This window comes from Anaerotruncus sp. G3(2012) (genome assembly GCF_000403395.2).
Classification (GTDB): domain Bacteria; phylum Bacillota; class Clostridia; order Oscillospirales; family Ruminococcaceae; genus Anaerotruncus.
In genome coordinates, this window is record NZ_KE159668.1 from 193,468 (window position 1) to 246,004 (window position 52,537).

A 52,537-nucleotide genomic window follows, 5' to 3' on the forward strand; every position below is an offset into this window, starting at 1 on the left:
ACAGTCACCTATACGGCAGTCCCACCGCCCGAGCCGCAGACCTACAACCTGACGGTCAACTATCGTTACGAAAACGGCTCACAGGCCGCACAATCGGTCACGCGCTCGCTCACAGCCGGAAGCAGCTACGAGATCACTTCCCCGACTATCAAAGGCTATACAGCCGATAGAACGATTGTATCCGGTATCATGCCTGAAAGGGATTTAACGGTTCATGTCCTTTACCGCAAAGATTCTTCCGGTTCTTCGAGTTCTTCCGGCAAGTTTCCGGATGTCGCTGCGGGCGTAGAATGGAAGGACCCTCTTACATGGTTTGATATTGCGGAGGGGGTAGAATGGAAAGACCCTCTTACATGGTTTGATATTGCGGACGGTGTGGAATGGAAAGACCCGCTTACATGGTTCGATATTGCGGAAGGTGTGGAGTGGATAGACCCGTTCAATTATGATTGGGGGTGATGCGCTATTTACGAAGAATTTGTAGTCATTTCCATGGACGCACTCAATGAAATGGCTCTCACAGTCCGGGCGAATGTTGGTTCCATTTTTAATATTTGCATCTATGCATTCATGGTTATTTCGGCGGTATACGTGGCCTTAGAGATCATTCACCAATTTGGCAAATAGGAGGGGTAGCAGGTGAAAAAGGCGGCTATTTTTATAACGATGCTTACCTGTTTTTTGTTTTGCGCAGTCCCCTGTTTTGCAGAAATTGACATCCCCTGGCCTCCGCCAACTTATGATATGCCGCGCACAGTCTTTACAACAGATATGCTGGAAGCATTGCCCAAAAGTTTAGAGCTGACATTCGGAGCCATTTCGAATACTGGATTGCGGATTTTTGGTGTCTTGACTTCTGTCTCCCTGATTTCAGGGATTTTTATTCGGCTTTTCCTGGATAAGCTGAACCTTTATAATGGCGTCTGGAAACGCGAGTTTCAGCGTCGTATAAAGGCCGAAGATCGAAAACGGCATCTTGACAGCATTGTTGATGATAAAGTCGCGGACATGGAAATTAACATGCTTGCCAAAGCGCGTTTCCGGCTTCGGAATCCTCTGGCCGATCTGAACGAAAAAATTTATCAGCGCGAACTGTCTTTTCAAGCGGAACAGGCAATCCGGGAACGGCATCCCGAGCGGGCTTTGGAAGAATCTATCCATCGCAGGGAAATATCTGCAACTGCTGGCATTGAGTTTGCACGCCGCAACCGAGAACTTGCAACCGAAAGCAGGATTGTCAATCGGGAAACTGGATTTGATGCGGAACAGGAGCTTCGGGAGCGACATCCCGGACGAGATTTGCAGGAATCTGTCCGCCGTCGCGAACTGTCTTATCAGACCGAACAAGAAATGCGCGAACGGCATCCAGAACGCGCCTTGGAAGAATCTGTCCGTCGCCGCGAACTGTCCTATCAGACCGAACAAGAAATGCGCGAACGGCATCCGGAACGAGCTTTGGAAGAATCTGTCCGTCGCCGCGAACTGTCTTATCAGACCGAACAGGAGATGCGCGAACGGCATCCGGAACGAGCTTTGGAAGAATCCTTGTATCGCAAGGAAGTATCTGCTACTGCTGGAATTGAGTTTACGCGCCGCAACGAGGACCTTGCAGCTGAAAGCAAGGTTGCAAATCGTGAATCCAGTTACGAAGCCGAGGAACGATTCCGGGCACGTTATCCGCTGGCCGTTAGAGCACGTAAATTGGACGATCGGCATGTTACGGACGATGTCGATGAAATGTATAGGACTATGTACCCAGAACGGTATCATGAGCGGCGGGCCATTTATGATGAGCTTGCCCGCGAATACGAAGAGCGTAGCGGCAGGAGATCACGCCGCCGAAGGAGGTAACGAAAATGCCCAAAAGGATATTTGTTATTTTGCTTGCTGTTCTGGTTCTGGCCTTCGCATCCGTCCCGACTTTTGCCGCTGACGGTTCTGGTCGGGGTGTTCTTTCATGGTTTTCGGATGTTGGTGGCTTCATTCGGGACATATTCGTCCCGGATGGCAACTACTTTAACAATCAGCTCTCCCGGCTAAACAGGCATATCAACAGCAGGTTTGCGGGATTGGGCGAGTTGTACCAGATGATAGACAGCTTTTTCAAAACATTAAGCAATCCCCCTCCTGTTTCCCTTAGCCTTACCATCCCCAACAACTTTCTGTTCTCCGGTTATCGCGGTACAAGGGTAGCATTTATGGCCCCTGCGCAGCCTTACCTAAAGCTGATTCGGGATGTTCTGACTGCTGCCGTTTGCCTGTTGACTGCGATCGTCTGCTATCATAAGCTGCGCACTTTTTTTACTGAGGAGGGATAGCATGATCGTTGAGTTTTTCTGCAACCTCTTTTTTTCGATGGCTCATTTTTTAATCAATCTGCTTCCAAAATTCCCATCCTTTAGCGGCCTGAACGTTTCCATGTCTCCGCTCTTCTATGTTGTCCGGCTGCTGAATATGTTTGTGTCCTTCCCAGTGGTCAGTAAGTGTTTGTTGATCGTCCTTGTGGTTTATAATCTCAAATTTATATGGTCAATCTTTATGTGGCTATTACGTAAAATTCCGGGGGTGTCATAATGATAGATTTTGGTGCCATTTTCGGCAAGATGTTTGCTCCAATCGGTGCATTCTTTGGGCTGCTGTTCAAGTGTGTTTTCGGCGGCGCCCTGCTCCTGATCTTCGGCGCGTTGGTCTATTTCTTTGTCCGGTACAAATTCAATCCCTTAAAGCTCGTGCCGGATGATCTGCGACAGCCGTACATACACAACAAGTGGCTTGATCTGTTCCGCTGGCTGCTGGTGGATTTTCTCGAACGTGATCTGCACCGGGGGGAATTTAACGAGTATGGTTTTACTTTTTACGTTGGCCGGCAGGGCGCGGGAAAAACAATCTCAATGGTGCGGTATCTCGAACTTATGAAAGAACGATACCCGAAGTGCATTATTGTGACCAACTTTGCGTATTACCGGTCGGATCACATCATGACCGACTGGCGGGACATGCTGACGCTCCGCAACGGCACAGACGGCATTATCTTTGCGATTGATGAAATTCACTCCGAGTATTCCGCCAAAAGCTGGAACGACGTTCCGGAATCGCTCTTATCCGAGGTATCCCAGCAACGCAAACAGCGGGTAAAGATCGTGGCAACCGCCCAGTTTTTCACACGTGTTGCCAAGCCGCTCCGGGAACAGGCCGCAACGGTGGTCAGCTGCTCGACGTGGGCAGGCCGTTTGACCAAAAATCGGGAGTATGACGCGCTTCAATATGCAACGGTAATTGAAAATCCGGCTGTCTTAAAGAAAAAGGTGAAACCCCTGCGCAAGTCCAGCTTTGTTCAGTCTGATGGCCTGCGCGCATGTTACGATACATTCGAGAAGATTGAACGCATGGCAAAAATCCCATTCTCCCCGCGTAAAGATCGCGGAGAGTAAACAGAAGCCGCCCGATCGGGCGGCTTCCTTCGCTATTTGAGCCATTCGGCAACTCTGCGCGGTTCGCTGTCATAAAGCTGCACCCAGTATTCAGGCATCTTATCCCAAAGCTGGTGGCGCACGTCAAATTCTGCGGTAACCTCGGATTCTACGACCGAGCAGTTAATTCCGTTGATCTCTTTAAATCGGATGCGCTTTTCAATGCGCTGGAGCTTTTGGGTAGTGTAATTGTACCGGTAATCCCTTTGATCTGTTGGGTAGATTTTACTATAAACAGGCTGCTCCATCTTTTTTCCCTCCCTTCACTTCTTGGTTGTCAGAGCTAATGTGTTTTGGGCTTTACGTTGGACTTGGGTATATGCTGTTGAGTTATCCAGCCTATTGTATCCATTTTCGTAGTGCCAGCGGATCGCTGTTGCAATCTCTTTTATAGTCATATGTTCATCGAATCCTCCGCAGTAGTAGCCATTTATCATGATGGCCATCGGATCCTCTTCCAGTATTGCTTGGGCCAACTTTAGATCTTCCAGCTCCAATGTTTCGGTTTCCGGGTTTAGCCATAGCCCCTGAGCATTCCAATTCCTACCAGATTTCCAGACGATCACCCATGAAATCCCTTCGCGAATCTCACTTGCCCAATCTTTTGAAATCGCTTTGATTGAATGATCTGTTCGGAAGGTAAGCGCCCTGAATGACTCCTTTGTAAATTCTGTCATGGCGTTTCCTTTCTCCCCGTATACCCGATAGGACAGGTGATTGACAAATTTTGTGTGATATGTTATCTTAATAGAGGATAAAGAAACCGCCTTTTTGCTAAAGGTTATCGACTAGGCTTTATCCGCCTATCCGCAGATACCATATGCCACTATGGTATTTGCAGAAGTAGCGGTTGCCGGGATGCGTTACAACGAAATGTAACAGATCGCGAAGCCGTTTACTTTGCATATTCTCACCGCCTTTCTTTTTGGAGGGCGGTTTCTTTATCTGTCTCTATTATACTATATTGAGCGCCTTATATCAATTCGCATATTGCATAAATATAGAGCGCTTTATATGTAGGTTTTTTGCATTGCGTTTTTTGTCGATTCTGTGTTATAATTGCTGTGAAAGGCGGTGATCGCTTATGCCAGCGTCGGAAGCGCAAAAGCGTGCTACAGCAAAATATATCAAAGAAAATTTGCAGGAAATTCGTTTTCGAGTAAAATTCGAGCAGGCTGACCAGATTAAAAAACGCGCTCAAGAGAAGGGTCTCAGTGTACGTGCCTATCTGTTAGACTTAATTCAGCAGGACATGCAGGATGGCAAATAGGTTTCCCGCTAGGTTACCGGCATGGCTGGGAGTGCCCCGCTTTGCGGGGGGTGTGGGGGCTTGCCCCCTCCTTGCTTGCAAGGAGGGCATAGGCGCAGCGGACAGTCAATAGACCGTAGGTTACAAATGGTTACAAATCGGCCTTTACGGTGGATTGTGGTATACTCTGCGAGTGATTTGTAACTGTTTGTAACCTGCGAAAGCTATTTACTTTCCGTGGAGCCTATGGCACAAAAGCTGACCGGCATCTCCGGGTGCAATCTAAGGACGGTATTGTAAAACACGTATGGCGAACAGCGAAGGGTGAACGACAGTGGGGACAAAGGGGAAATTCCGGCATCTGGTCTATACGGATAGAATCAAAATCGAAGCATATCGGAAAGCTGGGAAATCTCCTGCCTATATCGCAAAGGAAATCGGCTGCTCACTCAGTACGATCTACCGGGAATTGAAGCGGGGACACTATGAGCGCATGGAAACCGATTGGAGGATGGTAGGGGCCTACAGTGCGGACATTGCGCAAAAGGATTATGATTATAAGGCTACGTCAAAGGGTGCACAGCTAAAGATCGGGAACGATCACGACTTTGCGGCCTACGTTGAATGCGGAATAGCGGAGAAGCACTATTCCCCTGCAGCAGTATTGGGAGAAATCCGGACAAAGGGACTGCACTTCCGGACATCTATTTGTACCAGAACGCTTTACAATTACATAGACAAGCAGGTATTTTTGCGGATCACTAACCGGCATCTGCTACGCAAAGGACAACGGAAGCAGCCTTACAAGAGAGTACATGCGGTGAGAACAAAAAAGCCCCTATGCACAAGCATAGAGGATAGACCGGAAGCTGCTCATTCTAGACAGGAGATCGGCCATTGGGAGATGGATACGGTTGTGGGAAAGTCAAAAGGCGCTGGGCAGGCACTGCTTGTCTTAACCGAACGATTGACCCGGCAGGAGATGATTTTAAAGCTGAAACGCAAGACCAGTGCGGAAGTGGTGGCCGCTCTTAATAGGCTGGAGCGCAGATACGGCAAACGCTTTCCGGCTCTCTTTAAGTCAATCACAGTGGACAATGGTTCTGAATTCATGGATACTGCTGGGATGGAAAAGTCTGTGAGGACAAAGAATCCGCGCACAAAGGTCTATTACTGCCATCCTTATTCAAGCTGGGAGCGCGGCTCCAACGAGAACGCAAACGCAATCATCCGGAGATTTATTCCCAAGGGTACGCCGATTGAAAACTACAGCGCAAAGGAGGTGCAGCAGATCGAGGATTGGATAAACAACTATCCCAGAAAGATTCTGGGGTTCCGGTGCTCCAATGATCTTTTCATGGAGTACCTGCAAAATTTATGACAGTTTGAGGTGTGCTATATGACAGATTTGCCAACCATAAACCCAGATGTCCTTGACGATATGTTAAAGGAAATCCTTCTACCTAATTTTTTAAAGATTATCCTTCCCACTGTAGTTTTAATTTTAATTTTTGGAATCGTCCGAATTGTCTTTCGTTGTCTGTTGCGTGATTCTAGGAGATTGGCTATACTTGTCGATGGTTTGTTGTGCCTTTTGTTCCTTGCAACGTTCGCTTTTGTTGGGGTACCTCTCACCACGTACATGATACAGCACACATCTGTTCCGGACAAGGAATATAATCTAGGTGTTAATGCGGACGGAACACCCATGGATTTAGATGGCTCCGTCGAGTGGTTTGATGTTGCGGAGGGTGTGGAATGGAAAGACCCTCTTGAAACAATTGATCCAGAGGATTTGATAACCTATGTAGAGATTCCTGATCGCACAGTATCAAGCAGCGAGAATTCTTCTGGAGAATAAAAAAAGAAAGCGTAGAGAGCTGAAACTCTCTGCGCTTTTTACAATGGCCATTGCTTCCGCTTTGTCTAATTTCCACAAAGTTTAACATTTTCATAACTTTTTTTGCAATTTCACTTGCAATTCACGTAAAAAAGCAGGAAAAAGGCCTGTCAGGCGGTTGGGTCTAAAAAATGGGCATGACGCGGGAAACGCCATGCCCATTTTTTTAGGAGGAAAGCATTGAAAAAACCAGAATGATGCTTTTGTTTTCTCACATTGCAGCGTCGGCAGGCATACATTGTATGCCTGCCGACGTTATCGTGATGACTGACAGGCCAGCAGGTGAGGGGGGCGCGTCAGTCTTTGGAGGAGGCTTCGATCAGGGCGCGCAGATGCCGGAGTCCCCGTTCGGCGGCGGTGTAACCATCCGGAACCGGGAAACACTCGATCGTCAGGCTGCGCTGGTACCCAATCTCCGAGAGTGCGGACAGGATAGGTCGGAAATCAATCAGGCCCCAGCCGGGATAATAGCGGGTATTGTCTGCCACATGCACATGTCCAAGCTTTTTCCCGCAGTGGAGGATGGGTGTGCGCCAGTCACGCTCTTCCAGATTCATATGGAAGGTGTCCAGATGCACCAGAACCCGGTCGCTTCCGACCCGGTCGATCAGGCCGAGCACGTCGTCTGCGGTCTTGAGGTAGTTGGTCTCAAACCGGTCGATCGCTTCGATGACCAGCTCCCCGTCCACCTTTTCCGCATAATCGGCAAGCTCCCGCATCGAATCAACCATCCAGGCGTCCACCTGTTCAAACGTTTGGGAACTGCCGATCCGGCCGCGCATCGATCCAATGATGACCGGGCAGCCGAGCAGTGCGCCCAGATCAAGCTGCCCTTTCAGGCGCTGGATCGCCGCTTCGCGGATCGAAGGGTCAGAGCTGGTGATGCTCAGCCCTTCCATTCCATAAGCCATGCCGGTGCCGATCGACGAGATCCGGATCGGTTTTTTTACACAGTAATCCTTCATGCGCGGACCGTCCACCTGTTCGGGGGTGCGGATATGCAGTTCGATGCTGTCGAACCCTTTTTTGCAGAGCCAGTCGATCGACTGGTAAAAATCTGAGGTGACAATCGGGAAAGGGGAACCGGCGGGCGCCCCCATCGCCACTGTCGCCCCGATCAGAAAGGGAGAACTGTTCATCTTCAACGCCTCCCGTGGTTACACCAGAACTTCCAGCACTTCGCCCGCCGGATATTTATGTACATCCACGTCATTTGCGGAGGTGTTCTCGGCAAAGCTGCAGATGATCCTGGAATCCCCGCCGACCGGCATCGGGGTCCAGTGCCAGACGCCGGTATCCACGACAACCCCCTGCCGGGTGTTGATGAGGAACGCCTCGGCTTCGTTGATATCCGGTTCCTCCTGCGGGTCAAGACCCTTGTTCTTGGAAAAGACAATAATAATGGGATTGGTGAGCGGGACCATCAGCTCCTGTGTGTGGTAATGACGCTCCATGTTGACCGTCCGGTAGGGACGCTGATAGAGGGTGGATACCCCGATCTGGAAGATGCCGGAATCGCACTGATAGGTGCAGAGCTTGGGGAAAAAGTCAAACCGGTCGGAGCTGCGCAGCTCGTAGTTCTCGGGCTTTTCAGGCAGGTCGATCACCGTACCATAGGGCGCAAAGGCTTCCTGGGTGAGTGGCTGTACCGGGATCTGACGGATTGACATAGAAAAAACCTCCTTTTTGAAATCCAAAAATTGATTAAAAATTGATCGAAAGAATCTCTACTTTTAACATAGATGATAACAATTAGGGGAGATTAAGTCAAGCGTTTTTTGAAAAAAATCGGATTTATAGTCGAAAATACAAAAATATTTTGTATAAACAGTACAAAAAAGAGACGAGGTAGAAAAAATAAAGCGATTTTTGTCTATCTTAACGATTGAAATGGTTTTGATAATAATATATCATAAAAAGCATCAAGTGTTATCAAACGTGCAAATATGAAGAAAGTCGAGGTGTGAACTGTGGAAGCACTACGTCCGGCGGACAGGATGAACTATAGAGAGGTTCTACAGGAGCTTGAGGGGGTTATGCAGAACGCCCGGCAGTATATGATGCCAAAATGCCGCGCCTGCCGCATCTGCAACAGCCAGAACTGTAAGATGATCCCGACCGAACGCTCCGGATCGGCAATCCGGAACTATGACAAATTACAGCAGATCCGTCTGGTGTATGACACGATCTATGAGGGCGGGGATGGCAGCGAGATCGACAGCTCGGTCGAACTGTTTGGGCACCGGTTTCGTGCGCCAATTATGTCGGGGGCGTATGGGCATGTCTCCAGCTTCAATCCCTCCACCCACTTTTCAGGGGATTACGACTTCACCAAAGCGTTGCTTGATGGGGTGATGGCGGCCGGCTGCTTCGGCTGGACCCCTGATACGATGGGTGAGGGTGCCTACACCGAACCGCTGCGCTGCCTGCGGGAGCATGGCGGAGTGGGCATCCCGGCGATCAAATCCTGGTCGCCCGAGATCATCCGGGAAAAAATCCGGATGGCAGAGGATGCAGGGGTCATGGCGATCGGGCATGATATCGACTGCGTGGGGCTGGCCTACCTTTCGGTCAACGGCAAGGGAAAAACCTATCCCAAGTCCGCACAGCAGCTTCGGGAGATTTTTTCGATCACCAAAAAACCGTTCATCCTCAAAGGGATCATGAGTGCGCGGGGTGCGCTCAAAGCGGTCGAGGCGGGTGCCACAGGCATCGTTATTTCCAATCACGCGGGAAACACGATGGACCAGTCGCTTTCGACGATCGAGGTGCTCGAGGAAATACGGAATGCGGTCGGGGACAAGCTGCTCCTGATTATTGACGGCGGTTTCCGACATGGCGAGGATGTCTTTAAGGCGCTTGCGCTGGGCGCGGATGCGGTGCTGATCGGGCGTCCGTATATCGTGGTTGCCGAGGGCGGCGAGGCGCGCGGCGTTGAACTATATACCCAGAAGCTGGTCTGGGAACTCCAAAACGCGATGCGTATGACCGGCTGCCGTACCTTGAAAGACATCACCCGCGATAAGGTTGTAGTGACCAAAGAGTTTTAAAAACTGCCTGTAGGGATTTGCAGCGATTTTGAATCAGAAAGGATACAAGTCAGGACAGAAAGGGAGGTTCGGCATGGGAGAAATTTTGAAGATTGGGATGGAACATAAAAAGTTCGCATTCGATCGGGAAGCAAAACCGGTTGCGACGATCCGTTCAGGGGACCGTGTCGTGTTCGAAACCGAGGACGCGAATTGCAGCCTGATTACCAAGGAGACAGACCTTTGGGCAGAGTTTCCGAAACTCTACGCCAAGGGGGGCGGCTGCAACCCGGTGACCGGGCCGGTTTATGTCGAGGGGGCCCATCCGGGGGACTGCCTCTCGGTAAAAATCCTGCGGGTGGTGCCGGGGTTCATCCGGAACGGTGGCTATACCTCGATCTATTCCGGGCTGGGCATGTTGCAGGACTGCAAAGGATCGCTCCAGCAGCCGCTGGAACCGCGTACCAAAATCTGCCCGATTGAAGGGGACGAAATCCACTTCAAACTGCACAATTCGGATGATTACCTGAAACTTCCGGTGCGGGCATTTGTGGGGACGATCGGCGTAGCGCCCAAGGAGGACCGCCGTTCCTCGTTCTATCAGGGGCAGGACTGGTGCGGCAATGTCGACATCTGTGACATCCGTGTGGGCACGACGGTGGTGCTGCCGGTCCATGTGGAGGGTGCGCTCTTCTCGATCGGTGACATCCATGCCCTTCAGGGGGATGGCGAGATCACCGGGTGTGCGCTCGAGTGCCAGGGGGTCGTGGAAGTACAGATCGACGTGGTTTCCGCTGAAGAGGTGCACTATTGCGACTGGCCGCAGGCCAACACTGACGAGTGGATCGGTGCAATCGCCTGTCTGGGCTACCGCAACCTGAGCGAAGCGGTCCGGACCGGTTATACCGAGCTGATCCGCCGGATGGAAAAGGAGTACGGCATGGATCAGCTGGACAGCTACCAGCTCCTCAACCTGATGGGCGAAGTGCAGGTGGGCAACGGTTCGAGCTGCCTGTGCAAGATCAGCCGGAAGGTGCTCGAGCGGCATCGCAAATGACAGGGATCAAGCAACTTGGAATGGAGGGGAAACGGTGAGCCAAATTGTAAAATTGGGGATGGAGCACAGGAAATTCGCGTTTGACAAGGATCTCCCGCCTGCTGCCACCATCCGTTCGGGGGATACGGTGATCCTGGAGACCGAGGACGCAAATTGCAGCCTCATCACCAGGGAGACCGATCTGTGGCCCGAATTCAAGAAAATCTACGAAACCGCAGGCGGCTGCAACCCGGTGACCGGACCGATCTATGTGGAAGGGGCGAAAGAGGGGGACAACCTCGCGGTCGAGATCAAGCGGGTGGTGCCCGGATTTGCCCGGGGCGGCGGCTATACCTCGATCCAGAGCGGCGTGGGCTCGCTTGAGGACATCAACGGCACGATCCAGAAGCCGCTGGGCGCGAAAACCCGCATCCTCAAGATCGAAAACGATGAGATTATCTATAAGCTGGACAACAACGAGGAGTATATCAAAATCCCGGTAGCGCCGTTCGTCGGCACCATCGGGGTGGCCCCCAAATACGACCGGCGCGCCTCGTTCTATAAGGGCCGCGAGTGGTGCGGCAACGTCGACTGCCCGGATGTCAAGGTTGGTTCGACCGTCCTGCTGCCGGTGCATGTCGAAGGTGCGCTCCTCTCGATGGGGGATGTACACGGCGTACAGGGCGATGGTGAGATCACCGGATGTGCGCTCGAGTGCCAGGGGATCATTGAAGCAACCGTCCGGCTGATCCCCAAGGAGCAGTCTACCTATCTGACCTGGCCGCAGGTGGACAGCGATGAGTGGATCGGGGTGATCTCGATCGCCAACCGCGGGCGCCTGACCAATGCGATGGCCAATGGCTATGTCGAGCTTGCCAAACGGATGGAACTGGAATACGGCATCCCGCTCTGCGACGGCTATATGATCCTGAATCTGGCGGGAAAGATGCGGGTCGGCAACGGGGGAAGCTGTGTCTGCCGGATCGACCGCAAGCTGCTGGAAAAATACCGTCTGAAATGAGCCGGTGGAGAAAGGGAGTGTGTCAGATTTGAGCAAAACAGTGAGGCTCGGTATCGAGCAGAGACAATTTTCCTATGAGAAAAAGACACCGCCGGCAGTAACCATACAGTCGGGCGACACCGTGATCTTTGAGACCGAGGATGCAAACTGCGGCCTGATCCGCAAGGAGACCGACCTCTGGCCGGAATTTGAGAAGATTTACGAAGCGGCGGGCGGCTGCAACCCGGTGACCGGCCCGGTCTATGTGGAAGGGGCGAAGGAAGGGGACTGCCTCGCGGTGGAAATCCTTGAAGTCACCCCGGGCCTGGCCTTCCAGGGCGGCTATACCTCGATCCAGAGCGGCGTAGGGGTGCTGGAGGACATACTCGGCACCTTCCAGGAGCCGCTTGAAGCCAAAACCCGCATCTGCCCGTTCAAGGACGGGAAGATTACCATGAAGCTCGAGGAGCCGGGCGCACATCTGGAAATCCCGATGTCCCCGTTTGTCGGTTCGATCGGGGTGGCTCCCAAATATGACCGGCGGGCTTCGTTCTATCAGGGGTCGGAATGGTGCGGCAATATCGACCTGCCGGAGGTCCGCCCGGGTGCTACGGTGGTACTCCCGGTCAATGTCGAAGGCGGGCTGCTCTCGGTCGGCGATGTGCACGCCTGCCAGGGCGACGGCGAAATCACCGGATGCGCGCTCGAGTGCCAGGGGACCGTCAAGGTCCGGGTGACCCTGCTCTCTCGGGAGGAGGCGCATTATGTCGGGTGCCCGCAGGTCAACACCGACGAATGGATCGGCTCGATCGGCCTGCCCAACTGCTCCGACCTGACTGCGGCCATGAAGATCGGCTATACCGATCTGGTGCGCCGGATGGAACGGGAGTTCGGGATCGCCCAGTGTGATGGATACATGCTGCTGAACCTCGCGGGTGAGGTGCGCGTGGGCAACGAGATGAGCTGCCTGTGCAGGATCAACCGGCGTTTTCTGAAAAAGTATATCGATCAGGCTTGACCTGACAACGAAAGGAGAGACACCACCATGAGCGTTCTGAATATACAGGCGCAGCCTCTGACAAGGGAAGCGTTCGCCCCCTACGGGACCGCAATCTGCATCCCGACCGACGGCACCCCCGACCGTCCAACCGACCGGTTCAATTTCTGGCCGAAGCTGAGTCTCTATCAGTGCGATTCGGGTATCTTCCAGATCGGGGTTTCGACCTTTTTCAAGCGCCCGTTCCGGACGGTCAACATGGAGCGGCATTTCAAGACCGAGGAGTTTATGACCCCGCTGACCGGCCCGATCGTGATTGTCTTCTGCCCGAACAAACAGGTGGACGGCAAGAACCAGCCCGACTACCAGAAGGCGGAGGCGTTCCTGATTACCGAAAAGCAGGCGGTGGTCGTCGGCAAGGAGGTCTGGCACTGGACCCCCATGCCGCTCGAGAATGAAACCTCGATCATCTGCAGCTTTGCGGAGGATACCCAGAAATACGATCTGGACGTACAGTCCCTGCCCTCCGGGGAGGTTGTACAGGTTGTCCTGTGAAAGAGGGTTGGACAATGGCGAATATGGATTATCTGGTAATTGAGGACATCCATAAGAGTTTCTACGGGGTGGAAGTCCTGAAGGGGGTCAGCTTCTCGGCGGCGTCCGGGGAGGTACACGGGCTGCTCGGCGGCAACGGCGCGGGAAAGTCCACCCTGATGAATGTGCTCGGCGGACTTTATACCAAGGATTCCGGACGCATCTGCATCAACGGGCAGGAGGTCCAGATTCACGACACCAAGGCGGCGGAGCGCGCGGGAATCGCGTTCATCCATCAGGAGCTGAAGCTGTTTGACCTGCGCAGCGTGGCGGAGAATATCATGATCTCCAACCTGCCGGTCAAAGGGCCCTTCCGCCTGATAGACGATAAAAAGAAAAACGAGATGGCGAAAAAGTATCTCGACGAGGTGGGGCTGAATGTCGAGCCGACCACCCGCCTCGGGGAACTGAGCATCGCGGAACAGCAGCAGGTCGAGATTGCCAAGGCGCTCTCGCTCGACGCGAAAATCCTGATCTTCGACGAGCCGACCTCCTCGCTGACCAACCGCGAAACCCGCATCCTGTTCGAGATCATCCGCAAGCTCAAGGCGGGCGGGGCGTGCATCATCTATATCTCGCACAAATCGGACGAGATTTTTGAAATCTGCGACAAGGTGACTGTCCTGCGAAACGGCGAGAACGTCGGCACGCTGGACACCAAGGCCGCGACCAACGACGAGCTGGTCAGCCTGATTATCGGGCGAAAGCTGGAACAGTATTTCCCCCAGCTCCCGCCCGCACCAGGGGAGGACGCCCCGAAGGTGCTTGAGGTGAAAGACCTTGTCAACCGCAAGCTGGCGGGGGTCTCGTTCAGCCTGCGCAAGGGGGAAATCCTCGGCCTGTTCGGGCTGGTGGGCGCGGGGCGCTCGGAAACCGCGCGGGCGATCTTCGGGCTGGACTACCTCGCCTCGGGGGAAATCTATATTGAGGGGAACAAGGTCAAACTGGGTTCCCCGCACCGGGCGATGAAAAACGGGATCAGCTTTCTGACCGAAAACCGCCGGGAAGAGGGGCTTGTGCTCAAAATGGACATCCGGCGCAACCTGACCTTCCCGATCCTCGACCGGATCAGCGTGCCGGGAGCGGGCTATGTCCGCCGCAAAAAGGAGATGGGGCTGGTCAAGGATGCGTTCAGCCGGTTCCTCATCAAGGCGACCGGTCCGGAACAGCGGTCGGGCACCCTCTCGGGCGGCAACCAGCAGAAGGTGGTCCTGTCCAAGTGGTTCATGACCGAATCCAAGGTGCTGATTCTGGATGAGCCGACCCGCGGCGTGGATGTCGGCGCCAAGGCGGAGATCTACGAGCTGATTACCGAGATGGTAAGCAAGGGGCTTTCGGTCATCATGATCTCCTGCGAAGAGTCCGAGATGCTCGGCATGTGCCACCGCATCCTGGTCATGCGGGACGGCGAAATCATCGGCGAGTTTAACCGCGAGGACGCCACACAGGAAAAACTCGTCGGACTATGTATGGGAGGGAAAACGGTATGAGCGGAATCAATCGGGTGAAAAGCCTTGTGTTCAAAAATGCGACCCCGATCCTGATCGCGCTGTTGGCAGTGTTTGTGCTGATTAAGATGCCGGTGTTCTTCACCATCTCCAACCTGATGTCGCTCGGCTCGCAGGCTGCGATCTGGGGGTTGGCCGCAATCGGCATGACCATGCTGATCCTCACCGGCGTGACCGACGTTTCGGTCGGTGCGCAGATCTATCTCGGCGGCGTTCTGGTGGTGCGTGTCTACCAGGCGACCGAAAGCATGCTGCTGGGGCTGCTCTGCTCGATGATCGTCTGTATGCTGGTCAGCGCGTTCAACGGCTATGCGATTGTCAAGCTCGGGCTGCCCTCGATGATTACCACCCTCGCGATGCAGCAGGTCTGCAACGGGCTGGCGTCGATCATCATTGGGCGGGACTCGGTGATCAAGATGCCGGACGCCTTTTCCAAGCTCGGGCAGAGCCGGCTGTTCAATATCCCGATCAGCGTGCTCATCTTCCTGCTGCTCTTCCTGATCAGCGTGGTGGTCATGAACCACACCCGGTTCGGCCGATATGTTTATGCAATCGGCAACAACTCAGATGCGATCGCCGCTTCGGGCGTCAACGTCTTCCGCATCCGGGAGATCACCTTCCTGGTGACCGGCGCGCTCTGCGGGCTGGCGGGGACGATCAACGTTTCGCGGATCGGCGGCGCACAGTTCGGGATGGGCGCACAGATGGAGTTTTCCTGTATGGCGGCGGTGGTTGTCGGCGGCACCAGTATGCTGGGCGGCAGCGGCAACATCATCGGCACTCTGCTCGGGGTGTTCGTCATCGCCTCGATGGATCAGCTCCTGCGGATGTTCAACGTCTCGATCTATCTTTACAATGTGTTCTGGGGTGGAGTCGTGCTCTTCACCGTCAGCATGGATCTGCTGAAAAAATATCAGGAAAAGCGGGAACGGGAGATGCGCCTCGCAACGGACAGGAATTCCTGAACCGAAAAATAAAAATGGAGGGACAATTATGAAACGGAATCTGCTGAAAATGGGAGCGCTCGCGCTCGCAGCCACATTCTTGCTCACAGCCTGCTCCGGAAGTTCCGGCAGCAGCGCCCCCGCACCACAGGGCGGCGGCTCCGGCGCAGCGGCCGGGGCGGTCAAAAACCCCAATATCGACGACGGCAAAAATATCGTCGGCATCTGCTGGTCGAGCCTTGCGGCGGAGGCAACCCAGGTGCTGGTCCAGAACTATCAGGACCACTACAAGGAGTACGGGATTGACGAGCTGATCCTGCTCCAGGCGGAGGGCAACCTGGAACGCCAGATCGACCAGCTTCAGGACCTCGCCAACCAGAACTGCGACCTGATTATCTGCAACTCGGTTGACCCGGACGGAATCGCGCCGGTGGTTGAGAACATCATGGCGCAGGGCATCCCGGTAATCGCGGTTGACCGCCGGATCAGCGCGGACATCTACTTCACCCTGGAAACCGACAACGTCTGCTGCGGACGCGACGTCGCGCGTTCGATCGCGATGATGACCATGACCGATGCAGACGGCAACCCCGCAGCAGAGGGATCGGTGGAAGTGCTCAAATGCGTCGGCAACATGACCTCTTCCGCAGTCCGTGACCGTATGTCCGGCCTCAACGATGAGCTGGCCTACTGGCCGCACCTCAAGGTTGTCGGCGAGCCGAGCGTAGAATCCAACATCGAGAAGGTTTACAACGCGGTGCTGGACGGCTTCAAAACCAACCCGAACATCAAAGCCATCTTCGTCGTGGGTGACAACCAGGTTGCACCGGTCGTCTCCGCGCTCAAGGAACTGAACATGCTCTTCCCGCCCGAGGATCCGCGCCATGTCATCATCGCGTCGGTTGACGGTATCTCGAGTGTTGTCAAGGGCATCCAGGCAGGCGAAAACGATATCGTTGCAAACCAGCGTTTCGACCTCTTTGCAAGCGACGTGCTCAAGGTCTGCCAGGACTACTTCAACGGTGACACTTCGGTAGCGGGCCAGAACAACAAGCTCCCGACCATGATCGTCACCCGTCACAATGTGGACTATCTCCAGAAGGAGAATCTGCTGTGGGCGCTTCCTCCCGCATAATTGAGCGGCAGAGTGTCCAGTCCCCTGACCGGGGCCGGCGGCGCTATCCGCCGCCGGCTCCCGGAATGGGTGAATCTTGCTGTGCAGACAGCACGAAGGAGGTTTCGGCATGGAAAGAACTACCGCCCAGCCGGCCCGGCGGCTTCCGTTTTCCCGTGATTGGCTGACACCACAGAAACTGATGCTTAACTGCGGCCTGTATCTCGCGATTATCGCGATCTTCGCAACCTTTGCGATCATCAATCCGGATTTTCTCACTGCCCGCAATATGGTCAACGTGTTTGAACAGTCAGCCTATTATCTGGTCTGTGCGGTGGGGATCACGTTTGTGCTTGTCAGCGGCAACAACGATATGTCAGTCGGCTCCCAGATTGCCTTTTCCAGTGTGGTTGCGACCCTGTACCTCTCATCGACCGGGAATATCCCCATGTCGATGCTGATGATGCTGGCGTTTGCCCTGCTGATCGGATTTTTTAACGGCCTGTTTGTCGTTATTATCGGCCTGCCCCCGTTTATCGGGACGATCGCGACCGGCTATGTGGTGCGCGGTATCGTCGCCTACTATACCAAACAGGAGACCCAGTATGGGTTACCCCGCGTCTACACCCAGTTCGCATGGACCAAGACGTTCGGCATCTCCAATCTGACCTGGATTGCGCTGCTGATCATGCTGTTCGGGCTTTATGTGCTGCATTGCACCTCGTTCGGGCGCAAGGTCTACGCCTGCGGCGGAAATCCCGTTGCGGCGCAGGTTATGGGGATCAACGTAAAGCGGGTCAAGATCGCCTGTTATATGATTTCGGCCGTTTCGGCGGCGGTAGCGGCCATGATGCTGATGTCGCGGATGGGTGCGGCCCGCTCGGGCACTGCCGATCTGCTGCATACCGAATGCGTTGCGGCTGCGGTCATCGGCGGGACCAGCCTGAAAGGCGGACAGGGAAGTGTCATCGGTACCTTTGTAGGTGTTTTTCTGGTCGCAATGATCCGCAACGGGCTAAACAGCGAGGGGATCAACTCGTTCTGGCAGCTCGTGTTTACCGGAGGGATCACCCTGTTTGCCGCGGTGCTGGATAGCTATAAATCGCGCGCAAACGCCTGACCCGAAAAGAAGGCTCCAAAAAGGGGACCCGGACGGAATCCGCTGGGCCCCCTTTTTCTGTAGGGATATTTTGCAGGGCGATGAAGGCTCCGCCACCACGCCCCGCTGTTTTTGACCGCCGCACTGCGAGCGTTTCAGAGCGCAGCTGCCAAAGCGGCTCTTAGGCCGGGCAAAAATGGACGAGATTTTAGCGCCGCGCTCCGGCCTGAGATTCGGCGTTTCGCACCGGTCGGGCCATGCATGACGTTCCAGCAGCAGTTTTTCGGGTAATTTGCCGCCTAAGAACGGCAAAAGGGTGCTTTTTGCAAGTGAAAAAGCACCCTCGAAAAGGTAGGACAGTTTAAAAAAGGTTATGCAGCAGGCGGCAGGCTTCCGGGAGGTCGGAAACGGGGTTCCGGGCATACGCCTCGATGCTGACCCGCCCCTGGTATCCAGCGGAAAAGAGCGGTTCGAGGGCATCCCGGCAAGCAGATAGATCGTCCTGCAATGGATAGGTGCGCTCAGGATATGCCGCGTAATGGATATGCCGGAGCTTCTGGCCGCGGCAGAGCTGCATGAGCGAATCAGGGCTGTCCTGCTGTTTCCAGAAATGGTAGAAATCAACGATCACACCGACATTCCCACACCCGCAGGCATCCGCTGCGCGCTGCGCATCCGAGAGGGTGGAAACAAAGCTGTGTTCCTCGTCGTTGATCGGCTCGATCGCCAGCGAGACCCCGCGTTCCGCTGCCTGCGTCCCGAACCGGTGAAGGAACTCCAGATACTGCGGGAAGCCGTCCCGCTCCCAGTCGAAGCCCTCCGGAACGGTGGCGCGGTTCGGCCCACTCATCGTGATGAGGCTGGTCCCCATCTGTTCGGCTGCCGAGAGGGAGCGGTGGATATAGTCTTCCAGACGCACAGGATCAGCGTGCGGCCCGATCAACGCCATTCCTTTGGGGATCGCGTTGTTAAACACCTCGGCAGGCAAGCGGGCTTCATCGAGCAGTTTGCGGTAGGCGGCGGTTTCCCTGGCGTCCAGCAGGAGCAGCCGCGCAAGCGATACCTCCGCATAATCGTAGCCTGACTGCCCGGCCAGCGGGACAGCTCTGCGGGCAAGCGGGTCATCCGGGGTGGCGAGCAGCAGCAGACAGCAGCCAGTTTTCATAAAGAACGACCTCCTTCGTTGGATTAAAAAAGAATAGAAATACAGAACCCGTATTCACAACCATTCGACACCGCCTGAGCGGGTCTTTGGCTGGCCTGCCGCGTTGAAAAATCTTGCAATACACAAAGTATTGTCTGCGTTTTTTCGCCTTGCAGGGCAGCAAAATCCCTCGCCCATCCGGCATCATCTGATTATGAATACAGGTTCACAGTTTCCGGATGATCGGGCGACAGCACCGAAAATAGAACCCGGCTCCACAGCTCGGCTGTGGATGTCAAAACCTGTGGTTTTGACAAGATGGTTGAAAAGCATACAAAAAAGGCGAATTTGGGCGGAAAAGCGGTTCTAATAACTTGCAATAATGTTACCATTTTGATATAATTGTGATAGGATTTGGGAAATTCGGGAAGAAAAAACTGCTGAATATGCGCCAAAGGGGAAAGAACCATGAAGACTACAATCAAAACCATCGCGCAGAAGTGCAATGTTTCTCCTGTAACGGTTTCGCGTGTGATAGCGAACAATCCGAGCGTGAACGAAAAGACCCGCCAGTTTATCCTCGACACAATGAAAGAGCTGGATTACCGTCCACAAAAGGTCGAGGCACTCACCGAGCGGCAGCGCGCCCGGATGATCGTTATGGTGATGGAGGACATCACCCGCAACGCCAACGCGATCGTACGGGCAGCGGCAAACTATCTGCGGGAGAATGGCTATCTCTCAATCTTTTGTGAAACAGGCGCAAAGGCCGCCTATTTTGATGAATACCTCACTGCACTGATCGAGCGGGGGGTGGTGGACGGCTGCATCGTCATCACCAGCCTTGCCGCCCGCACCGAGCTGGCGCGGATCGCCGAGAAGCACCGGCAGCTCCCGCTGGTGGCGGTGCACTGGTGCGAAGCATGGTCGAAAGTAGATTCGGTCATTCTGGACAGCTACCACGGCTCGATCTGCGGCGTTAATTTTCTGGCCGATATGGGGCACAGGTACATCGCGCTGGTCAACGCGCCTCCGGAGGCGTCAGGCTCCTATGAGGAGCGGATGGGCTATCTGGATACAATGCACAGGCGTGGGCTGCCCGCCGATGAAAAGTATATCCTTTCCGGGAATCTGGAGAAGTCGGGAGGCGTGCAGGCGGCGCGGAAACTGCTCTCCGAGATGCCGGAAGTAACCGCCGTTCTTTCCTCCAACTACGCGATGGCGCGCGGCATTGTGGATGAACTGGCCGCTGCGGGCAAACGGGTGCCCGAGGATATCAGTGTGGTACCGTTTGGAATCTTCCAGTCGGGGGAGGATCAGCGGGACTTCACCGCGGTAGGGGCAAGCTATGTGGACGCCGGAATCATCGCTGCCAGGATCGTGCTGGAGCGGATTCAGGAGATCAAAGAGCATCAGATTCAGTTCAATACGGTAAAAAAGGTGGTGCTGGAACCGGAGGTATTCCTCGGCACTTCGGCGCAGCCTCCCGCAAAAGCGTATGTCCCCCAGCTGGAAAGGAAGCGCTGACCGCTTTTTAGGCGGTCAGCCTTTTTGTGCTTATTCCGGGAAATCGAACTGGATTTCCAGCCCGGCGGGCTGCTCCAGTGTTTTGACCACCGACCAGATGTCCTCCTTGCCGCACTGTTTCATGCTCTCGCGGAAGTTGGACGAGATACCCTCGAGGGCGGGCAGGGAAAGCCCGAATGCGGACGCGGATGCACAGGCGATCTGCATGTCTTTATCGAGGATCGAGAGCGGGTTCCCGGTGCCGGTAAACACCCTGCCGGCGACGTGCTTGGCGGTGGCCCGGAAGATGCCGTTGGAAGCGCTGGTCCCGTCGAGCACCTCAAAAACAGTGCGGGGGTCCAGGCCGGATGCGGTCCCGAGCGCCAGCAGCTCACAGGTTCCCTCGAACATCAGGCTGAAAAACGCCTGCATACAGGTTTTGGCTTTCTGCCCCATGCCGGGCTTGTCCCCGACGCGTATGACTGTCGAGCCGAGCTGGTTGAGCAGCTCCTGATTTTTGGAGAACGCTTCCGGGGATGCGCCGACCATCAGGTAGAGTTCACCCGAAGCGCTGGTTGCAGCGGTACCGCGCACCGGGCAGTCGACCAGATGCAGGCCCAACGGTTCCAGCCCTTTCTCCGCTTCCTCACAGGCCGCGTATCCAACCGATGCGGTAACCAGCACACTGCCCCCTTTGGGAAGCACGTTTGCAGCCCCGTCCTGCCCGAACAGGACGTCCTGCACCTGCTCGCCGTTGAAAACCATCAGAATCAGAGCCGATGCGCCGTCCGCAGCCTGTGCGGGGGAGGGGGCTGCCGTTCCGCCCTTCTGCTCCAGCAGCTGCATCCGTTCGGGCAGCAGGTCAAAGCCCTGCACCACATAGCCGCGCTTGAGCAGATTTTCCGCAATACCCATGCCCATCGTTCCCAGTCCGATGATCCCAATTTTTGTTTTCATTGAAATTCCCCTTTTCTTATCAGTTGTTTGGTGATTTGGCCGCACATTTTCCGCCTTTTTAAGACTAAATGATTTGAAATGGAATGTCAATATAAAGATATAAATTTATCATTAAATATTCATAGAAATTAGCAGGATATATAAGCCATCCCTTTTTCTCACGGTTGCTTATCTGGAAAAACCACCAATTAGGACCGCTTTTTCTTGACAGGAACAGAGAAAAACAAAAAAATCGATCGTTCCGGATTGCAATTTTGATCGCAAAATGTTATCTTATAAATAGCAAAAAATTATCATTAAATTGCAGAAAAAGAATCAGGAAGGGCAAAAGGAGGTTTCATGATGATGCTGGGAGAAAAAGCATTTGCGTCGATCGAGGAGCTGTCGGGCCAGCTCTGCGCGATGAGCAGGAAAATCTGGGAGAATCCGGAGGGACCCTATCAGGAAAAAATTGCAAGCGACACCTGCGCCGCATTTTTGGAGGCGGAGGGGTTTCAGGTCGAGCGGGGATGCTTCGGCCTGCCGACCGCGCTGCGTGCGCAGTGGGGTTCCGGACATCCGGTGATCGGCTTCCTCGGGGAATATGACGCGCTGCCCGGACAGAGCCAGAAGGACGTTCCATATCAGGAGCCGGAGGTCCCGGGCGCTTACGGGCATGGCTGCGGACATAACCTGCTCGCAGTAGGCATGGCAGGCAGTGCTGCGGCGATCAAGCGGGAGATGGAGGAGCAGAAACTCTCAGGCACCCTGGTCTTTTACGGATGCCCAGCCGAAGAGGTTTTGACCGGCAAGGGGTTTATGGCGCGGGCAGGCGCATTCCGGGAGCTGGACTGCGCGCTCGCATGGCATCCCGGACGGTATACCCGCGCATCCTACAGCGTTTGCACCGGGGTGAACTCGGTGAAATACCATTTCACCGGCAAGACCGCACACGCCGCCTGTGATCCGGAGAAGGGGCGCAGCGCGCTCGACGCGGTGGAGCTGATGAATGTGGGGATCAACTATCTGCGGGAGCATGTCCCGATGGATGTGAGGATGCATTATGTGGTTACCGATGGCGGAAGTGCGCCGAATATCGTTCCGGATCATGCAACCGTCTGGTACTATGACCGCGCCCTGACCCGTGAGACGATGAAGATGGTCGAAGAGCGGATGCTCAAGGTGGCGCAGGGGGCCGCATGGATGACCGAAACCGAACTGACGGTAGAACGGCTGGGCGGCTGCTATCCGACCCTTCCCAACCACCAGCTTGCCGATCTGATCGACGAATGTATGCGTGCGATCCCGCAGGAGCCGTGGACCGAAGAGGAGATCGCATACGCCCGCAAAATCAATGAGACGGTGCCCGACCTCTGGAAAGAGAGCGTACGGTTCTCCGGCGCAAAGGACCCGGACACCCAGCTTCATTCGGGGGTTATGACGATCGACGAGGCCGACGATTACGGTTCCACCGATGTCGGGGATGTGGGCCATATCGTACCGACCACCTTCTATAAAACCGCCTGCTACAGCATCGGCGCGCCGGGGCACAGCTGGTTGGTAGCGGCCTGCCTGGGGCGCTCGATCGGCCAGAAAGGGATGCTCTACGGCTCCAAGGTGACCGCGCTCGCAGGTTTGCGGCTGCTCACCGAGCCTGAGCGGGTGCTCAAGGCACAGGATGAGTTCAGGGAGAGTATGCAGGGCCGGACCTACGAATGTATGATGCCGGATGACCTGCCCGCACCGGTCTGAGCGGGATTGACGCCCCAAAGAAGAAAACAGATTCCAGGGCTGGCTTGGAAACGGGGAAAAGGACAGATGTTTCGCGGGGAACAAGCGGCGGAAACAGGAACCCACCGCACATTCCGCACAACAGACACCGCCTCCTGTAAAACAGACGTCCATTCCGATGGTTCAGCCAGCCTTTGGCCCAAAGGGAGGAAATAGAATGCGCCATGCAGCGGATCAACGGGATCAGGAGCTGGAATCGCTCTGCCGCACGATGCGGGTCGAGCTGATTGAACTGCTCCACAGGATCCAGACCGGGCACCCGGGGGGAAGCCTCTCCTGCTGTGAAATCCTGGCAACCCTCTATTTTGAATGTATGAACATCCGTCCGGAGCAGCCGGACTGGAACGCCCGGGACCGGTTTGTGCTCTCCAAAGGGCACGCCGCCCCCATGCTCTATCTCACGCTTGCCCACCGGGGATTTTTCCCGGTGGAATGGCTCCCCACCCTGCGCCAGTACGGCAGCCGGCTCCAGGGACACCCCTGCGCCCACAAAACACCGGGGATCGACTGTTCGACCGGCCCGCTCGGGCTGGGGCTTTCGGCAGCGCTCGGCATGGCGCTTGCCGCCCGGCTGGACGGCCAGGACTACACCACCTGGGTGCTGTTGGGAGATGGGGAAATTCAGGAAGGAGGGGTCTGGGAGGCCGCGATGTCGGCTAACAAGTTCCGCCCGGGCCGGTTGGTTGCAATCCTCGACCATAACGGGGTGCAGCTCGACGGGACCAATAATGAGGTTATGCCGATGGACCGGATTGCCGACCGCTGGCAGGCGTTCGGCTGGGAAGTGTTCCCCTGTGACGGGCACAGCATCCCTGCCCTGCGGGAGGCCCTGAACCGGGCGAAGGCGTCCGATGCGCCGGCGCTTGTGATCGCGGAAACGGTGAAGGGCAAAGGGGTCTCGTTCATGGAAGGCCAGAGCGCGTGGCATGGAAAGCCGGTCAGCCGGGAGGACTGCCTCTGCGCATTGAAGGAACTGGGGGTGGATCGCAATGCCGGATAAGGTTTCGATTCGGGATGTTTATGGGGCAGCGCTCAAAAAACTGGGGCAGCAGGAGGAACGGGTCGTTGTGCTCGAGGCTGATGTGGGCGGCTCGACCAAAAGTGCGGTCTTTGGGAAGGCGTTCCCCGACCGGTATTTCAACGTCGGGATTGCCGAACTCAATATGGCAGCGATGGCGGCGGGCTTCGCTTACGCTGGGAAGATCCCGTTCGTCAACACATTTTCGGTCTTTCTCACCACCCGCGCTTCCGATCCGATCAGCAGCATGATCGCCTATGACCATCTGAATGTCAAGCTCTGCGGAGCCTACAGCGGACTTTCGGATGCTTACGATGGCGCAAGCCATCACGGCATTTTTGACATGGCGTTCGTCCGCTCGCTGCCGGGGATGACGATCCTTTCGGTCTGCGACCCTGTGGAGACCGAAAAAGCGGTATTCGCTGCCGCGGAGATCGAAGGCCCCGTATATCTGCGCCTCTCCCGCGCCGAAGCGCCGGTGCTCTATCCGGAGGACATGGTATTTACGCCCGGCAAGGGAATCCTGCTGCGGGAAGGCGCGGACGTCTCGCTCCTGGCAACCGGGCTGATGGTACACCACGCACTCGAAGCCGCCGGCCTGCTTGAGGCGGAGGGGATTTCTGCGCGGGTGGTCGATCTGCATACGGTCCAGCCGGTCGACCGGGAACTGGTTCTCGAATCTGCGGAAAAGACCGGATGCATCGTCACCGCGGAGGAACACAGCATCCGGGGCGGGCTTGGGAGCGCGGTCGCAGAGGTGCTCGCGCAGGGGCGCCCCACCATACAGGAATTCGTGGGCCTTGACAGCTATACCGAGAGCGGCGCGTATGGGGCGCTGCTGACCGCCTATCATCTGGATGCGCAGGCGATCGCCGAAAAAGCGCGGCTTGCATTACAGCGTAAAAAGGCATAATCAGCTTTAGGAAAGGGGAAACCGATATGAACGAATCCATCCACCGTTATTTTCAGATTGGAACCATCCAATGGATGAGCCATCCGCGGAAGGAGCTGCTCACCTCGATCCGGGAGATCGCCTGTGACGATTTCTTTGACGCGATCGAGATCGGGAAATTTCCGGACGAGCAGACCCGGGAACAGGCGGTTAAGCTGCTGTCCCAGAGCCATCTGACCGTCTGCTACGGCGCGCAGCCCCGGCTGCTCGGGCCGAAGCTCAACCCGAATGACCTCGACGAGGAGGGACGCAAAAAGGCCGAAGCCACCCTTCTGGAAGCGGTTGACGAGGCAGAGAGCGTCGGCGCGCGGGGGATCGCTTTCCTGGCGGGCAAATGGTCGGCGGAGACCAGACAGGAGGCGTTTGCGCAGCTCCTGAAAACCACCCGCGCGGTTTGCGATTATGCGGCGGGCAAAGGGATGATGGTCGAGCTGGAGGTATTCGACTACGATATGGATAAGGCGGCGCTGATCGGCCCCGCTCCCTATGCGGCGCAGTTTGCAGCCGAGATGCGGACAACCCACAGCAATTTTGGACTGCTGGTCGATCTTTCCCACTTCCCTACCACCTACGAGACCAGCAGGTTTGTCATCCGGACGCTGCGTCCGTATATCACCCATTTCCATATTGGCAATGCTGTGGTACAATCGGGTTGTGAGGCGTACGGCGACCAGCACCCCCGTTTCGGATTCCCCAACAGCGCGAACGATACCCCCCAGCTTCTGGACTTTTTCCGGGTGCTCAAAGAGGAAGGGTTCTTCTGCGCGGAACAGCCGTACGTGCTTTCGCTGGAGGTCAAGCCCTGGGGCGATGAGGACGAGGACATCATCCTCGCGAATACCAAACGGGTGATCCGCCGCGCCTGGGCGATGCTGTAAAAGACAGGAGGAATTTGCTTGAAAATTGTGATTCTGGACGGATACACGGAAAATCCCGGCGATCTGAGCTGGTCGGGGCTGGAAGCACTGGGCGAGCTGACCGTCTACGACCGGACCCCGCCTGAGCAGGTCGCTGACCGGATCGGAGATGCGGAGATCGTGATTCTCAACAAGACGCCGCTGCCCCGCGAAATGCTCGACCGCTGCCCGAATGTCCGGTACATCGGGGTGCTTGCCACCGGCTACAATATCGTCGATGTGCAGGCGGCGAAAGAGCGGGGGATTCCGGTCTGCAACATCCCCACCTATGGCACCGATGCGGTCGGGCAGTTTGCGATTGCGATGCTGCTCGAGATCTGCCATCATGTGGCGCACCACGATGCGGCCGTACATGAAGGGCGCTGGGAGTCCTGCCCCGACTGGTGCTTCTGGGATTATCCGCTGATCGAGCTGGCCGGCAAGACGATGGGGATTATCGGGTTTGGCCGGATCGGCCGCACCACCGGCCGGATTGCGCGCGCACTCGGGATGCAGGTGGTCGCCTGCGACAGCATCGAGACCGATGAAGGCCGGGAGATTGGGCGGTATCTGCCGTTGGAGGAGCTGTTCGCCTGCTCGGATGTGATCGCCCTGCACTGCCCTCTTTTCCCTGAAACCCAGGGGATCATCAACCGGGGCACCATCGCCAAAATGAAGGACGGGGTGATCCTGCTCAACAACAGCCGCGGCCCGCTCATCGTCGAGCAGGATCTCGCGGATGCCCTCAACAGCGGCAAGGTTTATGCAGCCGGTCTGGATGTGGTCTCGACCGAGCCGATCCGGGGAGACAACCCCCTGCTCAAGGCGAAAAACTGCCTGATTACGCCGCATATCAGCTGGGCGCCCAAAGAGAGCCGCCAGAGGTTGATGGGGATTGCGGTTGAAAGCCTGCGCGCGTTCCTGGATGGAAACCCGATCAATGTGGTGAATCCGTAAAATAGAGGCTCCCTGTTACAGAAAACAGCAGCCGGACAAAAGTCCGGCTGCTGTTGGCATTGGGCGCCTCTTTTGCAGAGGGCGGGCCCCGCAAACAATGGATGCAGGATTGCTGCGGTGCTGCACTTTGCCAAAAGGGAGCACAAATGATATTTTGCAGATGGCAGGGGCAGTTGTGTGGGACAGGCTGTCCCCTTTTGGCAGTTTGAATGGTTATTCTATGTGTTAATATGTTATAAATTCCAGTATGATAACATGGAGGAGGTCCTGTTAATGAAATCTCTCTGGTGCGCAGCCCTGGCAGTGGCGGTTGCCCTAGGCGGCTGCGGCATAGCAGAGCCGGGAACCGATGACCTGATCCTGAAAGATCCCGAGATCCCGTCTGTCAGTTCTGCGCGGCATACCAGTCAACCGGAATCATCGGTATCAAGCGGGGCGCCAGATACACAAGAAAAACCATTTCCCGTTCTGCCGGAAGAATACGGCCTGCTCTGTGAAGCCGCCGGTCTGATGGGTGATCCGGAGGCATCCGTTCAGACCTGGCCGGTCGGGTTGGATGCAGTCAGAGGAATGCGGGTCCCGGACAGCTGGGAGCTGCGGCGTTCGATTGCCGCACTGCTGGCGGACGCGGATTTGGAAAAGCTGGACAGCGTCCCGGAGATGGCTGCGTCTGAAAGCGACCCAATCAGCATACAGATTGATCTGGAAGATCAATGGGCCTCGATTGCTGTCTCTCTGCTGTCGGAAAGCGACGCAGCCAATCCGGGCGGCGCATATCTGGAGGTGAGCGGTTCACAGACGGTATCCGCTGCGGATGGGGCATCCAGCCGGACAGACGATGCTGCTTTCCCGGATGTCGAAGCTTATGCCGGCAATCGGGTGCTCTATGAGCAGTTTGCCGCGCTGATCGAGCAGCATACCGAAGAGGTACATGCTGATTTTGGAGGGAAAGCTACCATCCTGCGTCCGGCTCCCGGTGCCTCTGAAACAGCGGCGATTGAAAATGCGATGGTACAGATAGGGGATATCCTGCTGTTGGGTTGGCGCGGCATTGGGCAAGCAGATCGTTACTGGATGCTTGAGGCACACAATACCGACACCGGCGGGATGCTCTATCAAATTCCACTTGGCGAAAGGCTGCTGACACGGATTTCCCCGTCCAACGCGTTTGAGCAGTTCGACTACTGCCTTTTTTTCCAGGATGGGGTGCTCTATAAGAACAGTCAGAACCCATCGGAGGAACTGGCCTATGATCTGCCTGCTGTGGTATCAGTTGCGGCTCAGGGGGATGGGCGGCAGGACGGCGGAATGTTCGACCTCTCCGGGGACAGGCTGGTCTGGGAGGCGGACGATGGGGTCTGGATTGCAAACCAGGACGGCAGCGATGCGCGGCTTCTTTATGCCAACTCTGCCATTCCGCAGACGCTTGCACCCGGAAAAGCCCTTCAGGTGGTCGAACCGCGCCTGCTCTGCGAGGGGGGCAGGGTGGTAATGACCATTTATGACAGCCAGGAGGCGGCTGACGGGATGGAAAATATCGGATTTGTAGTCTGTGACGCTGACGCCGGTTCGGGCAGGGAACCGCAGGTTGTCCCGTTCCAGGCGTACAGCCAGCCGCAAGGCCCAATCAAAGACCGGTACATGGTGCTGCGTAATCAGGAGGACACCTGCATCGTCGATGCGCAGGAGAGGACCTCGGAACTGCGGCGTCTTCCGTTTAATCCGGTGGCAGACTGCCAAAGCTACGATTTTGAAACGCTGATCTGCTTCGAGCAGCAGAGCGGCGACCGGTTTGCTGTTTACCGCTGCGGCGCGGACCAGCCGGACGACCGGTCCGGACTCCTGCTCAAGGGGGACATTTTTGGGACCCTGGCCGGCGTTACCCAGCAGTATGCGGTGGTTAAGGGTACCGACGCCGACGGGGAATGGCTTGCACTGGCGGACTATCTCGCAGAGAAACCTTGAGAAGCGTTTTTGGGTGAAATTTCCTTTTTGGATGGATATGGTTTTCTTACAAGCGAACAGGCTTCCTGCAAAAGAAACGGGAAAGCCCCTAAGATAAAAGGGACAGACGCTTTACAGCGCCTGTCCCTTTTGAGATCAGAAAAACGAAAGTCCCCGATTATTCCTCTTCATCCGGGTCCTTCTTATCCGCGTCACTGGCCTTGTCATCCGACGAAGCAGCTTCTGCATCGGGGGTCTGCTCCTCCAGCGCATCATCGTCACTCTCGACCTGGGTGGCATAGTAGTCCAGATCTTCCGCGTCCTCGTCCATCAACTCATCGTCAAAATCTTCACAAAGTGCGCATTTCCGGCGTTTGAAATAGGCTGCAAACGCCACAATAGCCCCCGCTACCGCGATCAGAAGCGCGACTATGGCGATGAAGCTGTTCTTTCCCATCTGCAAAAACCTCCCGTAAAAATCATTTCCGAATCCGATCGGTTATATTGTTTCTATTATAACGCTTCTTTTTCGGGTTGACAAGTCATTACTGTTATTTTGTGTGTGTTTTGCGAAAACATTCGTATCAAACCCAACATTCCCGCTCCCTCGCTTGACTTTTCTGTGCGGTCTGCTTTATAATCGAAATACTTCAAAAAAATCAAAATATTCCAAAAATATTTAAAAAAATTGCAAAGGAAGTCTTTGTCTGGGAGGGCTTGACGATGGCGAAAACAAAATACGTGATCGGTCTGGACTACGGTACCCTGTCGGGACGGGCAGTGCTTGTGGAAGCGGCAACCGGGGAGATCGCTGCACAGGCGGTAAAGGAATATCCCCACGCGGTGATGGACCGGGAACTGCCCTGCGGCGTGCGTCTGGAGGTGGACTGGGCGCTCCAGCATCCGCAGGACTATCTGGATGTGCTGACCGAAACGGTGCCTGCGGTACTGCGGCAGGCAGGGATTGCACCCCAGGAAGTGATCGGGCTTTCGATCGACTTCACCGCGTCCACCGTTCTTCCGATCGACCGGGACGGTACGCCGCTCTGTTTTCTGCCGGCATTTGAAGCTCGTCCGCACGCTTATGTGAAGCTGTGGAAGCACCATGCCGCCCAGCCGGAAGCGGATGAGATCAATGCGCTGCTCGCCGCGCGCGGGGAAATCGACCTCCCGCGCTATGGCGGCAAGATTTCCTCCGAACTGACCCTCCCCAAGGCGCTCCAGATCCTGCGGGAGGATCCGGAAATCTACCAGTGCGCCGACCAGATTCTGGAGGCGTCCGACTGGCTGACCTTCCTGCTGACCGGCTCCCGCCGCCGCACCGGAAGCACCGCCGGGTACAAGGCGATGTGGCTGGAAGGGGAGGGATACCCCGAGCGGGCATTTTTGAGGGCGCTTGACCCCCGGCTGGAAACCTATCCGGAGGACAAACTCGGTGAGGATATCTGTCCGGTGGGCAGCCGGATCGGGGAACTGAACCCGGTCTGGGCGGAAAAGCTGGGGCTTTTGCCTGGTACGGCGGTCGGGGCGAGCATCATCGACGCGCATGCCGGGCTCCCGGGATGCGGGATCACCAAGCCGGGACAGATGATGCTGATTATCGGCACCTCGAGCGTACAGGCTGCTCTAAGCGACCGCCCCTATTCGGGGGGCGGCATCTGCGGCGCGGTCAAGGGCGGGATCATGCCCGGCTACTATGCGCTGGAATCCGGGCTTGCGGGGGTCGGAGATATCTTCGGCTGGTTTGTCAACCACTGTGTCCCTGCCGCATACCATGAGCAGGCCAAAGGGGCCGGATGCGGGATGCACGAATATCTGACCCGGCTTGCGGAAAAGCTCGTCCCCGGGGAGAGCGGGCTGCTCGCCCTCGACTGGTGGAGTGGGAACAAGACCCCGTTTGTGGATGTTGACCTTTCGGGGATGGTCGTCGGGTATACCCTATCAACCCGTCCGGAGGAGGTTTACCGGGCGCTGATCGAGGCGACCGGCTTCGGTACCCGGCTGATTATGGAGGCGTTTGAGAATGCGGGCGTGTTGGTGGATGAAATCCGGGCCTGTGGTGGGATCGTGGAAAAAAACCCGCTCCTGATGCAGATTTACGCGGATATTACCAACCGGGAGATCAAGGTGGCGGCGTCCCAGCAGACCGCCGCCCTCGGCGCGGCGATGTACGCTGCGGTTGCCGCAGGTTCCGAACGGGGCGGCTATGACTCGATCTTCGACGCGGCGCAGGCGATGGGCCGCATCCAGGAAAAGACCTATCGCCCCATCCCGGCGCATGTCGCGGTCTACGAGACCCTATATCGCGAATACTGCCAGCTGAAGGACTATTTTGGCGCAAAAAATCCGGTGATGAAAACCCTCAAGCAGATCCGCCAGCAGGCATGGCGGCAATCGGTTTAAATCTCTTTCCGCACTGGGGAACAGGGTTCTCCGGTGCGGGAATTTTACTTTTCTGCAATTTTATTTGGAAGATAGCTATATGTTTCCAATTTCCTTTCGTGCATTTTGCTAAAATTAAATAGTTTGGGATGTTTTTTTTGTAAATTGCATTGACAACCCGGTTCCGGAATCTTATAATAGGTTTGTAAATAATTATCCGATAGAAAATTACCACGAAAAAGATTTCTATAAAAATCTTTTTCGATACTCGGCCAAAGGAGCTTTTTTATGCCGGAAACACCGCTTGTGGTCCTCTGCATCAAAAATAAATACCAGCAGATGAACCCCGCTATGAAGCAGATCGCTGACTACATCATCAGTAATCCAAACCGGGTGATCTATATGGGGATCAGTGAGCTGGCAGCGGCGAGCAGCGTGAGCATCGCTTCGGTGACCCGGTTTGTCAAACAGGCTGGATACCGGAATTTCAAGTCGTTCCAGCTTGAGCTTGCGGGTTCGCTCACCGAAAGCGTCGGCCCGGTTTCCAGCGATTCCCCCAGCAGCAAGATCACCTTCGAGTACGGCGGGGCATCCGAGCGGGACACGACCGAGGAGGTCTGTCGGAAGGTATTCAGCAGCAACCAGCAGATGCTCTCCGATACGATCAAGGCGCTCGATTTTTCCCTGGTGGAGATCGTCTCCCAACGGATTATCAAGGCGCGCAATGTCATCTTCCTCGGCTGCGGACGCTCGCACATCACTGCCGAAAGCGGCCGGACCCGTCTCTACCGTCTGGGAATCCCGTCCTTCTGCTACAGTGATGTGCACGAGCAGGTTGTCGCCGCCACCATGTGTGACAAGCAGGATGTGGTGATCGGGATCAGCAACTACGGCCGGACGGCATCGGTGGTCAACTGTTTGAAGCTCGCCCGGGAGCGCGGGGCGTTCACCGTAGGGATCACCAGCGCGGAAGGTTCCCCGCTGGCGCAGGCTGCCGAATACCTCTTCCTCACCGCTTATAACTACGCCAATCTTGAGTATCGCGGCCGTGACCACTCTTATGAACCGGCCTGCGAAAATATCACGCAGATCGTCCTGCTGGACTGTATTTATATGAATGTGGCGCTGCATATGGATAAAAACTGCCTGGACCGGTTCTATGAGACGGTCCGGGAACTCGAAAAAGAACGAATCTGATTTTGCCCCGGTTTGAGAAGGGGCGGAGGGAACGTTATGCAGATAATCGGCATTGATGTGGGCACCTCCGGCGCGAAAGCGGCTGTTTTTGAACCCGGCAGACGGATGGTGGCCTGTGTGCGGGAACCATATTCCTGCATCTGCCCGGCCAAGGGCCTGCTCGAGCTGGACCCGGAAGAGGTCTGGCAGGCGGTGGTCCGGTGCCTGAAGCGGCTGGCTGGGCAGGCCGACGCTTCACAGGTTGGGATGCTCGCCGTTTCGACACAGGGGGAAGCGGTCGTCCCGGTGGATCGGGAAGGCAAGCCGCTGATGAATGCGATCCTCACATTTGATTCCCGCAACGCGGAGGAGTTTGGCTGGTTTGCCGGACAGACCGACCGGTTCCGGGTGATGGAGCAGACCGGAATGCCGTCCCATCCGATGTTTTCAGCCACGAAACTGCTCTGGCTGCGCAACCATGCCCCCGATGGCTTTGAAAAAGCGTGGAAATTTTTCTGCTTCGGGGATTACATAGCATTCCGGCTGGGTGCGGCTCCCGCGATCGACTATGCGATGGCCAGCCGTACGATGCTTTTCGACCTGCGTGCGCGGCGGTGGTCGGAGGAACTGACCGGGCTCTGTGGAATACCGGTTGAAAAACTGCCCGAACCGGTTGCAGCGGGGACCCCGATCGGAACCGCAGGCCCCGTACTGACATCGCTCGGTTACCCCGATACGCTGCGGCTCTTCTGCGGCAGTCACGATCAAATCTGTTGTTCGTTGGGGGCAGGGGTGTTCGATGAGGGGGTCGCGATGGACTCGCTCGGCACCACCGAGAGCATCGTCTGTGTGAGCAGCCGGCTCACCGCCTCCCGGCAGAACCTCGCCTGCAATATCCCGGTTTACCCCTATCCAGGGGAGGGGCTTTACGCTTACATGACCTTCCTTACCACCTGTGCTTCCCTGTTGGAATGGTTCCGCACCAAACTGCTGGATGCGCCGGAGGAAGGGTTCTATGCGCAGTATGACCAGAAGCTCACCGAACTTCGGGATCAGCCCGCTTCGGTATTTGCACTGCCCTATTTCGCAGGGGCGGGTACCCCGCAGATGGATTTCAGAGCGCAGGGGCTGTTTGCGGGCCTGACACTCGATACCGACCGTTATCAGCTCTATCGGGCAATCCTCGAGGGGACCTGCTTTGAGGGGCGGCTGAATCTCGCCAATATGGAGTCCTGTGGGATTTCGGTGCGGGAACTGCGGTGTATCGGCGGCGGCGCGCGGTCTGCGCCGTGGCTCCAGATGAAAGCCGACATCACCGGCCGGAGGGTTGTCTCGATGGCCTGTGAGGAGGCGGGATGTCTGGGTGCGGCGATGCTTGCAGGGATGGGCAGCGGCCAGTTCCGCAGTCTGCGGGAGGCGGGCGGCGATCTGCTGCATGAACGGGGCGTGTTCCTGCCTGACCCGGAACGTGCCGCCCGTTATGAGGAAGCCTATCAGACCTATTTGAAGCTGTACCCAGCAGGCTCCACCCTGTATACCATTTAACTAGTTTTATCCGATGAAATGTTTTCTGGCCTGACTTCGCGCCGGCTGGCCCTGCGCACGCCGCGGCGGCAGCCAAAGCCAATCCAAGTCTTTCTTGAAAAGTTTCGCCCACCTTTTCAAAGGCAGCGGATTCCAAAGGCAGAGCCTTTGGTCGCGCTCTGCGCTGTGAGGATACCACGCGGCCTCGCCAAGAGGCTTATAAGCATAAAAAGGGGGTTTTCAGATGAAAGCTGCTGTTGTAGAAAAAATACGTGATGCCCGGGTACTCGAGGTGGAGGACCCCAAAACGCTCCCCGGAAGTATGAAAATCCGGGTGGAGGCGTGCGCGGTCTGCGGGTCAGACCTGCGAATCTTCACCAAAGGGGATCCACGGGCGACATTTCCGCGGATTATCGGTCACGAGATTGCCGGTACGATCGTCGAGTTGGGCGAGGGAACGACCGGTTATGCGGTCGGTGACCGGGTTTGCGTTGCGCCGGGCCACGGATGCGGTGAATGCAAATACTGCAAAAACGACATGGGGAACGTCTGCGTCAACCCTCAGCCGAGTATCGGTTACGCAAGCTCGGGCGGGTTTGCCCAGTATATCGTCCCGCCGGTAAACGTCGTGAAAAATGGCTTTGTCAACAGAATCCCTGACAACCTCTCGTTTGAGGAAGCAAGTATGTCCGAACTGCTCGCCTGCTGCATCAATGCGCAGGAACGCGCGATGGTCGGCGAGGGGGACACGGTGCTGGTGATCGGCCCCGGGCCTGCGGGCTGTATGCATATCCAGCTTGCCCGCGCGCGCGGCGCAAAAAAGGTGCTCCTTTCGGGACGCACTCCCGGCAGGCTTCAGAAAGCCGCCGAACGGTTCCATCCGGATGCGGTGTTCACCGAGCAGGGGGACGCGCTGGTCGAGCGGGTGCTCGCCGAAACAGATGGGCTGGGTGCGGATGTGGTGATCGTCGCCGCACCTTCCCACGAGACACAGGAAGTCGCTATCAAACTCGCGGCGCCGCGCGGACGGGTCAACTTTTTTGGCGGCCTGCCCAAGGACAACTGTATCTCCCATATCGAAGCAAACATCATCCATTATAAAGAGGTCATGCTGACTGGCGCGTCGTCCAGCCTCGGGCGGCAGAACCGCGAAGCACTCCAGCTTATCAGCGAAGGCAAGGTCAAGGCCTCTGACTATATTACCCACCGGTATACCCTTGATGAGTTTAACGAGGCATTCGCGGCGGTCGAGCGCAAGGACACGATCAAGGCGGTTCTCTTCCCCTGGAAGACCCGCGCGGAGCTGAACGGATGAGCGGCGGTTATGCCGAGGCCCGGGACCTGATCCTGAAGGAGCTGGCCGGAGCGCTCGGAAATGTGGAGGAAACAGAGGTCAGCCGGCTGGTCCGGATGATCTGTGATGCCGAAAAGGTGTTCGTCGTGGGGGTCGGCAGGGTGCTGCTGATGCTTCAGGCGCTCGCCAAACGGCTGAACCATCTCGGCATTGAGGCTAACTTTGTCGGTGCGATCGACGAACCGGCCATCACCGACCGTGACCTGCTTCTGGTCGGGTCAGGCTCGGGAGAAAGTGCGGTCCCGCTCGCAATCGTGAAAATCGCCAAGCGGTACAACGCTAAAATTGCGCATATCGGTTCCAATCCCAACAGCTCGATGGCGGAATATGAGGACCTGTTTGTCCGGGTTCCCTGCCGCACCAAGCTGAACCTGCCGGGCGAGATCGCCTCGCAGCAGCCGATGAGCAGCCTGTTTGAACAGAGCCTGCTGCTTCTGGGGGATACGGTCGCGATGCTGGTCATGCAGGAAAAAGGTCTGGACGACCTGCACGCGCTCTGGAAAAAACACGCGAATCTGGAATAAGTCCCGCGGGCATTCTGCCGCTCGACCCCGCCATCTTTAGGATGCCGCCCCACTGCGAGCGTCCCGGCGCACAGGGGCCAACTGGCGTGAAGCGCCGGCTGTCAGGCCGGAACAGAGACGGACAAAACTGTGGATAGCGAAAAAATCGAGTGAAATGTGAAAGCAGATTGAAAAAGAAGGGGGTTTGCCCAATGAGCGAACAGATGCGGGCGGCGGTGCTCCATGCGCCGGGAAAACTGGTGGTGGAGCAGGTTGCCGTCCCGGAGATCGGGCCGGATGACGTCCTGCTCAGGGTTTCGGCCTGCGGGGTCTGCGGGTCGGACATCCCGCGGGTGCTGACAACCGGTACCTACCATTTCCCGACCATCCCCGGGCATGAGTTCGGCGGCAGGGTGGTCAAAACCGGCAAACATGTCGAGCCCTCGCTCGTAGGCAGGCGTGCGGCGGTCATCCCATTGATCCCCTGCCGCAAATGCAGCATGTGCGAGGTCGGCGCGTTCGCCCTCTGTGAAGCGTATGATTTCCTTGGCTCCCGCAGCGACGGTGGGTTCGCCGAATACGTCAGGGTCCCGGCCCAGAACCTTGTGTTTGTGCCGGATGAGGTGGACGACGATTCTACCGCCTTCCTCGAGCCGATCAGCGTTGCGCTCCACGTGATAGAAAACTGCGGTGTTTCGTATGGCGATACCGTCGCAGTCTATGGTCTGGGCGCCATCGGGGTGTTTGTCGCCCAGTGGGCCAAAGTGTTCGGTGCAAAGACTGTCTATGCGGTCGATCTCGATCCCAAAAAGATCGAGGTTGCCAACCAGCTGGGCCTGTATGGGGTCAACAGTGCGGAAACCGATGCCGAAGCATTCCTGAAAGCACAGGGCGGTGTGGACCGGGTATTTGAAGCGTCCGGTGCACCGGCGGTTTTCAACCAGGCACTGCGGGTGCTGCGTCCTTCCGGGGTGCTCGGGCTGGTCGGACGTCCGACCAAACCGCTGGAAATCCAGGGGGATGCCTATGAAAAGCTGCTGCGCGGGCAGCTCACCATCAAGGGGACCTGGAGCTTTGAGTTCAAGCGGTTCCCCAAACATGCGTGGGAGACCAGCCTCGAGGCGCTGCGCACCGGCAAAATCCAGACCGCACCGATTATCTCCCACCGTCTGCCGCTCGAAAAAACGCTCGACGCGGTCAAACTGATGGCGGAGCATTCGGAACCGTTTTATAAAATTCTCATCAACCCGGCCCTGGATAGGGCCTGAAATAGACAAACATTAGGAGGAAGTACAATGAAAGTCAAACAATTCAGCAGCATCCTGTTGGCAATGGCACTGGCAGGCGCAACCGCACTGTCCGGCTGCGGCGGTTCTTCGGCACCGGCTTCGTCGGCTGCTCCGGCATCGAGCGCGGCTCCTGCCGCTTCGAGCGAGGCTGCACCGGCAGAGTCCACCCCGGCAGCCGACGGTGACAAAATCACCATCGGCTATGCGCCCACCACGATGAACAACCCGTTCTGGCTCGCAGTGCTTGACGGCGTCAAATCGGTCACCGATTCGATGGACAACGTTGAGATCGTCACTATCGACTGCCAGAACGACCAGTCCCGTATGAACGACCAGATCGGCGACCTGCTGGCTTCCGGCATCGACGCGCTGCTCGTCGCCCCGATGGACTCCACCGGCGTAAAACCCGCGCTCGAGGCCTGCCAGCGGGAAGGTGTCCCGGTCATCAACTTCGATACCCCGGTCACCGATGTTGACCTCGTTGAGTCGATCATCGCTTCGAACAACTACAATGCGGGCGTTGTCGTTGCAAAAGACATGATGGAGAAGCTCGAGAAGGGTTCCAAGGTTGCGGTTCTGCATTCTCCTTCCGGTCAGGCATGTATCGACCGTGCGGCTGGCTTCTATGACACGATCGGTTATAAGTCTGATGATCCGTACTTCGAGGTCGTTCAGGAGCTGGACGGCAAGGGCGACACCGGTGTTTCGCTGCCGCTGGCCGAGGATATTCTCCAGGGTTCCCCGGATCTGGGCGCGTTCTTCGCGGTCAACGATCCGTCTGCAATGGGCTGCGTACAGGCACTCCAGGCACATCCCGAGCTTCAGGGCGTTCTGGTCTACGGCGTTGACGGCAACCCGGATGCAAAAGCCATGATCGAGGCAGGCACCATGACCGGTACCGGCGCACAGTCCCCCGAGACCATCGGTTCCAAATCCGCAGAGACCGCGCTTCAGGTTCTGAAGGGTGAGACGGTTGAGCACGACATCGTTATCGATACCTTCATCATCAACAGCGACAACGTCAGCCAGTACGGCACCGACGGTTGGCAGTAAGCTCAAACATAACAGCTTCCCGGAGTGGGGGATTCCCGGGAGAGCGGCGGTAGCCGCTCTCCCGTTTACGGAGGTGGAAGAATGCAGAAAAAACTTTTGAGGATGGAAAACGTCTCTAAGCTGTTCCCCGGCGTCAAGGCGCTGGATAATGTCAACCTCGATCTTGAGGCGGGGGAGGTGCTGGGCCTGCTCGGTGAAAACGGCGCGGGCAAGTCCACCCTCATGAACGTGCTGGGCGGCATCTACAAACCCGAAACCGGTCAGATCTATCTTGATGATGAGCCGGTCACGATCAATGGCGTTCTGGATTCCCAGAGCAAGGGGATCGCCTTTATCCACCAGGAGCTGGCGCTCGAACCCTACCTGACGGTTGCGGAAAACATCTTCCTCGGCAGGGAGATGAAGAATTCGCTGGGCATGGTGAGCAAGCCTTTAATGTACGAAGCGGCAAAACCGTATCTCGAAATTGTGGGTCTCGACATCTCTCCGTCCAGCCATGTTTCCCATCTCAGTACCGGCCAGCAGCAGATGGTGGAGATTGCCAAGGCATTTTCTTTGAACGCGAGAATTATCGTCATGGATGAACCTACCTCTTCTCTCTCGGAAAAAGAGGTGGAAATCCTCTTCAAAACCATCCGGGATCTGAAAAGACGGAACATCGGCGTCATCTATATTTCGCACAAGATGTCCGAAATCTTCGAACTGACCGACCGGATCACCGTCATGCGGGATGGCACCTACATAGGCACCAAAAACACCAGCGAAACCAATGAGGACGAACTGATCCGGATGATGGTCGGACGCGAACTCGGAAACTACTATGTGCGTACCTTTAACGAACCGGGGGCAGTCGCGCTCGAGGTGCGGCATATCTCGGCAGGCAAGCAGGTCAAGGACTGCTCGTTCCAGCTGCACAAGGGGGAAATCCTCGGATTTTATGGGCTGATCGGCGCAGGACGCTCCGAGCTGATGCAGGCAATCATGGGGCTGGATAAGCGGGACAGCGGTGAGATCGAGCTGTTTGGCCACCGGCATGACAACATTACCCCCCTCGAGAGCCAGAAGCTCGGCATGGCGCTTGTGCCTGAAAGCCGCAAGACGCAGGGTCTGATCCTGGACAACACCGTGGCATTCAACACTACCCTTGCGGTGCTCGACCAGTTTATCAAGAATCTGGTGGTCAACTTCAAGGTGGAACGGGAGATTGTGGAAAACGGGGTCAAGAGCATGAATATCAAGACACCGTCGATCACCCAGCGGGTCGGCAACCTCTCGGGCGGAAACCAGCAGAAGGTGGTGCTCGCCAAGTGGCTGGCGACCAATCCCAAAATCCTCATCCTTGATGAACCTACCCGCGGCATCGACGTCGGAGCCAAGGCGGAGATCTATAAGATCATCAACGACCTTGCCGCGCAGGGCATCGCGATTATCATGATCTCCTCCGAGCTGAACGAGGTCATGAATATGTGCGACCGCATGGCGGTGATGCGCGAGGGTGAGATCGCAGGATTCCTCGACCATCAGGACTTCTCGCAGGACCTGATCCTGAAGTATGCGTTAGGAGGCAGTTAAATGGAAGAAAAATTGCTCGACCGGTATGAGAACCACGTTATCCTCGGGCCGATCGTCCGCTTCCTCAAAGCGAATATCGGTATCCTCATCGGTTTCCTTGTTCTGTTTGTAATCCTCAGTTTCACAGCTGATAACTTCTTCACCACCGCGAACTTTCTGAACGTCTTGCGCACCATCTCGACCAATGCGTTCCTCGCAATCGGCGTCATGATGGCGATTATGCTCGGCGGTATCGACCTGACCGGCGGCGCCCTGATCGCGTTTTCGGGCGTTGTCACTGTTGTTTCCATGCAGCGGTACGGCGTTTCGATCCCGGTCGCGGTATTCCTCGGACTGATTATCGGCGTTATCGTCGGGTTCATCAACGGTGTGGTTATCGCTTACACCGGTATCCATCCGTTCGTCGTCACCCTCGCGATGCAGAGTGTCTGCCGCGGTGCGGCTTACCTGATCGCCAACGGCCAGCCGGTTTCGATCACCAATGAACCGTTTACCCGCTTGGGCAACGGGTTCCTTGGCCCCCTGCCGCTGCCGGTGATCTACACCATCGTGTTTGTGTTCCTCGCTTACCTGCTGCTGAACAAAACCAAGATCGGCCGCCACGTGTTTGCGGTTGGCGGCAATGCCACTGCCGCGCGGTTCAGCGGTATCAACATCAAAAAGGTCAAGATCATGGTCTGGACGATCAGCGGCTTCCTCGCTTCGTTCGGCGGCGTGATCCTCGCTTCCCGTATGTCCTCCGGCCAGCCTGCGGTCGGCATCGGCTTTGAGACCGACGCGATCGCTGCTGCGGTCCTCGGCGGAACCAGTATGTACGGCGGTGTCGGTACGGTCGGCGGTATGTTCATCGGTGTTCTGGTCATTGGTATCATCAGCAACGGGCTCAACCTGCTCCGCGTCAACTCCTATTGGCAGTATGTCGCCAAAGGCATCATCATCCTGATCGCGGTTTATATTGATATGTATAAGAACCGCAAGCAGAATGCCCGCAAGGAATGATCCTATGCTGTTGAAAAAAGATTCAAAAATCTGGAAAAAACGATCCTGATTCTTTTGGAATCGTTCGATTATGAAAACTGGAGGTCCGTTCAATGGATGCTGCAAAAGTAAAATCGCTCAACCTGACCGCCGCGAAAATGCGGCGGCATGCCCTCGAGGCGATCCAATGCGCCAATTCAGGGCATATCGGCGGCTCGTTCTCGATCGCCGAAATCCTGTCGGTGCTTTATTTCGACCGGATGCACATTGACCCCAAAAATCCCCGCTGGGAGGACCGCGACCGGTTTGTCCTCTCCAAAGGGCACTGCACCCCGACCACCTATTCGGCGCTGGCCCTGCGCGGGTTCTTCCCGGTCGAGGATCTCAAGACCTTCCGCAAGATCGACAGCAACCTCTCCGGCCACATCGAGATGAAGCATGTCCCCGGCGTGGATATGTCGGCGGGTTCGCTCGGACAGGGGCTTTCGGTCGCGACCGGAATGGCGCTCGCGGGCAAAACCGATGGTAAAAACTATCGGGTTTACGCGATCACCGGTGACGGTGAGATCGAAGAGGGCCAGATCTGGGAGGCTGCGATGGCGGCCGCTCACTTCAAACTGGATAATCTGGTCCTGTTTGTGGACAACAACCAGCTCCAGCTCGACGGCGCAGTGAGCGAGGTTATGTCGGTCAACCCGATCGACGAGAAGTTCCGGGCGTTCGGCTGGAACGCCATCAACGCCGATGGCAACGATGTGGAAGCGCTGAATGCTGCGCTCGACGAGGCGGAAAAGGTCTCGGGCAAGCCGACGGTCATCGTCTGCCATACGGTCAAGGGAAAAGGCGTCTCGATCTTTGAAGGCGGCGTGAAATGGCATGGTGGGCGTCCCACAGCGGAGGAATACAAAACCGCTTATGCGGAACTGGATGCGCGCATCGCAGAATTGGAGGGTTGATCTATGGGAGAGAAAATTTCTACCAGAGTTGCATATGGCGAGGCCCTGCGGGACTTCGGCGGGGATGAGAGGATCGTCGCGCTTGACGCCGATCTTTCCACCTGTACGATGAGCTGCTATTTTGGGGAGAAATACCCCAACCGTTTCTTTAACATCGGCATCGCCGAGGCGAATATGATTGATATGGCGGCAGGCTTTGCCACCACCGGCAAGATCGCGTTCTGTCATTCGTTCGCGATGTTCACCGCCGGGCGCGGGTATGACCAGGTGCGCAACTCGGTTGCGTATCCCCACCTGAACGTTAAGGTGATCGGCAGCCATGCCGGATTGACGGTCGGTGAGGACGGTGCAACCCATCAGTGCATCGAGGACCTGAGCCTGATGCGCACCATCCCCGGGATGGTTGTGCTCTGCCCCTGCGACGCGAACGAGGCCCGCGAGGCTGTCAAAGCGATGATCGCGTATGACGGCCCCTGCTTCATGCGCACCGGCCGCACTGCGCTCGAAACCGTTACCGACGGATTCTCCAACTACAAGTTCGAGATCGGCAAGGGTGTCACACTGGTCGAGGGCAGCGATGTCACGATCATTGCAACCGGACTGATGGTGCAGGAGTCGCTGAAAGCGGTGGAACTGCTGAAAGCTGAGGGCATCAGCGCACGTTTGATCGACATGCACACCATCAAGCCGCTTGACAGGGAACTGGTCATCAAGGCCGCGAAAGAGACCGGCGCGATCGTTACCGCCGAGGAACATAACATCATCGGCGGGCTTGGCAGCGCGGTCTGCGAGGCGATCTGCGATGAGTGCCCGATTCCGGTTGTCCGGGTCGGCGTGCAGGACGAGTTCGGCCGTTCGGGTGAGGCGGGCGCCCTGCTCAAGCTCTATGGCCTCACCCCCGAGAATGTCGCCGAGAAAGCAAAACTCGCAATCTCGAGAAAAGCGTAAAATCTGTTTCCTCCATATTTTTTGTTTTACATAGGGTTCAGGAAGCCTCCGCCGAAAGGCGGGGGCTTCCGCTTTGTGATTTTTATAAAACCGATTGACAAATCGTGGAATGCAAAGCTATACTAAAACTTGTAAATCCGGATTTACAAAATTTTCACAAAAATATCACAAGATAGGAAACGATTGAAAAGGGGTATTTCATTATGCAAAAAAAGATATGGAAAAAATCAATTTGTGCGGTATTAAGCACACTTCTGGTCTTATCTTCGGCGACATCTTTTACAGCTTTTGCAGCCGATGAGGAGACAGACGCAGCGCCATCGGCAGAAGAATTCTTCTCCTCCGAGCAGGAATTCAATTTTGATGAAAGCGACCCGATGGTCAGTCGGGCAGACCTTGGCGCATCAGACGATGATTCTATCTGGTATTTTGGGGAAGACATCTATATCCAGCGGGGTAGGCATGAAATTGTGAGGCGGAGTTTGGATTCGGGGGAAGAGGAGACGATTTATACCGATTCTGAGGGGATGGATCAGGTTGTTTTAGAGCCTCGATTGGCCTATATTATGAAAAAAGATACCATTTACCGTCTCTATATTCCGACACGCCAGCTCGAACCCGTTTTTACGGACAGCGCGCTTGAAAGATTTTATCCCATTTCCAACCTCAAAATTGGTGTTTATCTTACCAATCCGGAGTGGACCCGCTATCTGGAGGAAACCGGCGATACCGAAAATGAGCATGGAATTCCGGAAAGGTTCGAGTATATTGTAAATCTTGTCACCGGCGGAAAAACCGAGACGATCGGATATAGAGGGGAGGGGCTGGAACTCCCGATTTGGTTTTCCGTGATCTGCCGTATGGTCGCTACGGCCCTGATTCCGGATTTGACTTAGATACAAAAATTCCGCAATCGAAAACCATTTTCTTCTAATTTTTTGTTTTACATAGGGTTCAGGAAGCCCCCGCCTTTCGGCGGGGGCTTCCTCTTTGCTTTTATACAGTAATTTTAATATTTATTTATATAAAAACAGCAATTGTATTTATACATTAAAAATAATTTTATTATATAAAATTGTTTTATTTTAACGAAATTTGTGTAAAAGATAATCTTTTTTAAGAAAACGGATTGACAAATCTTGTATGTAGAACTATACTGGATTTGTAATCCGGATTTACAAAATTTTCACAAGAATATCACAAAATTTTACAAGAGAGGATTTTAGATGAAAAAATGGATGGCAGTTGCCATGGCAACTGTATCGATGTTCACATTAACTTGTAATGCATTCGCTGTATCGCGAGCCAGTGCTTATGCTGGAACTAGTTGGCGCTATTTCTTATCAAATTCAACGACAACCGCAAATAAAACAATATCGCAAGACTTTGGTGGAACTCATATGGGGATAGATATCCCTGTTGGTGAAGGAACAACTGCGTATTGTGTGGCTGACGGTATAGTAGAACTTGCTTTTGTAAAATTTAATGATAGTGGAAAACCGTATCCTAGCGATACAGTTGGGTATGGATTGGCGCTGAAAACAAATACTTCAGATCCGGGAACAAAAAATAAGCTTATTGTAACATATCAGCACTTCCAATCTCGCCCGATTAAAAATAACAAAACTAATATTGCAACAGGAGACTCTTTAAGCAAAGGAGATACTATTGGCAAAACTGGAAATACAGGAAATTCAACAGGTCCTCACTTGCATTTCGATGTTTCTAAAGATGGAACTTGGTGGGGAGCTAATTCTGTTAGCAAGCATGTCGATCCGAAGCTTTTCTATCCAAATGTAGAGTGGAAATATTCAAAATCTAGTAGAACCATTTCGGACTGCCAAACTTTGAATCCAGATTATGTTATGGATGTGGCGTTCATTGACTATGTCGGGCAAGCGGCTTTTGAAGAATGGGTGTCTATGACTAGTGTTACGCGTAGTGTTCAAACAGTACAAAGTTTTAAACAATATTTTAATATTACTCCGGAAATTGAAAAACAAATTCTAAATAGGTAAGCGTACCATAAAGGGAATCTGTAATGTTACGGATTCCCTCTACCACTAAGGAGTGATATTTTTGAAGCGTGATTTTCATTATATTATTTTCACCTTTTCAATGGCTCTGTTTTTAGCAGGTTGTATGCAGACAGCACAGGTTTCAGATGTTTCCCCTATCGAATCGGTAAAGGTTATTGATTTTTCCGAATGTTTGGATGAGAACAGCATCTCCCCGGCTCTGCAATTATCGGATGATTCTGTCTGGTTTCTGTCTGTTCGTGATGAAACAAGCAACAGTATCGTATACGATCTGGATACAGAAACGGTTCGGAGCAATCTTTTGGTAAAACCCGGAGAACACGCTTCCAACGACCCTCGAGGAGATCGCATGGTTTCGGTTGACGATCAGGGAAATGCGACCTGGAAAGGCAGAAAATTTGAACTTCCGAGTTTTTCCAAGGTAGTCCCAGAAAGTATTTCCCCTTCTGGCAATCGGATTGCTTATGTGGACAAGGAGAAAAAGCGGTTGATGGTTTTTGACTTTCCCAGCGAAACACTGGTGCATGAAAAAAGCCTGCCTTTTTTCTGTGTTGGGATTGACTTTTTGGAAGAAGATCACATTGTTTTGTCTGCATTGGAAGATTCGGGGGAATCTGGGCTGTTTGCTTTCAACGGTCAGACAGGAATACTATCACAGTTGGCATCTGGTGAATATAACGTTACTTCGGTGAACGAAACAAAATTTTTAATCCGTCCGGTGGTTGGAAGCACAGCACCTGACAGCCTGTTCTTTCTGTACTTGGAAGGCCAAGAGATAAAAAAATATCCACTGGATGCTCCATTGACCCCGACACAAAAAATGACGATCCGGTTAAGCCCCAATGAGAAGTTTGCGCTGACGGGTCAGGCAGATGCAGAAAATATGCATCTAACAGTTTATGAGACGGAACATTTTCGTGTGCTCTATAGCGTATCCCTGCCGGCCCAAGATTATGATTGTATCATGAATGCGTCTTATCAGCAGATTTCCAACGATGGGGAAGATATTTTGTTATTATCAAAAAGCTGGAGGCCGACTCTAATCAGAAGGAGCAGAAAATAAAAGATTAGGATAAATACCGCAAGGTGAAGATGGAGTTTTTGAAATGTACCCGTTAACAATATTTAGGGACAATAATATCAAAGAGCTTACTTAACAAGGAGTATTTTGCTATGCAAAAAAAGATATGGAAAAAATCAATTTGTGCGGTATTAAGCACACTTCTGGTCTTATCTTCGGCGACATCTTTTACAGCTTTTGCAGCCGATGAGGAGACAGACGCAGCGCCATCGGCAGAAGAATTCTTTTCTTCCGAGCAGGAATTCAATTTTGATGAAAGTGACCCGACGACCAGTCGGGCAGCCCTCGCCGCATCAGAGGATGACTCTATCTGGTATTTTGGCACAGATGTCTATATCTGGCGGGATGGTCATGAAATTGTGAGGCGGAGTTTGGATTCGGGGGAAGAGGAAACGATTTATACCGATTCTGAGACACTGGATGAGGTTTTTTAGAGCCTCGATTGGCCTACATTATGAAAAAAGATACCATTTATCGCCTTTATATTCCGACACGCCAGCTCGAACCCGTTTTTACGGACAGCGCGCTTGAAAGATTTTATCCCATTTCCAACCTCAAAATTGGTGTTTATCTTACCAATCCGGAGTGGACCCGCTATCTGGAGGAAACCGGCGATACCGAAAATGAGCATGGGATTCCGGGAAAGTTCGAGTATATCGTAGATCTTGCCACCGGCGAAAAAACCGAGGTGATCGAAACTTGGGGGGAAGAGATAGATGCCACCTTTCCAATCCAAGACTTTCATATGGCAGCTATACTTCTGGAACATATTTTACAAAAAATGGAATCACTTGCGATGCGGCAAACGGGAAAAAATGTCACTCTGCTGGAGTCTGCACATGGGATGCGAATAGCGTAAACGCGTCTAAATGCAACTGTAAAATATATGACAGCGCGATCCAATGCCTGGGATATGCAAAATATGTTTATGCCCAGAACAATTCTAAAAAATGGGGCAGTGCGACCAGCTATACTTATAAAACTGATACGGAAGATGAAAAAAACAGGCTGAAGCGGGACTCAAAAAGTTTGTGGAAGGTCTTAAAACAGGTTCCCATATCCGTATAGATAACAAGCATTCGGTCATCGTTACTTCTACAGGAGTGACCGGCTTCAATACCATTGAGGCGAATGCGGACGGTGCAAGCTGTAAAGTTACCACCAGATTACATCGCTATTCTGATATAGTGGAAAAAGGCCAAACCATATCACAGGGTGTCGTGATAGCACCCTGTGATTCTGTGCATAAGAAGGAGAATTTGTAATGAGAAAATATACTATGTTTGTTGGAAAATGGTTACTTTTATTTATTGGGGTTTCCGTACTTACTCTTGTAAATTCAATTTTTGCTTCTATATATAATTATTTCGGTGTTACCTATACACAATATGGCGCTCTAATTTTCTTCTTGAGCCTTGCAATTTTTATCCTGTTCAATCTTAGCATTGGAGTGTTGCTCTGTTTTCTACTCCACAAACTTCCATTTTTTCGGATCTGCTACCGGGTGCTGCCCCGCAAGCAGATTTTTGGGGCCATCTTCGGACTTGCGCTCGGATTTTTTGCGATTGACGCCAGAATCATAAACTTGCCCTATTGGATAGGCAGGTTTTCACCCAATGCGATGAGCTGCCTGTATTGCATAGGCGTTTTTATCGGCTACGAGCTTTTTTCAATGTTTGCGGTTAAGCGGGCGCAATCCCAAATAAAACAGCAGAATCACAGGGTGTCGTGTTAGCGCCCTGTGATCCTGTGCATAAGAAGGAGAATTTGTAATGAAAAAATATATTATGCTTATTGGAAAATTATTGCTTTTGGTTATTGCGGTTTATGTACTTACCTTTGTAAATTCGATTCTTGCGTCTATGCTAAATTATTTTTATGCTACCTATGAGCAATATTATGGTATTCTGTTCGAACTTTTAGGCTGGGCCGCGTTTGCCCTGTTTAACATTGGCATCGGGATGCTGCTCTGTTTTCTGGTACATAAGCTGCCGTTTTTCCGGACCGGTTACCGGGTATTGCCCCGCAAGCAGATCTTTTGGGTGATCTTCGGACTGATACTCGGATTTTTTGCGCTTGGTACTAGGCTCGTAGACTTGCCTTATGGGGAGATGGAACTGATGCTTCGTGTTCCTCTGCGTTTTATATTTCAGCACCTTCCATGTGGGTGGGACGAAATAGCCGCCGTCCCATGGATAGGAAGGTTTTTGCCTCATGAGGGGACCTGCCTGTATTGCATAGGCGTTTTTATCGGCTACGAGCTTTTTTCTCTATTCGCAGTCAAGCAGATGCAATCCCAGAAAGCGCAAGGATGAGGCTGCAATGTTTTTAGAAGAGGTTCCTTTGGATAATACCATCATACCAAAAGGAAAAACGCTGTTGGGCAGGATTCCCCGTCCAGCGGCGTTTTTGGCGGTTTGTACGGGGAATGGAAAAGTCCTCATAAAAAAGAAAAACCCCCTTGGAAATCCTGCTTTAAAAACGCGAAACAGATTCTCAGGGATACTTCTTTGTATCCGGAGCCAGGACAGAGGCGTCGGATTTTCTTGAAATTTGGGGTCAGCGGAGGGGGCATTGGACACTGTCGGCAAACGCAACATGGACGGTGGAAAACTGGTTGGAGAGGTATTCGGATGAGCTGCATTCCACAGAGGGCGTCCCTTTGATGTCGTGCAGGAGGATCGTGAAAGTGACGGTGGTGCCTTCCCCCGGCTGGGAGGAGAGGGTCACTGCCCCGCCGAGCATCCCAATCGCGAGCCTTGCAAGGGGAAGCCCCAGACCGTTCCCGGAGAATGGATGGTCCCCATGTCGGTAGGAGAAATAAGGCTCAAACACTTGGGGAAGGATATTCTCCGGAATGCCCAGACCGTGGTCTGAAATCGAGAAGAGCAGCCGCTGTCCGGCCTGCCGCACCCGTACGCGCACCCGGTTTCCCTCCCGGGTGAACCGGGAACAGTTGGAGAGAATCTGGAGCAGCGCAATCGAGAGGCGGTTGGTATCGCAGGACGCGGGCAGCGGGCCATCCGGAATATCAGATTCAAGGGGGATGCCGTTGCTTTCGAGTACTACCGAGACCGCTCCAAGCAGCTCCCGCAGATATTGATAAAGGTCTGCCGGGCGCGGTGAAAGCGGGGCAACTGCGTTGAACATGCAGGTATAGTCGAAGATCATCCCGCAGCTGCGCAGCAACTGGAACGCGTTCTGGTTGATGGACTCAAAATAAGGCCCGCTCGCCTCAATGCAGTCGCTTCCGGCGGAAGCACAGACATGCATCAGCCCATGAAGCGATGCAAAAATATTGCTCAACGGCAGCCGGTACTGGCTCGAAAAGCTCGAAAGGACCCGGTTCGCTCCCTGGGGATGCAGTCCGGTTCCGCTTGGGGAGGTAAAGACCGGCTGCACCAGATAGCGGGAAGGGTCTCCAGGGGAAAGCGCGGAAAGCCGCACCGCATTCTCCGAGAGCATCCCGCCCGGATTCATGCTGACAAAAAAGCCGCGCGCAGCAATCTCCTTTTTGACCTCGTCCGGGGCATGGCCGTTTAGAAGGAGCTGCACTCCATCTGGAAGCGCAAGACAGGGCATTGCCTGTACCGCGGCGTCGCTTGCCCAGAGGGGCGAGAAAGAACCGTCTGTGATGACGGCGGGGGTATTAGCGGCTTGAAACATACTGGTGATTTGTTGGAAGAACAAGTCGTCCTGCTGCTGCTTCATGTAATATTCCTTTCCGTATCGGGGGTCTTTTGTTATCTTCTCATTCGCTCATTGGGATATGCAGGGGATTTTTGGTGCCGGACGAAATTCGACGAATTCCGACAAATCAATTATAGTATATTACTTGGTGGTTTTCAATAAAAACCCTTACATAAAGCACGCAGGTTTGAAGAAAATAAAAAAAATCGTTTAAACTTTGACAAAGATATTGTAGTTTTTCAGGAATTGGTATAGAATATAACTATCAAAATTACAGGAGGTTGTTTCCAATGGCAATTAAAGTTGGTATTAACGGTTTTGGTCGTATCGGCAGACTTGTTTTCCGTGCGGCTGTTGCACAGCCTGAGAAGTTTGAGGTCGTCGGGATCAATGACCCGTTCATCGATGTTGATTATATGGTCTACATGACCAAGTATGATTCGATGCATGGTCGGTTCGAGGGTGAGGTCTCCGCTAAAGACGGCAAATTCGTCGTCAACGGCAAAGAGATCAAGGTCTATGACAAGATGAACCCGGCTGAGATTCCGTGGAGCGAGTGCGGCGCGGATTATGTGGTAGAGTCTACCGGTGTGTTCACCACCACCGAGAAAGCTTCTGCCCACTTCACAGGCGGCGCAAAGAAGGTTGTCATTTCGGCTCCTTCGGCGGATGCTCCGATGTTTGTCATGGGCGTCAACCAGGACAAGTACACCAAGGACATGAAGGTTGTTTCCAACGCATCCTGCACCACCAACTGCCTGGCGCCGCTGGCAAAGGTTATTAACGATAACTTCGGGATCGTTGACGGCCTGATGACCACAGTCCATTCGACTACTGCAACCCAGAAAACGGTTGATGGCCCCTCCAAGAAGGACTGGAGAGGTGGACGTGCTGCCGCGGGCAACATTATCCCCTCGTCTACCGGCGCTGCGAAAGCGGTCGGCAAGGTCATCCCTGAGCTGAACGGCAAGCTGACTGGTATGGCGTTCCGCGTTCCGACTCTTGACGTCTCGGTGGTCGACCTGACTGTCAATCTCGCGAAACCCGCGTCCTATGACGAGATCTGCAAAGCGGTCAAGGCTGCTGCGGAAGGCCCGATGAAGGGTATCCTCGACTACACCGAGGACCAGGTCGTCTCTTCCGACTTCCTCACCGATCCCCATACCTCGATCTTCGACGCCAAGGCTGGTATCGCTCTGACCGACAAGTTTGTCAAACTGGTTTCCTGGTATGACAATGAGTGGGGTTATTCCAACAAAGTTCTCATGCTCATCGGGCATATGGCTGAGGTTGACGCGAAATAAGCAACGGCTGAAGTTTTCAACGGAACAAAAACCCGCTGTACAGAAAACGCTGTACAGCGGGTTTTATGCTTTCGATGAGAAAACAGTGGAAAAAATCTCAATTTGAATCTGCCTGCTATTGAGAAACCAAGGCCTTGGTGCCTTTTCGTTTTATGCCTCTTTGCCTTGCAGAGAATGAATGAGATTTGGACGCCCATCAGGATATAGATATTGTGATAGAAGCCGGCATATTGACAGAGTCTTAATCGTATAGTATATTAGAATTATCTTAAATACTATAAGGAGGCATTATGGCAACATCAACAAGACTGGCGCGGGTTGGCAGGGAATGTGTGGCTTGTGGGAGCTGCCTGCGGGTTTGCCCAAAAGGCGCGATACGCATTGTGTCGGGTGTGACAGCTCAGATCGACGGCAATATCTGTATCGGCTGCGGAAAATGCACCAGAATCTGCCCGGCAGATGTGATTACGATTGTGCAACGGGGGGCTGTGGAATGAAACGGAACTGGTATGACTACCTTTGGGCCGCAGAGCTTCTCTATTGGGCATTGGGGCTGTGCAATATCCTTTTTGCCTGGTTGGGCATGTTCTTCTTCTTTATCCCCCTGCTAATGGCCGTGATTGGCGGAAACAAGGTGTACTGCAACCGCTATTGCGGACGGGGACAGCTCCTGGGGCTGCTGGGCCGCAGACTTTCCCGAAATGCGCCGCCCCCTAGGTTTCTGCGCAGCTACTGGTTCCGCGGCGGATTTCTGGCATTTTTTATGGTGATGTTCGGGCTGATGCTGCGCAGCACCTGGATGGTATTTTCAGGCGCACCGCTGCGGCAGACGGTGACTCTGCTGTGGACGTTCAAGCTTCCCTGGCAATGGGCGGAGGTAGGGATGGTTTCGCCATGGATTGCCCAGTTTGCGTTTGGCTTTTTCGGTGTCATGATGACATCCACTGTTTTGGGCCTTTTCACCATGGTTCTGTTCCGCCCCCGGTCCTGGTGCGTATACTGCCCTATGGGGACGATGACGCAAGGCATTTGCAGACTGAGACAAAAGAAAGAGGATGTTGCTTGTGGAGGAAAGAGCAAAGAAGATTGCAGAGCTGCTCAAAATACTGGCCAATGAACACCGGCTGCTGATCCTCTGTGCGTTGATGCGGGGGCCGTTAGCCGTAGGGGAGATTCACCGATCTACTCCCCATATCACCGCTTCGGCGCTGTCCCAACATCTGGGGCATCTGCGCATGGCGGGGATTTTGGAGTCCCGCAAGCAGGGGATGCATGTCATCTATGAAATCCGAGATCAACGGGTGACAGCTTTGTTGGAGGCCATCAAAGAGTATTACTGCGAGGAGCAGCCGGAGGACAGCGAAAAAGACAGCGGGTTTGGTCCTCTGGGTAAGCCCTGATCTGGGCAGATGATCTAGGTAGTGTTCACATAAGCACATCGACAATGAGAGCAAAAAAGACAAAAGCCAAAAAGATAATATCCAGTTTGTCATAGCGGGTAAAAATGCGACGAAATCGCTTGATACGGCGAAAAAGCCTCTCAACTTGGTTGCGCTGTTTGTACAGCTCTTTATCATAGTCCCAAGGATCTTTGCGATTGCTTT

The 52,537-nt window shown here is 54.5% G+C and carries 55 protein-coding genes; 46 read left to right on the forward strand and 9 right to left on the reverse strand.

Translation table 11 applies throughout. The features are described 5' to 3' along the window. The 4 genes from C814_RS24135 to C814_RS22270 all read left to right on the forward strand — a co-directional run. Nucleotides 1–459 (forward strand): MucBP domain-containing protein (locus C814_RS24135; RefSeq protein ID WP_016315730.1); only part of this gene is annotated, 459 nt, incomplete at its 5' end. Between the two features lie 180 nt (nt 460–639). Then, nucleotides 640–1,851 carry a hypothetical protein gene (locus C814_RS23620; protein WP_016315731.1) on the forward strand — a complete coding sequence of 404 codons (1,212 nt, stop codon included), beginning with the start codon at nt 640–642 and terminating at the stop codon, nt 1,849–1,851. Between the two features lie 5 nt (nt 1,852–1,856). Then, complete coding sequence (locus C814_RS12750) at nt 1,857–2,318, forward strand: hypothetical protein (protein ID WP_016315732.1); 462 nt, start codon at nt 1,857–1,859, stop codon at nt 2,316–2,318. 255 nt (nt 2,319–2,573) lie between these two features. Then, nucleotides 2,574–3,431, forward strand: coding sequence for a zonular occludens toxin domain-containing protein (locus C814_RS22270; protein WP_016315734.1), 858 nt, complete (start codon nt 2,574–2,576; stop codon nt 3,429–3,431). A 32-nt stretch (nt 3,432–3,463) separates the two neighbouring features. On the opposite strand, the gene C814_RS12765 is transcribed toward C814_RS22270, so the two are convergent. Continuing rightward, nucleotides 3,464–3,718: a hypothetical protein gene (locus C814_RS12765; protein ID WP_016315735.1), complete on the reverse strand. Its 255-nt coding sequence runs from the start codon at nt 3,716–3,718 to the stop codon at nt 3,464–3,466. 15 nt (nt 3,719–3,733) lie between these two features. Then, nucleotides 3,734–4,147: a hypothetical protein gene (locus tag C814_RS0104650; RefSeq protein WP_016315736.1), complete on the reverse strand. Its 414-nt coding sequence runs from the start codon at nt 4,145–4,147 to the stop codon at nt 3,734–3,736. Between the two features lie 407 nt (nt 4,148–4,554). Here C814_RS0104650 and C814_RS12770 point away from each other — a divergent pair, with 407 nt between their 5' ends. The 3 genes from C814_RS12770 to C814_RS12780 all read left to right on the forward strand — a co-directional run bounded on the left by C814_RS12770 (nt 4,555) and on the right by C814_RS12780 (nt 6,580). Next, a complete protein-coding gene (locus tag C814_RS12770; protein WP_016315737.1) occupies nt 4,555–4,740 on the forward strand; it encodes a hypothetical protein in 186 nt (61 codons plus the stop codon). Between the two features lie 313 nt (nt 4,741–5,053). Further along, the gene (locus C814_RS12775) at nt 5,054–6,100 is read left to right on the forward strand and encodes an IS30 family transposase (RefSeq protein WP_016315738.1); all 1,047 of its coding nucleotides are present in this window, start codon (nt 5,054–5,056) and stop codon (nt 6,098–6,100) included. A gap of 18 nt (nt 6,101–6,118) precedes the next feature. Then, on the forward strand, nt 6,119–6,580 hold the full coding sequence (locus tag C814_RS12780; RefSeq protein ID WP_016315739.1) for a hypothetical protein: 462 nt from the start codon (nt 6,119–6,121) through the stop codon (nt 6,578–6,580). A gap of 335 nt (nt 6,581–6,915) precedes the next feature. Here the strand turns inward: C814_RS12780 and C814_RS12785 are convergent, their stop codons facing one another. Both C814_RS12785 and C814_RS12790 read right to left on the reverse strand, forming a co-directional pair. Further along, nucleotides 6,916–7,758 carry a sugar phosphate isomerase/epimerase family protein gene (locus C814_RS12785; RefSeq protein ID WP_016315740.1) on the reverse strand — a complete coding sequence of 281 codons (843 nt, stop codon included), beginning with the start codon at nt 7,756–7,758 and terminating at the stop codon, nt 6,916–6,918. A gap of 18 nt (nt 7,759–7,776) precedes the next feature. Beyond that, nucleotides 7,777–8,289: an ureidoglycolate lyase gene (locus C814_RS12790; protein WP_016315741.1), complete on the reverse strand. Its 513-nt coding sequence runs from the start codon at nt 8,287–8,289 to the stop codon at nt 7,777–7,779. Nucleotides 8,290–8,616: 327 nt separating this feature from the next. On the opposite strand from C814_RS12790, the gene C814_RS12795 reads away from it, so the two are divergent. From C814_RS12795 to C814_RS12835, 9 genes are all read left to right on the forward strand, one after another. Next, nucleotides 8,617–9,669 carry an alpha-hydroxy-acid oxidizing protein gene (locus C814_RS12795; RefSeq protein WP_022788387.1) on the forward strand — a complete coding sequence of 351 codons (1,053 nt, stop codon included), beginning with the start codon at nt 8,617–8,619 and terminating at the stop codon, nt 9,667–9,669. A 73-nt stretch (nt 9,670–9,742) separates the two neighbouring features. Further along, a complete protein-coding gene (locus C814_RS12800) occupies nt 9,743–10,705 on the forward strand; it encodes an acetamidase/formamidase family protein (protein WP_016315743.1) in 963 nt (320 codons plus the stop codon). Nucleotides 10,706–10,739: 34 nt separating this feature from the next. Next, on the forward strand, nt 10,740–11,705 hold the full coding sequence (locus C814_RS12805; RefSeq protein ID WP_016315744.1) for an acetamidase/formamidase family protein: 966 nt from the start codon (nt 10,740–10,742) through the stop codon (nt 11,703–11,705). A 28-nt stretch (nt 11,706–11,733) separates the two neighbouring features. Continuing rightward, nucleotides 11,734–12,702: an acetamidase/formamidase family protein gene (locus tag C814_RS12810; protein WP_016315745.1), complete on the forward strand. Its 969-nt coding sequence runs from the start codon at nt 11,734–11,736 to the stop codon at nt 12,700–12,702. A gap of 27 nt (nt 12,703–12,729) precedes the next feature. Beyond that, the gene (locus C814_RS12815) at nt 12,730–13,236 is read left to right on the forward strand and encodes an ureidoglycolate lyase (RefSeq protein WP_016315746.1); all 507 of its coding nucleotides are present in this window, start codon (nt 12,730–12,732) and stop codon (nt 13,234–13,236) included. Between the two features lie 14 nt (nt 13,237–13,250). Continuing rightward, a complete protein-coding gene (locus C814_RS12820) occupies nt 13,251–14,765 on the forward strand; it encodes a sugar ABC transporter ATP-binding protein (protein WP_016315747.1) in 1,515 nt (504 codons plus the stop codon). After that, complete coding sequence (locus C814_RS12825; RefSeq protein ID WP_016315748.1) at nt 14,762–15,748, forward strand: ABC transporter permease; 987 nt, start codon at nt 14,762–14,764, stop codon at nt 15,746–15,748. The genes C814_RS12820 and C814_RS12825 overlap by 4 nt, the downstream gene beginning before the upstream one ends. A 28-nt stretch (nt 15,749–15,776) precedes the next feature. Beyond that, nucleotides 15,777–16,862, forward strand: a complete 1,086-nt coding sequence (locus C814_RS12830) for a sugar ABC transporter substrate-binding protein (RefSeq protein WP_016315749.1) — start codon at nt 15,777–15,779, stop codon at nt 16,860–16,862. A gap of 109 nt (nt 16,863–16,971) precedes the next feature. Next, nucleotides 16,972–17,961, forward strand: a complete 990-nt coding sequence (locus C814_RS12835) for an ABC transporter permease (protein WP_016315750.1) — start codon at nt 16,972–16,974, stop codon at nt 17,959–17,961. A gap of 340 nt (nt 17,962–18,301) precedes the next feature. Here C814_RS12835 and C814_RS12840 read toward each other — a convergent pair whose 3' ends face one another. After that, nucleotides 18,302–19,105 (reverse strand): sugar phosphate isomerase/epimerase family protein, encoded by an 804-nt coding sequence (locus C814_RS12840; RefSeq protein ID WP_016315751.1) that lies wholly within the window; start codon nt 19,103–19,105, stop codon nt 18,302–18,304. Between the two features lie 447 nt (nt 19,106–19,552). On the opposite strand from C814_RS12840, the gene C814_RS12845 reads away from it, so the two are divergent. Next, nucleotides 19,553–20,611 (forward strand): LacI family DNA-binding transcriptional regulator, encoded by a 1,059-nt coding sequence (locus C814_RS12845; RefSeq protein WP_016315752.1) that lies wholly within the window; start codon nt 19,553–19,555, stop codon nt 20,609–20,611. 30 nt (nt 20,612–20,641) lie between these two features. Here C814_RS12845 and C814_RS12850 read toward each other — a convergent pair whose 3' ends face one another. Further along, the gene (locus C814_RS12850; protein WP_016315753.1) at nt 20,642–21,547 is read right to left on the reverse strand and encodes an NAD(P)-dependent oxidoreductase; all 906 of its coding nucleotides are present in this window, start codon (nt 21,545–21,547) and stop codon (nt 20,642–20,644) included. 339 nt (nt 21,548–21,886) lie between these two features. On the opposite strand from C814_RS12850, the gene C814_RS12855 reads away from it, so the two are divergent. The 6 genes from C814_RS12855 (at nt 21,887) to C814_RS12880 (ending at nt 29,105) form a co-directional block, all read left to right on the forward strand. Further along, nucleotides 21,887–23,278, forward strand: coding sequence for an amidohydrolase (locus tag C814_RS12855; RefSeq protein ID WP_242829007.1), 1,392 nt, complete (start codon nt 21,887–21,889; stop codon nt 23,276–23,278). A gap of 196 nt (nt 23,279–23,474) precedes the next feature. Continuing rightward, nucleotides 23,475–24,317 (forward strand): transketolase, encoded by an 843-nt coding sequence (locus C814_RS12860; protein ID WP_016315755.1) that lies wholly within the window; start codon nt 23,475–23,477, stop codon nt 24,315–24,317. Next, entirely contained in the window at nt 24,307–25,248 is a 942-nt protein-coding gene (locus tag C814_RS12865; RefSeq protein ID WP_016315756.1) for a transketolase family protein, read from the forward strand. Before C814_RS12860 ends, C814_RS12865 begins: the two co-directional genes overlap by 11 nt. Before the next feature lie 26 nt (nt 25,249–25,274). Beyond that, on the forward strand, nt 25,275–26,165 hold the full coding sequence (locus C814_RS12870; protein WP_016315757.1) for a sugar phosphate isomerase/epimerase family protein: 891 nt from the start codon (nt 25,275–25,277) through the stop codon (nt 26,163–26,165). 18 nt (nt 26,166–26,183) lie between these two features. Continuing rightward, nucleotides 26,184–27,140: a D-2-hydroxyacid dehydrogenase gene (locus tag C814_RS12875; protein WP_016315758.1), complete on the forward strand. Its 957-nt coding sequence runs from the start codon at nt 26,184–26,186 to the stop codon at nt 27,138–27,140. Between the two features lie 273 nt (nt 27,141–27,413). Then, entirely contained in the window at nt 27,414–29,105 is a 1,692-nt protein-coding gene (locus C814_RS12880; protein ID WP_016315759.1) for a hypothetical protein, read from the forward strand. Nucleotides 29,106–29,262: 157 nt separating this feature from the next. Here the strand turns inward: C814_RS12880 and C814_RS12885 are convergent, their stop codons facing one another. Continuing rightward, the gene (locus C814_RS12885; RefSeq protein ID WP_016315760.1) at nt 29,263–29,541 is read right to left on the reverse strand and encodes a hypothetical protein; all 279 of its coding nucleotides are present in this window, start codon (nt 29,539–29,541) and stop codon (nt 29,263–29,265) included. Between the two features lie 266 nt (nt 29,542–29,807). Here C814_RS12885 and araB point away from each other — a divergent pair, with 266 nt between their 5' ends. The 19 genes from araB to C814_RS0104665 all read left to right on the forward strand — a co-directional run bounded on the left by araB (nt 29,808) and on the right by C814_RS0104665 (nt 48,489). Next, on the forward strand, nt 29,808–31,487 hold the full coding sequence (araB, locus tag C814_RS12890) for a ribulokinase (protein ID WP_016315761.1): 1,680 nt from the start codon (nt 29,808–29,810) through the stop codon (nt 31,485–31,487). Between the two features lie 267 nt (nt 31,488–31,754). Continuing rightward, entirely contained in the window at nt 31,755–32,663 is a 909-nt protein-coding gene (locus tag C814_RS12895; RefSeq protein ID WP_016315762.1) for a MurR/RpiR family transcriptional regulator, read from the forward strand. Between the two features lie 36 nt (nt 32,664–32,699). Then, nucleotides 32,700–34,187 (forward strand): FGGY-family carbohydrate kinase, encoded by a 1,488-nt coding sequence (locus C814_RS22275; RefSeq protein WP_016315763.1) that lies wholly within the window; start codon nt 32,700–32,702, stop codon nt 34,185–34,187. A gap of 223 nt (nt 34,188–34,410) precedes the next feature. Next, nucleotides 34,411–35,481 carry an alcohol dehydrogenase catalytic domain-containing protein gene (locus C814_RS12905; protein ID WP_016315764.1) on the forward strand — a complete coding sequence of 357 codons (1,071 nt, stop codon included), beginning with the start codon at nt 34,411–34,413 and terminating at the stop codon, nt 35,479–35,481. After that, nucleotides 35,478–36,044, forward strand: coding sequence for a 6-phospho-3-hexuloisomerase (hxlB, locus tag C814_RS12910; RefSeq protein ID WP_016315765.1), 567 nt, complete (start codon nt 35,478–35,480; stop codon nt 36,042–36,044). Before C814_RS12905 ends, hxlB begins: the two co-directional genes overlap by 4 nt. 191 nt (nt 36,045–36,235) lie before the next feature. Then, nucleotides 36,236–37,291 (forward strand): galactitol-1-phosphate 5-dehydrogenase, encoded by a 1,056-nt coding sequence (locus C814_RS12915; RefSeq protein ID WP_016315766.1) that lies wholly within the window; start codon nt 36,236–36,238, stop codon nt 37,289–37,291. 27 nt (nt 37,292–37,318) lie between these two features. Next, entirely contained in the window at nt 37,319–38,365 is a 1,047-nt protein-coding gene (locus tag C814_RS12920; protein ID WP_016315767.1) for a sugar ABC transporter substrate-binding protein, read from the forward strand. Between the two features lie 81 nt (nt 38,366–38,446). Next, complete coding sequence (locus C814_RS12925; protein ID WP_016315768.1) at nt 38,447–39,937, forward strand: sugar ABC transporter ATP-binding protein; 1,491 nt, start codon at nt 38,447–38,449, stop codon at nt 39,935–39,937. Further along, nucleotides 39,938–40,936, forward strand: a complete 999-nt coding sequence (locus C814_RS12930) for an ABC transporter permease (protein ID WP_016315769.1) — start codon at nt 39,938–39,940, stop codon at nt 40,934–40,936. It begins immediately after the preceding gene. A gap of 92 nt (nt 40,937–41,028) precedes the next feature. Beyond that, nucleotides 41,029–41,871, forward strand: a complete 843-nt coding sequence (locus C814_RS12935) for a transketolase (RefSeq protein WP_016315770.1) — start codon at nt 41,029–41,031, stop codon at nt 41,869–41,871. Nucleotides 41,872–41,874: 3 nt separating this feature from the next. Beyond that, complete coding sequence (locus C814_RS12940; protein ID WP_016315771.1) at nt 41,875–42,819, forward strand: transketolase family protein; 945 nt, start codon at nt 41,875–41,877, stop codon at nt 42,817–42,819. Between the two features lie 203 nt (nt 42,820–43,022). Further along, nucleotides 43,023–43,715, forward strand: a complete 693-nt coding sequence (locus tag C814_RS12945) for a hypothetical protein (RefSeq protein WP_016315772.1) — start codon at nt 43,023–43,025, stop codon at nt 43,713–43,715. A 330-nt stretch (nt 43,716–44,045) separates the two neighbouring features. Continuing rightward, nucleotides 44,046–44,837, forward strand: coding sequence for a M23 family metallopeptidase (locus tag C814_RS22950; protein WP_016315773.1), 792 nt, complete (start codon nt 44,046–44,048; stop codon nt 44,835–44,837). 61 nt (nt 44,838–44,898) lie between these two features. Further along, a complete protein-coding gene (locus C814_RS0104660; RefSeq protein WP_022788390.1) occupies nt 44,899–45,921 on the forward strand; it encodes a hypothetical protein in 1,023 nt (340 codons plus the stop codon). A gap of 110 nt (nt 45,922–46,031) precedes the next feature. Continuing rightward, complete coding sequence (locus C814_RS12950; protein ID WP_016315775.1) at nt 46,032–46,373, forward strand: hypothetical protein; 342 nt, start codon at nt 46,032–46,034, stop codon at nt 46,371–46,373. An 8-nt stretch (nt 46,374–46,381) separates the two neighbouring features. Next, nucleotides 46,382–46,798: a hypothetical protein gene (locus C814_RS12955; protein WP_016315776.1), complete on the forward strand. Its 417-nt coding sequence runs from the start codon at nt 46,382–46,384 to the stop codon at nt 46,796–46,798. Nucleotides 46,799–47,203: 405 nt separating this feature from the next. Further along, the gene (locus tag C814_RS12960) at nt 47,204–47,674 is read left to right on the forward strand and encodes a hypothetical protein (RefSeq protein WP_016315777.1); all 471 of its coding nucleotides are present in this window, start codon (nt 47,204–47,206) and stop codon (nt 47,672–47,674) included. A 37-nt stretch (nt 47,675–47,711) separates the two neighbouring features. Then, nucleotides 47,712–48,254, forward strand: a complete 543-nt coding sequence (locus C814_RS12965; RefSeq protein ID WP_016315778.1) for a hypothetical protein — start codon at nt 47,712–47,714, stop codon at nt 48,252–48,254. 7 nt (nt 48,255–48,261) lie between these two features. Further along, nucleotides 48,262–48,489 carry a hypothetical protein gene (locus C814_RS0104665; RefSeq protein ID WP_022788392.1) on the forward strand — a complete coding sequence of 76 codons (228 nt, stop codon included), beginning with the start codon at nt 48,262–48,264 and terminating at the stop codon, nt 48,487–48,489. 9 nt (nt 48,490–48,498) lie between these two features. On the opposite strand, the gene C814_RS12970 is transcribed toward C814_RS0104665, so the two are convergent. Continuing rightward, the gene (locus tag C814_RS12970; RefSeq protein ID WP_016315779.1) at nt 48,499–49,650 is read right to left on the reverse strand and encodes a sensor histidine kinase; all 1,152 of its coding nucleotides are present in this window, start codon (nt 49,648–49,650) and stop codon (nt 48,499–48,501) included. A 269-nt stretch (nt 49,651–49,919) separates the two neighbouring features. Here C814_RS12970 and gap point away from each other — a divergent pair, with 269 nt between their 5' ends. The 4 genes from gap (at nt 49,920) to C814_RS12990 (ending at nt 52,333) form a co-directional block, all read left to right on the forward strand. After that, nucleotides 49,920–50,933 (forward strand): type I glyceraldehyde-3-phosphate dehydrogenase, encoded by a 1,014-nt coding sequence (gap, locus tag C814_RS12975; protein WP_016315780.1) that lies wholly within the window; start codon nt 49,920–49,922, stop codon nt 50,931–50,933. A gap of 290 nt (nt 50,934–51,223) precedes the next feature. Next, nucleotides 51,224–51,430, forward strand: a complete 207-nt coding sequence (locus C814_RS12980; RefSeq protein WP_016315781.1) for a 4Fe-4S dicluster domain-containing protein — start codon at nt 51,224–51,226, stop codon at nt 51,428–51,430. Continuing rightward, the gene (locus C814_RS12985; RefSeq protein WP_016315782.1) at nt 51,427–52,050 is read left to right on the forward strand and encodes a 4Fe-4S binding protein; all 624 of its coding nucleotides are present in this window, start codon (nt 51,427–51,429) and stop codon (nt 52,048–52,050) included. The genes C814_RS12980 and C814_RS12985 overlap by 4 nt, the downstream gene beginning before the upstream one ends. After that, a complete protein-coding gene (locus tag C814_RS12990) occupies nt 51,998–52,333 on the forward strand; it encodes an ArsR/SmtB family transcription factor (protein WP_016315783.1) in 336 nt (111 codons plus the stop codon). The genes C814_RS12985 and C814_RS12990 overlap by 53 nt, the downstream gene beginning before the upstream one ends. A 25-nt stretch (nt 52,334–52,358) precedes the next feature. Here the strand turns inward: C814_RS12990 and C814_RS24140 are convergent. Next, on the reverse strand, nt 52,359–52,537 hold a 179-nt coding region (locus C814_RS24140), incomplete at its 5' end, for a transposase (protein WP_016315784.1).

What these genes read in the sequence shown, in the direction of transcription:
- C814_RS12750 (WP_016315732.1), top strand. Translation starts at nt 1,857, where the DNA reads ATGCCCAAAAGGATATTTGTTATTTTGCTTGCTGTTCTGGTTCTGGCC.
- C814_RS22270 (WP_016315734.1), top strand. Translation starts at nt 2,574, where the DNA reads ATGATAGATTTTGGTGCCATTTTCGGCAAGATGTTTGCTCCAATCGGT.
- C814_RS12765 (WP_016315735.1), bottom strand. Translation starts at nt 3,718, where the DNA reads ATGGAGCAGCCTGTTTATAGTAAAATCTACCCAACAGATCAAAGGGAT.
- C814_RS0104650 (WP_016315736.1), bottom strand. Translation starts at nt 4,147, where the DNA reads ATGACAGAATTTACAAAGGAGTCATTCAGGGCGCTTACCTTCCGAACA.
- C814_RS12770 (WP_016315737.1), top strand. Translation starts at nt 4,555, where the DNA reads ATGCCAGCGTCGGAAGCGCAAAAGCGTGCTACAGCAAAATATATCAAA.
- C814_RS12780 (WP_016315739.1), top strand. Translation starts at nt 6,119, where the DNA reads ATGACAGATTTGCCAACCATAAACCCAGATGTCCTTGACGATATGTTA.
- C814_RS12785 (WP_016315740.1), bottom strand. Translation starts at nt 7,758, where the DNA reads ATGAACAGTTCTCCCTTTCTGATCGGGGCGACAGTGGCGATGGGGGCG.
- C814_RS12790 (WP_016315741.1), bottom strand. Translation starts at nt 8,289, where the DNA reads ATGTCAATCCGTCAGATCCCGGTACAGCCACTCACCCAGGAAGCCTTT.
- C814_RS12795 (WP_022788387.1), top strand. Translation starts at nt 8,617, where the DNA reads ATGAACTATAGAGAGGTTCTACAGGAGCTTGAGGGGGTTATGCAGAAC.
- C814_RS12800 (WP_016315743.1), top strand. Translation starts at nt 9,743, where the DNA reads ATGGGAGAAATTTTGAAGATTGGGATGGAACATAAAAAGTTCGCATTC.
- C814_RS12815 (WP_016315746.1), top strand. Translation starts at nt 12,730, where the DNA reads ATGAGCGTTCTGAATATACAGGCGCAGCCTCTGACAAGGGAAGCGTTC.
- C814_RS12820 (WP_016315747.1), top strand. Translation starts at nt 13,251, where the DNA reads ATGGCGAATATGGATTATCTGGTAATTGAGGACATCCATAAGAGTTTC.
- C814_RS12825 (WP_016315748.1), top strand. Translation starts at nt 14,762, where the DNA reads ATGAGCGGAATCAATCGGGTGAAAAGCCTTGTGTTCAAAAATGCGACC.
- C814_RS12830 (WP_016315749.1), top strand. Translation starts at nt 15,777, where the DNA reads ATGAAACGGAATCTGCTGAAAATGGGAGCGCTCGCGCTCGCAGCCACA.
- C814_RS12835 (WP_016315750.1), top strand. Translation starts at nt 16,972, where the DNA reads ATGGAAAGAACTACCGCCCAGCCGGCCCGGCGGCTTCCGTTTTCCCGT.
- C814_RS12840 (WP_016315751.1), bottom strand. Translation starts at nt 19,105, where the DNA reads ATGAAAACTGGCTGCTGTCTGCTGCTGCTCGCCACCCCGGATGACCCG.
- C814_RS12845 (WP_016315752.1), top strand. Translation starts at nt 19,553, where the DNA reads ATGAAGACTACAATCAAAACCATCGCGCAGAAGTGCAATGTTTCTCCT.
- C814_RS12850 (WP_016315753.1), bottom strand. Translation starts at nt 21,547, where the DNA reads ATGAAAACAAAAATTGGGATCATCGGACTGGGAACGATGGGCATGGGT.
- C814_RS12855 (WP_242829007.1), top strand. Translation starts at nt 21,887, where the DNA reads ATGATGATGCTGGGAGAAAAAGCATTTGCGTCGATCGAGGAGCTGTCG.
- C814_RS12860 (WP_016315755.1), top strand. Translation starts at nt 23,475, where the DNA reads ATGCGCCATGCAGCGGATCAACGGGATCAGGAGCTGGAATCGCTCTGC.
- C814_RS12865 (WP_016315756.1), top strand. Translation starts at nt 24,307, where the DNA reads ATGCCGGATAAGGTTTCGATTCGGGATGTTTATGGGGCAGCGCTCAAA.
- C814_RS12870 (WP_016315757.1), top strand. Translation starts at nt 25,275, where the DNA reads ATGAACGAATCCATCCACCGTTATTTTCAGATTGGAACCATCCAATGG.
- C814_RS12880 (WP_016315759.1), top strand. Translation starts at nt 27,414, where the DNA reads ATGAAATCTCTCTGGTGCGCAGCCCTGGCAGTGGCGGTTGCCCTAGGC.
- C814_RS12885 (WP_016315760.1), bottom strand. Translation starts at nt 29,541, where the DNA reads ATGGGAAAGAACAGCTTCATCGCCATAGTCGCGCTTCTGATCGCGGTA.
- araB (WP_016315761.1), top strand. Translation starts at nt 29,808, where the DNA reads ATGGCGAAAACAAAATACGTGATCGGTCTGGACTACGGTACCCTGTCG.
- C814_RS12895 (WP_016315762.1), top strand. Translation starts at nt 31,755, where the DNA reads ATGCCGGAAACACCGCTTGTGGTCCTCTGCATCAAAAATAAATACCAG.
- C814_RS22275 (WP_016315763.1), top strand. Translation starts at nt 32,700, where the DNA reads ATGCAGATAATCGGCATTGATGTGGGCACCTCCGGCGCGAAAGCGGCT.
- C814_RS12905 (WP_016315764.1), top strand. Translation starts at nt 34,411, where the DNA reads ATGAAAGCTGCTGTTGTAGAAAAAATACGTGATGCCCGGGTACTCGAG.
- hxlB (WP_016315765.1), top strand. Translation starts at nt 35,478, where the DNA reads ATGAGCGGCGGTTATGCCGAGGCCCGGGACCTGATCCTGAAGGAGCTG.
- C814_RS12915 (WP_016315766.1), top strand. Translation starts at nt 36,236, where the DNA reads ATGAGCGAACAGATGCGGGCGGCGGTGCTCCATGCGCCGGGAAAACTG.
- C814_RS12920 (WP_016315767.1), top strand. Translation starts at nt 37,319, where the DNA reads ATGAAAGTCAAACAATTCAGCAGCATCCTGTTGGCAATGGCACTGGCA.
- C814_RS12925 (WP_016315768.1), top strand. Translation starts at nt 38,447, where the DNA reads ATGCAGAAAAAACTTTTGAGGATGGAAAACGTCTCTAAGCTGTTCCCC.
- C814_RS12930 (WP_016315769.1), top strand. Translation starts at nt 39,938, where the DNA reads ATGGAAGAAAAATTGCTCGACCGGTATGAGAACCACGTTATCCTCGGG.
- C814_RS12935 (WP_016315770.1), top strand. Translation starts at nt 41,029, where the DNA reads ATGGATGCTGCAAAAGTAAAATCGCTCAACCTGACCGCCGCGAAAATG.
- C814_RS12940 (WP_016315771.1), top strand. Translation starts at nt 41,875, where the DNA reads ATGGGAGAGAAAATTTCTACCAGAGTTGCATATGGCGAGGCCCTGCGG.
- C814_RS12945 (WP_016315772.1), top strand. Translation starts at nt 43,023, where the DNA reads ATGCAAAAAAAGATATGGAAAAAATCAATTTGTGCGGTATTAAGCACA.
- C814_RS22950 (WP_016315773.1), top strand. Translation starts at nt 44,046, where the DNA reads ATGAAAAAATGGATGGCAGTTGCCATGGCAACTGTATCGATGTTCACA.
- C814_RS12950 (WP_016315775.1), top strand. Translation starts at nt 46,032, where the DNA reads ATGCAAAAAAAGATATGGAAAAAATCAATTTGTGCGGTATTAAGCACA.
- C814_RS12960 (WP_016315777.1), top strand. Translation starts at nt 47,204, where the DNA reads ATGAGAAAATATACTATGTTTGTTGGAAAATGGTTACTTTTATTTATT.
- C814_RS12965 (WP_016315778.1), top strand. Translation starts at nt 47,712, where the DNA reads ATGAAAAAATATATTATGCTTATTGGAAAATTATTGCTTTTGGTTATT.
- C814_RS0104665 (WP_022788392.1), top strand. Translation starts at nt 48,262, where the DNA reads ATGTTTTTAGAAGAGGTTCCTTTGGATAATACCATCATACCAAAAGGA.
- C814_RS12970 (WP_016315779.1), bottom strand. Translation starts at nt 49,650, where the DNA reads ATGAAGCAGCAGCAGGACGACTTGTTCTTCCAACAAATCACCAGTATG.
- gap (WP_016315780.1), top strand. Translation starts at nt 49,920, where the DNA reads ATGGCAATTAAAGTTGGTATTAACGGTTTTGGTCGTATCGGCAGACTT.
- C814_RS12980 (WP_016315781.1), top strand. Translation starts at nt 51,224, where the DNA reads ATGGCAACATCAACAAGACTGGCGCGGGTTGGCAGGGAATGTGTGGCT.
- C814_RS12985 (WP_016315782.1), top strand. Translation starts at nt 51,427, where the DNA reads ATGAAACGGAACTGGTATGACTACCTTTGGGCCGCAGAGCTTCTCTAT.